This is a genomic window from Ectopseudomonas composti, assembly GCF_900115475.1.
Taxonomy (GTDB): domain Bacteria; phylum Pseudomonadota; class Gammaproteobacteria; order Pseudomonadales; family Pseudomonadaceae; genus Aquipseudomonas; species Aquipseudomonas composti.
Genome location: NZ_FOWP01000019.1, coordinates 1 through 52,312 on the forward strand (window position 1 = coordinate 1; position 52,312 = coordinate 52,312).

69 protein-coding genes and 2 riboswitches (1 of these 71 cut by a window edge) are annotated in these 52,312 nt (G+C 62.0%); of the genes, 56 read left to right on the plus strand and 13 right to left on the minus strand.

Translation table 11 applies throughout. The features are described from left to right. The 31 genes from BM059_RS23655 to bfr form a co-directional block, all read left to right on the plus strand. The coding region (locus BM059_RS23655; protein WP_449240075.1) for an EF-Tu C-terminal domain-related protein at positions 1-93 on the plus strand (93 nt) is incomplete at its 5' end. Positions 94-248: 155 nt separating this feature from the next. After that, positions 249-560, plus strand: coding sequence for a 30S ribosomal protein S10 (gene rpsJ / locus BM059_RS23660; RefSeq protein ID WP_003463313.1), 312 nt, complete (start codon positions 249-251; stop codon positions 558-560). Between the two features lie 83 nt (positions 561-643). Continuing rightward, complete coding sequence (gene rplC / locus BM059_RS23665; RefSeq protein WP_017675621.1) at positions 644-1,273, plus strand: 50S ribosomal protein L3; 630 nt, start codon at positions 644-646, stop codon at positions 1,271-1,273. 14 nt (positions 1,274-1,287) lie between these two features. Then, on the plus strand, positions 1,288-1,890 hold the full coding sequence (gene rplD / locus BM059_RS23670; RefSeq protein ID WP_036999711.1) for a 50S ribosomal protein L4: 603 nt from the start codon (positions 1,288-1,290) through the stop codon (positions 1,888-1,890). Beyond that, the gene (gene rplW, locus BM059_RS23675) at positions 1,887-2,186 is read left to right on the plus strand and encodes a 50S ribosomal protein L23 (protein ID WP_003463306.1); all 300 of its coding nucleotides are present in this window, start codon (positions 1,887-1,889) and stop codon (positions 2,184-2,186) included. Before rplD ends, rplW begins: the two co-directional genes overlap by 4 nt. A 14-nt stretch (positions 2,187-2,200) precedes the next feature. Further along, positions 2,201-3,025 (plus strand): 50S ribosomal protein L2, encoded by an 825-nt coding sequence (gene rplB, locus BM059_RS23680; RefSeq protein ID WP_017675619.1) that lies wholly within the window; start codon positions 2,201-2,203, stop codon positions 3,023-3,025. Positions 3,026-3,041: 16 nt separating this feature from the next. Beyond that, positions 3,042-3,317, plus strand: coding sequence for a 30S ribosomal protein S19 (rpsS, locus tag BM059_RS23685; RefSeq protein WP_003463302.1), 276 nt, complete (start codon positions 3,042-3,044; stop codon positions 3,315-3,317). Between the two features lie 11 nt (positions 3,318-3,328). After that, positions 3,329-3,661 carry a 50S ribosomal protein L22 gene (gene rplV / locus BM059_RS23690; RefSeq protein ID WP_003103908.1) on the plus strand — a complete coding sequence of 111 codons (333 nt, stop codon included), beginning with the start codon at positions 3,329-3,331 and terminating at the stop codon, positions 3,659-3,661. A 13-nt stretch (positions 3,662-3,674) separates the two neighbouring features. Then, positions 3,675-4,361: a 30S ribosomal protein S3 gene (gene rpsC, locus BM059_RS23695; protein ID WP_017675617.1), complete on the plus strand. Its 687-nt coding sequence runs from the start codon at positions 3,675-3,677 to the stop codon at positions 4,359-4,361. 12 nt (positions 4,362-4,373) lie between these two features. Next, on the plus strand, positions 4,374-4,787 hold the full coding sequence (rplP, locus tag BM059_RS23700; RefSeq protein ID WP_003243901.1) for a 50S ribosomal protein L16: 414 nt from the start codon (positions 4,374-4,376) through the stop codon (positions 4,785-4,787). Next, entirely contained in the window at positions 4,787-4,978 is a 192-nt protein-coding gene (gene rpmC, locus BM059_RS23705) for a 50S ribosomal protein L29 (protein ID WP_003463299.1), read from the plus strand. Before rplP ends, rpmC begins: the two co-directional genes overlap by 1 nt. A 2-nt stretch (positions 4,979-4,980) precedes the next feature. Then, complete coding sequence (rpsQ, locus tag BM059_RS23710; RefSeq protein WP_026088453.1) at positions 4,981-5,247, plus strand: 30S ribosomal protein S17; 267 nt, start codon at positions 4,981-4,983, stop codon at positions 5,245-5,247. Positions 5,248-5,270: 23 nt separating this feature from the next. After that, entirely contained in the window at positions 5,271-5,639 is a 369-nt protein-coding gene (rplN, locus tag BM059_RS23715) for a 50S ribosomal protein L14 (protein ID WP_003243907.1), read from the plus strand. An 11-nt stretch (positions 5,640-5,650) separates the two neighbouring features. Then, a complete protein-coding gene (gene rplX / locus BM059_RS23720) occupies positions 5,651-5,965 on the plus strand; it encodes a 50S ribosomal protein L24 (RefSeq protein WP_017675615.1) in 315 nt (104 codons plus the stop codon). A gap of 19 nt (positions 5,966-5,984) precedes the next feature. Further along, positions 5,985-6,524: a 50S ribosomal protein L5 gene (rplE, locus tag BM059_RS23725; RefSeq protein WP_017675614.1), complete on the plus strand. Its 540-nt coding sequence runs from the start codon at positions 5,985-5,987 to the stop codon at positions 6,522-6,524. Between the two features lie 15 nt (positions 6,525-6,539). After that, positions 6,540-6,845, plus strand: coding sequence for a 30S ribosomal protein S14 (rpsN, locus tag BM059_RS23730; RefSeq protein ID WP_003463288.1), 306 nt, complete (start codon positions 6,540-6,542; stop codon positions 6,843-6,845). A gap of 194 nt (positions 6,846-7,039) precedes the next feature. Continuing rightward, complete coding sequence (rpsH, locus tag BM059_RS23735) at positions 7,040-7,432, plus strand: 30S ribosomal protein S8 (protein ID WP_003243915.1); 393 nt, start codon at positions 7,040-7,042, stop codon at positions 7,430-7,432. Positions 7,433-7,444: 12 nt separating this feature from the next. Further along, positions 7,445-7,978 (plus strand): 50S ribosomal protein L6, encoded by a 534-nt coding sequence (gene rplF / locus BM059_RS23740; RefSeq protein ID WP_017675613.1) that lies wholly within the window; start codon positions 7,445-7,447, stop codon positions 7,976-7,978. An 11-nt stretch (positions 7,979-7,989) separates the two neighbouring features. After that, positions 7,990-8,340, plus strand: coding sequence for a 50S ribosomal protein L18 (gene rplR, locus BM059_RS23745; RefSeq protein WP_036999709.1), 351 nt, complete (start codon positions 7,990-7,992; stop codon positions 8,338-8,340). A 3-nt stretch (positions 8,341-8,343) separates the two neighbouring features. Next, positions 8,344-8,844 (plus strand): 30S ribosomal protein S5, encoded by a 501-nt coding sequence (gene rpsE / locus BM059_RS23750; protein WP_036999708.1) that lies wholly within the window; start codon positions 8,344-8,346, stop codon positions 8,842-8,844. Between the two features lie 2 nt (positions 8,845-8,846). Then, positions 8,847-9,026 (plus strand): 50S ribosomal protein L30, encoded by a 180-nt coding sequence (gene rpmD, locus BM059_RS23755; RefSeq protein ID WP_003243922.1) that lies wholly within the window; start codon positions 8,847-8,849, stop codon positions 9,024-9,026. 2 nt (positions 9,027-9,028) lie between these two features. Further along, on the plus strand, positions 9,029-9,460 hold the full coding sequence (gene rplO / locus BM059_RS23760; RefSeq protein WP_036999707.1) for a 50S ribosomal protein L15: 432 nt from the start codon (positions 9,029-9,031) through the stop codon (positions 9,458-9,460). Beyond that, positions 9,461-10,789 (plus strand): preprotein translocase subunit SecY, encoded by a 1,329-nt coding sequence (secY, locus tag BM059_RS23765; protein ID WP_036999706.1) that lies wholly within the window; start codon positions 9,461-9,463, stop codon positions 10,787-10,789. Positions 10,790-10,817: 28 nt separating this feature from the next. After that, positions 10,818-10,934 carry a 50S ribosomal protein L36 gene (gene rpmJ, locus BM059_RS23770; protein WP_002555468.1) on the plus strand — a complete coding sequence of 39 codons (117 nt, stop codon included), beginning with the start codon at positions 10,818-10,820 and terminating at the stop codon, positions 10,932-10,934. A 133-nt stretch (positions 10,935-11,067) separates the two neighbouring features. Continuing rightward, positions 11,068-11,424 carry a 30S ribosomal protein S13 gene (gene rpsM, locus BM059_RS23775; protein ID WP_003463275.1) on the plus strand — a complete coding sequence of 119 codons (357 nt, stop codon included), beginning with the start codon at positions 11,068-11,070 and terminating at the stop codon, positions 11,422-11,424. 30 nt (positions 11,425-11,454) lie between these two features. After that, the gene (gene rpsK / locus BM059_RS23780; RefSeq protein WP_003243933.1) at positions 11,455-11,844 is read left to right on the plus strand and encodes a 30S ribosomal protein S11; all 390 of its coding nucleotides are present in this window, start codon (positions 11,455-11,457) and stop codon (positions 11,842-11,844) included. A 17-nt stretch (positions 11,845-11,861) separates the two neighbouring features. Next, a complete protein-coding gene (rpsD, locus tag BM059_RS23785; RefSeq protein WP_036999704.1) occupies positions 11,862-12,482 on the plus strand; it encodes a 30S ribosomal protein S4 in 621 nt (206 codons plus the stop codon). Positions 12,483-12,504: 22 nt separating this feature from the next. After that, positions 12,505-13,506, plus strand: coding sequence for a DNA-directed RNA polymerase subunit alpha (locus BM059_RS23790; RefSeq protein ID WP_021444321.1), 1,002 nt, complete (start codon positions 12,505-12,507; stop codon positions 13,504-13,506). Between the two features lie 43 nt (positions 13,507-13,549). After that, positions 13,550-13,936 carry a 50S ribosomal protein L17 gene (rplQ, locus tag BM059_RS23795; protein WP_003243945.1) on the plus strand — a complete coding sequence of 129 codons (387 nt, stop codon included), beginning with the start codon at positions 13,550-13,552 and terminating at the stop codon, positions 13,934-13,936. A 248-nt stretch (positions 13,937-14,184) separates the two neighbouring features. After that, on the plus strand, positions 14,185-16,335 hold the full coding sequence (gene katG, locus BM059_RS23800) for a catalase/peroxidase HPI (RefSeq protein ID WP_036999702.1): 2,151 nt from the start codon (positions 14,185-14,187) through the stop codon (positions 16,333-16,335). A gap of 136 nt (positions 16,336-16,471) precedes the next feature. Next, entirely contained in the window at positions 16,472-16,936 is a 465-nt protein-coding gene (gene bfr / locus BM059_RS23805) for a bacterioferritin (RefSeq protein ID WP_036999701.1), read from the plus strand. A 72-nt stretch (positions 16,937-17,008) separates the two neighbouring features. Here the strand turns inward: bfr and uvrA are convergent, their stop codons facing one another. Continuing rightward, complete coding sequence (uvrA, locus tag BM059_RS23810) at positions 17,009-19,843, minus strand: excinuclease ABC subunit UvrA (RefSeq protein ID WP_074941592.1); 2,835 nt, start codon at positions 19,841-19,843, stop codon at positions 17,009-17,011. A 135-nt stretch (positions 19,844-19,978) separates the two neighbouring features. Here uvrA and BM059_RS23815 point away from each other — a divergent pair, with 135 nt between their 5' ends. Both BM059_RS23815 and BM059_RS23820 read left to right on the plus strand, forming a co-directional pair. Beyond that, positions 19,979-21,373, plus strand: a complete 1,395-nt coding sequence (locus tag BM059_RS23815; RefSeq protein ID WP_036999698.1) for an MFS transporter — start codon at positions 19,979-19,981, stop codon at positions 21,371-21,373. Positions 21,374-21,382: 9 nt separating this feature from the next. Next, a complete protein-coding gene (locus BM059_RS23820; RefSeq protein ID WP_074941593.1) occupies positions 21,383-21,874 on the plus strand; it encodes a single-stranded DNA-binding protein in 492 nt (163 codons plus the stop codon). Between the two features lie 61 nt (positions 21,875-21,935). On the opposite strand, the gene gstA is transcribed toward BM059_RS23820, so the two are convergent. Next, the gene (gene gstA, locus BM059_RS23825) at positions 21,936-22,541 is read right to left on the minus strand and encodes a glutathione transferase GstA (RefSeq protein WP_074941594.1); all 606 of its coding nucleotides are present in this window, start codon (positions 22,539-22,541) and stop codon (positions 21,936-21,938) included. Positions 22,542-22,641: 100 nt separating this feature from the next. Here gstA and BM059_RS23830 point away from each other — a divergent pair, with 100 nt between their 5' ends. The 3 genes from BM059_RS23830 to BM059_RS23840 all read left to right on the plus strand — a co-directional run bounded on the left by BM059_RS23830 (position 22,642) and on the right by BM059_RS23840 (position 24,941). Then, a complete protein-coding gene (locus BM059_RS23830) occupies positions 22,642-23,055 on the plus strand; it encodes a winged helix-turn-helix transcriptional regulator (RefSeq protein WP_051563893.1) in 414 nt (137 codons plus the stop codon). Between the two features lie 85 nt (positions 23,056-23,140). Continuing rightward, positions 23,141-24,025, plus strand: a complete 885-nt coding sequence (locus BM059_RS23835; RefSeq protein WP_074941595.1) for a sugar nucleotide-binding protein — start codon at positions 23,141-23,143, stop codon at positions 24,023-24,025. Beyond that, positions 24,018-24,941, plus strand: coding sequence for an NAD-dependent epimerase/dehydratase family protein (locus BM059_RS23840; RefSeq protein WP_074941596.1), 924 nt, complete (start codon positions 24,018-24,020; stop codon positions 24,939-24,941). Before BM059_RS23835 ends, BM059_RS23840 begins: the two co-directional genes overlap by 8 nt. Positions 24,942-24,996: 55 nt before the next feature. On the opposite strand, the gene BM059_RS23845 is transcribed toward BM059_RS23840, so the two are convergent. After that, a complete protein-coding gene (locus BM059_RS23845; protein ID WP_074941597.1) occupies positions 24,997-25,689 on the minus strand; it encodes an OmpW/AlkL family protein in 693 nt (230 codons plus the stop codon). A 192-nt stretch (positions 25,690-25,881) separates the two neighbouring features. Here BM059_RS23845 and BM059_RS23850 point away from each other — a divergent pair, with 192 nt between their 5' ends. Genes BM059_RS23850 through BM059_RS23875 form a run of 6 tightly spaced genes read left to right on the plus strand, consistent with a single transcriptional unit; the run spans position 25,882 to position 30,747 of the window. Continuing rightward, the gene (locus tag BM059_RS23850; protein ID WP_074941598.1) at positions 25,882-26,655 is read left to right on the plus strand and encodes a DUF3450 domain-containing protein; all 774 of its coding nucleotides are present in this window, start codon (positions 25,882-25,884) and stop codon (positions 26,653-26,655) included. Further along, positions 26,652-28,001 (plus strand): MotA/TolQ/ExbB proton channel family protein, encoded by a 1,350-nt coding sequence (locus BM059_RS23855; RefSeq protein WP_074941599.1) that lies wholly within the window; start codon positions 26,652-26,654, stop codon positions 27,999-28,001. Before BM059_RS23850 ends, BM059_RS23855 begins: the two co-directional genes overlap by 4 nt. Further along, positions 27,994-28,542 (plus strand): MotA/TolQ/ExbB proton channel family protein, encoded by a 549-nt coding sequence (locus tag BM059_RS23860; RefSeq protein ID WP_037001904.1) that lies wholly within the window; start codon positions 27,994-27,996, stop codon positions 28,540-28,542. The genes BM059_RS23855 and BM059_RS23860 overlap by 8 nt, the downstream gene beginning before the upstream one ends. A gap of 11 nt (positions 28,543-28,553) precedes the next feature. After that, the gene (locus tag BM059_RS23865) at positions 28,554-28,964 is read left to right on the plus strand and encodes an ExbD/TolR family protein (RefSeq protein WP_003463247.1); all 411 of its coding nucleotides are present in this window, start codon (positions 28,554-28,556) and stop codon (positions 28,962-28,964) included. Then, positions 28,964-29,647 carry a TonB family protein gene (locus tag BM059_RS23870; protein ID WP_037001903.1) on the plus strand — a complete coding sequence of 228 codons (684 nt, stop codon included), beginning with the start codon at positions 28,964-28,966 and terminating at the stop codon, positions 29,645-29,647. Before BM059_RS23865 ends, BM059_RS23870 begins: the two co-directional genes overlap by 1 nt. Before the next feature lie 2 nt (positions 29,648-29,649). Beyond that, positions 29,650-30,747 carry a tetratricopeptide repeat protein gene (locus BM059_RS23875; RefSeq protein ID WP_074941600.1) on the plus strand — a complete coding sequence of 366 codons (1,098 nt, stop codon included), beginning with the start codon at positions 29,650-29,652 and terminating at the stop codon, positions 30,745-30,747. Between the two features lie 182 nt (positions 30,748-30,929). On the opposite strand, the gene BM059_RS23880 is transcribed toward BM059_RS23875, so the two are convergent. From BM059_RS23880 to BM059_RS23895, 4 genes are all read right to left on the minus strand, one after another. After that, positions 30,930-31,451, minus strand: a complete 522-nt coding sequence (locus BM059_RS23880) for a DUF3299 domain-containing protein (protein WP_037001899.1) — start codon at positions 31,449-31,451, stop codon at positions 30,930-30,932. A gap of 58 nt (positions 31,452-31,509) precedes the next feature. Then, entirely contained in the window at positions 31,510-32,916 is a 1,407-nt protein-coding gene (locus BM059_RS23885; protein ID WP_074941601.1) for an ABC transporter permease, read from the minus strand. A 1-nt stretch (position 32,917) separates the two neighbouring features. Next, positions 32,918-33,625, minus strand: coding sequence for an ABC transporter ATP-binding protein (locus BM059_RS23890; protein WP_074941602.1), 708 nt, complete (start codon positions 33,623-33,625; stop codon positions 32,918-32,920). Between the two features lie 222 nt (positions 33,626-33,847). Continuing rightward, on the minus strand, positions 33,848-34,441 hold the full coding sequence (locus BM059_RS23895; RefSeq protein ID WP_074941627.1) for a DUF2796 domain-containing protein: 594 nt from the start codon (positions 34,439-34,441) through the stop codon (positions 33,848-33,850). A 112-nt stretch (positions 34,442-34,553) separates the two neighbouring features. On the opposite strand from BM059_RS23895, the gene BM059_RS23900 reads away from it, so the two are divergent. Then, complete coding sequence (locus BM059_RS23900) at positions 34,554-34,901, plus strand: hypothetical protein (RefSeq protein WP_074941603.1); 348 nt, start codon at positions 34,554-34,556, stop codon at positions 34,899-34,901. A gap of 194 nt (positions 34,902-35,095) precedes the next feature. On the opposite strand, the gene trxA is transcribed toward BM059_RS23900, so the two are convergent. From trxA to BM059_RS23915, 3 genes are read right to left on the minus strand one after another with little or no spacing between them, the layout of a single operon-like run. Then, the gene (gene trxA / locus BM059_RS23905; RefSeq protein WP_037001895.1) at positions 35,096-35,968 is read right to left on the minus strand and encodes a thioredoxin; all 873 of its coding nucleotides are present in this window, start codon (positions 35,966-35,968) and stop codon (positions 35,096-35,098) included. Positions 35,969-36,022: 54 nt separating this feature from the next. After that, positions 36,023-36,682: a class I SAM-dependent methyltransferase gene (locus tag BM059_RS23910; RefSeq protein WP_037001894.1), complete on the minus strand. Its 660-nt coding sequence runs from the start codon at positions 36,680-36,682 to the stop codon at positions 36,023-36,025. Then, positions 36,679-37,119 carry a hypothetical protein gene (locus BM059_RS23915; RefSeq protein WP_074941604.1) on the minus strand — a complete coding sequence of 147 codons (441 nt, stop codon included), beginning with the start codon at positions 37,117-37,119 and terminating at the stop codon, positions 36,679-36,681. The genes BM059_RS23910 and BM059_RS23915 overlap by 4 nt, the downstream gene beginning before the upstream one ends. A gap of 100 nt (positions 37,120-37,219) precedes the next feature. Here BM059_RS23915 and nrdR point away from each other — a divergent pair, with 100 nt between their 5' ends. From nrdR to BM059_RS23980, 13 genes are all read left to right on the plus strand, one after another. Then, entirely contained in the window at positions 37,220-37,687 is a 468-nt protein-coding gene (gene nrdR, locus BM059_RS23920; RefSeq protein WP_003243991.1) for a transcriptional regulator NrdR, read from the plus strand. Then, a complete protein-coding gene (ribD, locus tag BM059_RS23925) occupies positions 37,684-38,799 on the plus strand; it encodes a bifunctional diaminohydroxyphosphoribosylaminopyrimidine deaminase/5-amino-6-(5-phosphoribosylamino)uracil reductase RibD (RefSeq protein ID WP_074941605.1) in 1,116 nt (371 codons plus the stop codon). Before nrdR ends, ribD begins: the two co-directional genes overlap by 4 nt. 181 nt (positions 38,800-38,980) lie before the next feature. Continuing rightward, positions 38,981-39,135, plus strand: a riboswitch (FMN riboswitch). Positions 39,136-39,259: 124 nt separating this feature from the next. Beyond that, complete coding sequence (locus BM059_RS23930; protein WP_037001890.1) at positions 39,260-39,922, plus strand: riboflavin synthase; 663 nt, start codon at positions 39,260-39,262, stop codon at positions 39,920-39,922. A gap of 12 nt (positions 39,923-39,934) precedes the next feature. Beyond that, entirely contained in the window at positions 39,935-41,014 is a 1,080-nt protein-coding gene (gene ribBA, locus BM059_RS23935) for a bifunctional 3,4-dihydroxy-2-butanone-4-phosphate synthase/GTP cyclohydrolase II (protein WP_037001889.1), read from the plus strand. Between the two features lie 269 nt (positions 41,015-41,283). Then, entirely contained in the window at positions 41,284-41,760 is a 477-nt protein-coding gene (ribH, locus tag BM059_RS23940; protein ID WP_012019761.1) for a 6,7-dimethyl-8-ribityllumazine synthase, read from the plus strand. Next, the gene (gene nusB, locus BM059_RS23945) at positions 41,757-42,236 is read left to right on the plus strand and encodes a transcription antitermination factor NusB (protein ID WP_003463208.1); all 480 of its coding nucleotides are present in this window, start codon (positions 41,757-41,759) and stop codon (positions 42,234-42,236) included. Before ribH ends, nusB begins: the two co-directional genes overlap by 4 nt. 90 nt (positions 42,237-42,326) lie before the next feature. Beyond that, a complete protein-coding gene (thiL, locus tag BM059_RS23950) occupies positions 42,327-43,280 on the plus strand; it encodes a thiamine-phosphate kinase (RefSeq protein ID WP_074941628.1) in 954 nt (317 codons plus the stop codon). Between the two features lie 15 nt (positions 43,281-43,295). Next, complete coding sequence (locus BM059_RS23955; protein WP_037000689.1) at positions 43,296-43,823, plus strand: phosphatidylglycerophosphatase A family protein; 528 nt, start codon at positions 43,296-43,298, stop codon at positions 43,821-43,823. A 9-nt stretch (positions 43,824-43,832) separates the two neighbouring features. Next, positions 43,833-44,567: a substrate-binding periplasmic protein gene (locus BM059_RS23960; RefSeq protein ID WP_074941606.1), complete on the plus strand. Its 735-nt coding sequence runs from the start codon at positions 43,833-43,835 to the stop codon at positions 44,565-44,567. Positions 44,568-44,585: 18 nt separating this feature from the next. After that, positions 44,586-45,230, plus strand: a complete 645-nt coding sequence (locus tag BM059_RS23965) for a TIGR02281 family clan AA aspartic protease (RefSeq protein ID WP_037000687.1) — start codon at positions 44,586-44,588, stop codon at positions 45,228-45,230. A 328-nt stretch (positions 45,231-45,558) separates the two neighbouring features. Further along, positions 45,559-46,179 carry a GTP cyclohydrolase II gene (ribA, locus tag BM059_RS23970; RefSeq protein WP_037000686.1) on the plus strand — a complete coding sequence of 207 codons (621 nt, stop codon included), beginning with the start codon at positions 45,559-45,561 and terminating at the stop codon, positions 46,177-46,179. After that, a complete protein-coding gene (locus BM059_RS23975; protein WP_037000685.1) occupies positions 46,176-46,589 on the plus strand; it encodes a hypothetical protein in 414 nt (137 codons plus the stop codon). Before ribA ends, BM059_RS23975 begins: the two co-directional genes overlap by 4 nt. Next, positions 46,589-47,383, plus strand: coding sequence for a cobalamin-binding protein (locus BM059_RS23980; RefSeq protein WP_074941607.1), 795 nt, complete (start codon positions 46,589-46,591; stop codon positions 47,381-47,383). Before BM059_RS23975 ends, BM059_RS23980 begins: the two co-directional genes overlap by 1 nt. Positions 47,384-47,458: 75 nt before the next feature. Here the strand turns inward: BM059_RS23980 and BM059_RS23985 are convergent, their stop codons facing one another. The 3 genes from BM059_RS23985 to BM059_RS23995 all read right to left on the minus strand — a co-directional run. Further along, a complete protein-coding gene (locus tag BM059_RS23985; protein WP_074941608.1) occupies positions 47,459-49,345 on the minus strand; it encodes a TonB-dependent receptor domain-containing protein in 1,887 nt (628 codons plus the stop codon). 86 nt (positions 49,346-49,431) lie between these two features. After that, positions 49,432-49,637: riboswitch (cobalamin riboswitch) on the minus strand. 72 nt (positions 49,638-49,709) lie between these two features. Beyond that, the gene (dxs, locus tag BM059_RS23990) at positions 49,710-51,605 is read right to left on the minus strand and encodes a 1-deoxy-D-xylulose-5-phosphate synthase (protein WP_074941609.1); all 1,896 of its coding nucleotides are present in this window, start codon (positions 51,603-51,605) and stop codon (positions 49,710-49,712) included. A gap of 82 nt (positions 51,606-51,687) precedes the next feature. Next, positions 51,688-52,312, minus strand: partial view of an alpha/beta fold hydrolase gene (locus BM059_RS23995; RefSeq protein WP_074941610.1) — the 3' portion only. 326 nt of this gene lie beyond the right edge of the window; the window shows 625 of its 951 coding nt (coding positions 327-951); its start codon lies beyond the right edge, outside the window; the stop codon is at positions 51,688-51,690.

Genomic DNA, 52,312 nt, shown 5'->3' on the forward strand with positions numbered 1-52,312 from the left:
AAGCCGATCGCCATGGAAGATGGTCTGCGTTTCGCGATTCGCGAAGGCGGCCGTACCGTTGGTGCTGGCGTGGTTGCCAAGATCGTCGAGTAATCAACGATCTGCGGTGTGGAAAAGGGCCCTTCGGGGCCCTTTTCTTTTGGGTTGGTTAAAAGTTGACACCCCCAGGGGGCATCCGTACAATTGCGCCTCCCTCGAACGGGCGTAGTCCGTCTGTGGGAATTAGCAGCTTGGAATCTGAGGTCAAAATGCAAAACCAACAAATCCGTATTCGGTTGAAGGCTTTTGACCATCGCCTGATCGATCAATCTACCCAGGAAATCGTGGAAACCGCGAAACGTACTGGTGCTCAGGTGCGTGGTCCGATTCCTCTGCCTACTCGTAAGGAGCGGTATACCGTTCTGGTCTCCCCGCACGTCAACAAAGACGCGCGCGATCAGTACGAAATCCGCACTCATAAGCGTGTTCTGGACATCGTCCAGCCGACGGATAAAACCGTTGATGCGCTGATGAAGCTCGACCTTGCGGCAGGCGTGGAAGTGCAGATCAGCCTCGGCTAAAACCTGGCGGTTTTAGTCGTGTAACGCTCTGAAATGGGCGGCCATAGCGGGTGAAAGCCCCGTACACTCATGAGGTTTACAACATGACTATTGGTGTAGTCGGTCGTAAAGCGGGTATGACCCGTATTTTCACCGAAGAAGGTGTCTCCATTCCGGTTACGGTCATTGAGATCGAGCCGAATCGCGTCACCCAGTTTAAAACCGAAGAATCCGATGGCTATCGCGCAGTGCAAGTCACTGTTGGCGAGCGTCGTGCTTCGCGTGTTACAGCAGCTCAAGCTGGCCACTTCGCCAAGGCGAACGTCGCGGCAGGTCGTACCGTTCTGGAATTCCGTCTTGAAGAAGGCGACTACCAGGCTGGCGATCTGATCAACGCTGAAATTTTCCAAGCTGGTCAACTGGTCGATGTGACCGGTCAGTCCAAAGGTAAAGGCTTCGCCGGTACCATCAAGCGTTGGAACTTCCGCGGCCAGGACAACACTCACGGCAACTCCGTGTCCCACCGTGTTCCGGGTTCCATTGGCCAGTGCCAGACCCCGGGTCGCGTATTCAAGGGCAAGAAGATGTCCGGCCACATGGGTGCTGAGCGCGTTACCGTGCAGTCCCTGGAAGTCGTGCGCGTAGACGCCGAACGTAATCTGTTGCTGGTCAAGGGCGCCGTTCCTGGCGCTACTGGCGGCGACGTTATCGTTCGTCCGGCTGCCAAGGCGTAAGGGGAGAATCTGAGATGCAATTGAATGTAAATGGCGCTCAGGCGATCGAAGTGTCCGAAGCGACCTTCGGTGGCGAGTTCAACGAGACTCTGGTTCACCAAGCTGTCGTCGCCTACATGGCTGGCGGCCGTCAAGGTACCAAAGGTCAGAAGTCCCGTTCCGACGTTTCCGGTGGCGGTAAGCGCCCTTGGCGTCAGAAGGGCACTGGTCGTGCTCGTGCTGGTACCACTCGTGGTCCGATCTGGCGTGGCGGTGGTGTGACCTTCGCAGCGTCCACCCGCAACCATGATCAAAAGCTGAACAAGAAGATGTACCGCGCAGCTCTGCGCTCCATCCTTGCTGAGCTGGTTCGTACCGACCGTCTGGTCGTGGTCGAAGACTTCGCCGTTGACGCGCCGAAGACCAAGACCCTGCTGGCCAAACTCAATGGCCTGGGCCTGACCGACGTGCTGATCGTATCCGACGCTGTCGATGAGAACCTGTACCTGGCTGCCCGCAACCTGCCGCACGTTGATGTACGTGACGTTCAGGGTTCCGATCCGGTCAGCCTGATCGCGTACGAGAAGGTGCTGGTCACCGTTTCGGCCGTGAAGAAATTCGAGGAGCTGCTGGGATGAACCAGGAACGCGTATTTAAAGTGCTGCTTGGCCCGCACATCTCCGAGAAGGCCACGGTTCTGGCTGACAAACAAGGTCAGTTCGTTTTCAAAGTCGCTACCGATGCGACCAAGCTGGAAATCAAGAAGGCTGTCGAAGGCCTGTTCGGCGTGAAGGTTGAGCGCGTTACTACTCAGAACGTTCTGGGTAAGAGCAAGCGCACCGCTCGCGGTCTGGGCAAGCGTAACGACTGGAAGAAGGCAGTTATCTCCCTTCAGCCGGGCCAAGAACTCGATTTCACCAGCAGTGCTGAGTAAGGAAGGGGTGCATCATGGCAATCGTTAAATGCAAACCGACTTCCGCTGGCCGCCGTTTTGTGGTCAAGGTGGTCAATCAGGAGCTGCACAAAGGCGCTCCGTACGCTCCGCTGCTCGAGAAAAAGTCGAAGTCCGGTGGTCGTAACAACAATGGCCGTATTACCACCCGTCATATCGGTGGTGGTCATAAGCAGCATTACCGTCTGGTCGACTTCCGTCGCAACGACAAGGATGGCATTCCTGCCACCGTCGAGCGCGTGGAATACGATCCGAACCGTACTGCTCACATCGCTCTGCTGAAGTACGCTGACGGCGAACGTCGCTACATCATCGCGCCGAAAGGCGTGTCTGCTGGCGACCAGCTGATTGCGGGCATCATGGCTCCGATCAAGCCGGGCAACAGCCTGCAGCTGCGTAACATTCCGGTAGGTTCGACCGTTCACGGTATCGAGCTGAAGCCGGGCAAGGGTGCTCAGATCGCTCGTTCCGCTGGCGCTTCCGCCCAGCTGATCGCTCGTGAAGGTGCCTATGTGACTCTGCGTCTGCGCTCCGGCGAAATGCGCAAAGTCCTGTCCGAGTGCCGTGCGACCCTGGGCGAAGTCTCGAACTCCGAGCACAGCCTGCGTTCGCTGGGTAAGGCCGGTGCCAAGCGCTGGCGCGGTGTTCGTCCGACCGTTCGTGGTGTTGCCATGAACCCGGTTGATCACCCGCACGGTGGTGGTGAGGGTCGTACCTCCGGTGGTCGTCATCCGGTGTCGCCATGGGGCTTCCCGACCAAGGGCGCGAAAACCCGTGCTAACAAGCGCACCGACAACATGATCGTCCGTCGTCGCAAGTAAATAGAGGGATACGACAGTGCCACGTTCTCTGAAAAAAGGTCCTTTTATCGATCTTCACCTACTGAAGAAGGTCGAAGCGGCGGTGGAAAAGGGCGAGCGCAAACCAGTTAAGACCTGGTCGCGTCGCTCCATGATCCTGCCGCAGATGGTCGGTCTGACCATCGCTGTGCATAACGGTCGTCAGCATGTCCCGGTTCTCGTGAACGAAGACATGGTCGGCCACAAACTGGGCGAATTTGCCGGCACGCGTACCTATCGTGGTCACGTTGCCGACAAGAAAGGCAAGCGTTAAGGGGTTTGGAAATGGAAGTAGCCGCTAAGTTGTCGGGCGCTCGCATCTCCGCCCAGAAAGCTCGCCTGGTCGCCGACCAGATCCGCGGGAAGAAGGTGGGCGAAGCGCTCAACCTGCTGGCTTTCAGCAGCAAGAAAGCCGCCGAGATCATGAAGAAAGTGCTGGAGTCGGCCGTTGCCAACGCCGAGCACAACGAAGGCGCAGACGTTGATGACCTGAAGGTCAGCACCGTTTTCGTCAACGAAGGGCGTTCGCTTAAGCGCATCATGCCGCGTGCCAAAGGCCGTGCTGATCGCATCGTCAAGCGGTCTTGCCATATCACTGTCAAGGTTGCGGACAAGTAACGGAGTCGATCAGATGGGTCAGAAAGTACATCCCGTTGGCATCCGCCTGGGAATCGTCAAGGATCACACTTCGGTTTGGTATGCAGATGGTCGCACTTACGCCGACTACCTGAACGCCGACCTGAAGGTTCGTGCATACCTGCAAGACAAACTAAAAAGCGCGTCCGTTAGCCGTATCGACATCGCTCGCCCGGCTCAAACCGCACGCATCACCATCCACACCGCTCGTCCCGGCATCGTGATCGGCAAGAAAGGTGAAGATGTTGAGAAGCTGCGTCAGGACCTGACCAAGCAAATGGGTGTGCCGGTGCACATCAACATCGAAGAGATCCGCAAGCCGGAGCTCGACGGTATGCTGGTTGCACAGAGCGTAGCTCAGCAGCTGGAACGCCGCGTAATGTTCCGTCGCGCCATGAAGCGCGCCGTACAGAACGCCATGCGTATTGGTGCCAAGGGCATCAAGATCCAGGTGAGTGGTCGTCTTGGTGGCGCTGAAATCGCCCGCACCGAGTGGTATCGCGAAGGTCGTGTGCCCCTGCACACCCTGCGTGCAGATATCGATTACGCCACCTACGAAGCGCACACCACTTACGGTGTGATCGGCGTCAAGGTTTGGATCTTCAAGGGTGAGGTCATTGGTGGCCGCACTGAAGAGCTGAAGCCGCAAGCGCCCGCTCCTCGTAAAGCTGCTAAGAAATAAGGAGTACGCATCATGTTGCAACCAAAGCGTACGAAGTTCCGCAAGCAGATGACCGGCCACAACCGTGGTCTGGCTCAGCGCGGTAGCAAGGTCAGCTTCGGCGAGTTCGCGCTGAAGTCTGTAGCCCGCGGTCGTCTCACCGCCCGTCAGATCGAGTCCGCTCGTCGTGCTCTGACTCGTCACGTAAAACGTGGCGGCAAGATCTGGATTCGCGTATTCCCGGACAAGCCGGTTACCAAGAAGCCTCTCGAAGTGCGGATGGGTAAAGGTAAGGGTGGCGTCGAATACTGGGTAGCCCAGATCCAGCCAGGCAAGGTCCTGTACGAGATCGAAGGCGTTTCCGAAGAGCTGGCGCGTGAGGCTTTCGCCCTGGCTGCTGCAAAGCTGCCGCTCGCCACCACCTTTGTTAAGCGGACGGTGATGTGATGAAAGCGACCGAACTTCGTGAAAAAACCGCACAGCAATTGAACGAGCAACTGCTCGGTCTGCTGCGCGACCAGTTCAATCTGCGCATGCAGAAAGCAACTGGCCAGTTGGGGCAGTCTCACCTGCTCTCGCAAGTTAAGCGCGACATCGCTCGTGTGAAAACTGTGCTCAACCAGCAGGCAGGTAAGTGATCATGGCTGAAGCCGAAAAAACAGTCCGTACGCTGACCGGCCGTGTTGTCAGCGACAAGATGGACAAGACCATCACCGTTCTGATCGAGCGCCGTGTAAAGCACCCGATCTACGGTAAATACGTCAAGCGTTCGACCAAACTGCACGCTCATGACGAAACCAACCAGTGCAAGATCGGTGACAAGGTTTCCATTCGCGAAACCCGTCCGCAGTCCAAGACCAAGTCCTGGGCTCTGGTTGAAGTCGTCGAACGCGCCGTTGACGTCTAAGGGCTAGGGGTCGGAGAAATTTTATGATTCAGACTCAATCCATGCTCGATGTGGCTGACAACAGTGGTGCACGTCGCGTTATGTGCATCAAGGTGCTGGGCGGCTCTCATCGTCGCTACGCCGGCATCGGCGACATCATCAAGGTCACCGTCAAGGAAGCAATTCCGCGCGGCAAAGTGAAGAAAGGTCAGGTCATGACCGCAGTGGTTGTTCGTACCCGTCACGGCGTTCGTCGTGCCGACGGTTCGATCATCCGCTTCGACGGCAACGCTGCTGTTCTGCTGAACAACAAGCAAGAGCCGATCGGTACCCGTATCTTCGGGCCAGTGACCCGTGAACTGCGTTCCGAGAAGTTCATGAAGATCGTCTCGCTCGCCCCTGAAGTGCTGTAAGGAGATCCGAAATGCAAAAGATTCGTCGTGACGACGAGATCATCGTGATCGCCGGCAAAGACAAAGGTAAGCGCGGTAAGGTGCTCAAGGTTCTCGCTGACGACCGTCTGGTCGTCGGTGGCATCAACCTGGTGAAGCGTCATACCAAGCCGAACCCGATGTCGGGCGTTCAAGGCGGTATCGTCGAGAAAGAAGCGCCTCTGCACGCTTCCAACGTTGCCATCTTCAACTCTGAGACCAACAAGGCTGATCGCGTTGGCTTCAAGACCGAAGACGGCAAGAAAATTCGTGTCTTCAAGTCCACCCAGAAGCCGGTTGGCGCTTGAGAATCCGTAGGTAAATACCATGGCACGACTGAAAGAGATTTACCGGAAGGAAATCGCGCCCAAGCTGAAGGAAGAACTGAAGCTGGCGAACGTGATGGAAGTTCCGCGCATCACCAAGATCACCCTGAATATGGGCCTGGGCGAAGCGATCGGTGACAAGAAGATCATCGAAAACGCTGTTGCCGACCTCGAGAAGATTACCGGTCAGAAAGTCGTTGTGACTCATGCCCGTAAGTCGATCGCTGGTTTCAAGGTTCGTGAAGGTTGGCCGATTGGCGTCAAGGTCACTCTGCGTCGCGAGCGTATGTACGAGTTCCTGGATCGTCTGCTGTCCATCTCCCTGCCGCGCGTGCGTGACTTCCGCGGCCTGAATGCCAAGTCCTTCGATGGTCGTGGCAACTACAGCATGGGCGTGAAAGAGCAGATCATCTTCCCGGAAATCGATTACGACAAAATCGATGCGCTGCGTGGTCTGGACATCACCCTGACTACCACTGCCCGTAACGATGATGAAGGCCGCGCTCTGCTGCGTGCTTTCAACTTCCCGTTCCGCAACTGATCGGAGTCCTGGACAATGGCCAAGACAAGCATGAAGAACCGCGAGCTGAAGCGTCAGCAAACGGTTGCCAAGTACGCCAAGAAGCGTGCCGAGCTGAAAGCCACCATCGCTAATCCGAACACCAGTCCGGAAGCGCGTTGGGAAGCCCAGGTCGCTCTGCAGAAGCAACCACGTGACGCCAGCGCTTCGCGCCTGCGTAACCGTTGCCGCATCACCGGCCGTCCGCACGGCGTTTACCGCAAGTTCGGTCTGTCGCGTAACAAGCTGCGCGAAGCCGCCATGCGCGGTGACGTACCGGGCCTGGTGAAAGCCAGCTGGTAATCAGCGGTAGCTGAGAGCAAAGCCGGCCTCGTGCCGGCTTTGCCTTTTATTGAACAAGCCCCTTTTGGGGCTTGCTTCATTTTTGATCGGTCTCTAGAATGTCCGGCTCTCCTGAGCCTGGTGTTTCCGTACCGAGCTTTTGGATGATCCCACAGCCCTCGGGCTGTTCTTTTTGTATCAGGAGCGTCTAGCCCATGAGTATGCAGGACCCGTTAGCGGACATGCTAACTCGTATCCGTAATGCCCAGATGGCTGAAAAGTCCGTCGTAAGCATGCCTTCTTCCACTCTGAAGGTAGCAGTAGCCAAAGTTCTGAAAGACGAAGGTTACATTGCGGGTTATGAAGTCAATGGTGAAGCCAAGCCACAACTGTCCATCGAGCTGAAGTACTTCGAAGGCCGTCCGGTCATCGAGGAAGTCAAGCGCGTGAGCCGTCCTGGCCTTCGTCAATACAAATCCGTCGATGACCTGCCGAAGGTTCGCGGCGGTCTCGGTGTTTCCATCGTCTCCACCAACAAAGGTGTGATGACGGATCGCGCTGCGCGCGCTGCCGGTGTCGGCGGCGAAGTGCTCTGCACCGTGTTCTAAGGGGGGATAAGCATGTCTCGCGTTGCTAAGAACCCCGTTGTGCTGCCTGCCGGTGTCGAGATCAAACTCGCTGGTCAGCAGCTCTCGGTTAAGGGTGCCAAGGGCGCTCTGGAACTGAACGTTCACTCGTCCGTGGAAGTGATCCAGGAAGGTAGCGAACTGCGTTTCGCTGCTCGTAATGGCGATCAGCAGAACCGTGCTATGGCCGGTACTACTCGCGCCCTGGTGAACAACATGGTCATCGGTGTCAGCCAAGGCTTCGAGCGTAAGCTGCAGCTGGTCGGCGTGGGCTACAAAGCTCAAGCCAAAGGCCAGGTGCTGAACCTCGCACTGGGCTTCTCCCACCCGATCGACTACGAACTGCCGGAAGGCGTCGTGGCCGAAACCCCGAACCAGACCGAAATCCTGATCAAGGGTATCGACAAGCAACTGGTGGGTCAGGTGGCTGCGGAAATCCGTGACTTCCGTCGTCCTGAGCCCTACAAGGGCAAAGGCGTTCGTTACGCGGATGAAGTTGTCCGTCGTAAAGAAGCCAAGAAGAAGTAAGGGGCTGAAAAATGACCGACAAAAAAGTTACTCGTCTGCGTCGCGCTCGCAAAGCACGCCTGAAAATGCACGAGCTCGAAGCCGTGCGTCTCTGCGTCTATCGCTCTTCGCAGCACATCTATGCCCAGGTCATCTCGGCCGACGGCAGCAAGGTTCTGGCCAGCGCCTCTACCTTGGACAAAGCACTGCGTGATGGCGCCACCGGCAACATCGACGCGGCCAAGAAAGTTGGTGAGCTGGTTGCTGAGCGTGCGAAAGCCGCTGGTGTGACTCAGGTTGCATTCGACCGTTCTGGCTTCAAGTACCACGGCCGCGTCAAGGCGCTGGCTGATGCTGCTCGTGAAGGCGGGCTGGAGTTCTAAGTTATGGCAAATAACGACCAAAAGCGCGACGAAGGCTATATCGAGAAGCTGGTTCAGGTTAACCGCGTTGCCAAGACCGTAAAGGGTGGCCGTATCTTCACCTTCACCGCGCTGACCGTGGTAGGTGATGGCAAGGGTCGCGTCGGCTTCGGCCGTGGCAAGTCCCGCGAAGTGCCTGCTGCTATCCAGAAAGCGATGGAAGCTGCTCGTCGCAACATGATCCAGGTGGACCTGAACGGCACCACTCTGCAGTACCCGGTGAAATCCGCTCATGGCGCCTCCAAGGTGTACATGCAGCCGGCCTCCGAGGGTACCGGTATCATCGCCGGCGGCGCCATGCGTGCTGTTCTGGAAGTGGCTGGTGTGCAGAACGTTCTGGCCAAGTGCTACGGCTCGACCAACCCGGTGAACGTGGTTCATGCCACCTTCAAGGGTCTGAAGACCATGCAGTCTCCAGGTTCCGTTGCGGCCAAGCGTGGCAAGAGCGTCGAGGAGATTCTCTAACCATGGCTAATACCGTCAAAGTGACTCTGATCAAGAGCACCAATGGCCGTCTGGCCAATCACAAAGCTTGCGTCAAGGGCCTTGGCCTGCGTCGCATCGGTCACACCGTAGAGGTTCTGGATACTCCGGAAAACCGCGGCATGATCAACAAGGCTTACTACCTGCTGAAGGTGGAGGGTTAATCATGCAACTGAACGATCTGCGTTCCGCGCCGGGTGCCCGTCGCGAGAAGCACCGTCCGGGCCGTGGCATCGGTAGCGGTCTGGGTAAGACTGGTGGCCGTGGCCACAAAGGTCAGACCTCCCGCTCCGGTGGCTCCATCGCTCCGGGCTTCGAGGGTGGTCAGCAGCCGCTGCACCGCCGTCTGCCGAAGTTCGGCTTCGTTTCCCTGAAGGCTATGGATCGCGCTGAAGTGCGTACCTCCGAGCTGAACAAGGTAGACGGTGTTGTAACTCTGCAGGCTCTGAAGGATGCCAATCTGGTTGGCCATCACGTACAGCGTGTGAAAGTCATGCTGTCCGGTGAGGTTACCCGTGCGGTCACCCTTAAAGGTATCGCCGCCACCAAAGGTGCGCGTGCGGCTATCGAAGCAGCTGGCGGTAAGTTCGAGGACTAAATGGCTAAGCAAGGTGCTCTCTCAGCGCTGGCAGGTGGCGGGTTGTCCGAACTCTGGGCTCGTCTGCGTTTCCTGTTCCTGGCGATCATCGTCTACCGGATAGGTGCGCACATCCCGGTTCCTGGCATCAACCCAGACCGACTGGCGGATCTGTTCCGGCAGAATGAGGGGACCATTCTTAGCTTGTTCAACATGTTTTCCGGCGGTGCGCTGGAGCGGATGAGCATCTTTGCACTGGGGATCATGCCGTACATTTCGGCATCGATCATCATGCAACTGATGACCGCCGTCAGCCCGCAGCTGGAGCAGTTGAAGAAGGAAGGTGAAGCTGGCCGTCGCAAGATCAGCCAGTACACCCGCTACGGCACTCTCGTCCTGGCGTTCGTTCAGGCCATCGGCATGTCCGTTGGTCTGGCTAGCCAGGGCGTTGCGTTCTCGGTCGATTTCGGCTTCCACTTCGTAGCGATCACCACTTTTGTGGCGGGCGCGATGTTCATGATGTGGCTGGGCGAGCAGATCACCGAGCGCGGTGTCGGCAACGGTATCTCGATGCTTATTTTTGCGGGCATCGTGGCCGGTCTGCCGTCGGCGATCGGGCAGTCTTTCGAGTCTGCTCGTCAGGGTGATATCAACATCTTCGCTCTGATCGCCATCGGCCTGCTGGCAGTAGCGATCATCGGTTTTGTGGTGTTCATTGAGCGTGGTCAACGTCGCATTGCGGTGCACTACGCCAAGCGTCAGCAGGGCCGCAAGGTCTTCGCTGCGCAGACCAGCCACCTGCCGTTGAAGGTGAACATGGCGGGCGTAATCCCGGCCATTTTCGCCAGCAGCCTTCTGCTGTTCCCGGCCTCGCTGGGTGCCTGGTTTGGTCAGTCCGAAGGTTTGGGCTGGCTGCAGGACATTTCGCAGGCTATCGCTCCTGGTCAGCCGTTGAACATTCTGCTGTTTAGTGCAGGGATCATTTTCTTCTGCTTCTTCTACACAGCGCTGATGTTCAACCCGAAAGACGTAGCGGAAAACCTGAAGAAGTCCGGTGCCTTTATTCCGGGTATCCGTCCGGGCGAGCAATCGGCGCGCTATATCGATGGCGTTCTGACCCGCTTGACCATGTTCGGTGCTCTGTACATGACGGCCGTGTGCCTGTTGCCCCAGTTCCTGGTGGTTGCAGCCAACGTTCCGTTCTACCTTGGCGGGACCTCGTTGCTGATCGTGGTCGTGGTTGTGATGGACTTCATGTCCCAAGTGCAATCGCACCTCGTGTCTCACCAGTACGATTCCCTGATGAAGAAAGCCAACCTGAAGGGCTATGGCAGCGGCATGCTCCGCTGATCCACCCGTAAGGTTCGAGGAGTTGGTAATGAAAGTTCGTGCATCGGTGAAAAAGCTGTGCCGTAACTGCAAAATTATCCGTCGCGAAGGTGTCGTGCGGGTGATCTGCAGCGCAGAGCCGCGTCACAAGCAGCGCCAAGGCTGAGTGTGAACCACGCGTGATAAGCCCGGCAGCTAGTGCGCTGCCGGGTTGATTATTTGTTATTACAGCGTTAATATCTCGCGCCCTATTTCTTGGCTTCCGGGGCGTAGGTAGCTGTCAATTGGAGTTCCACTGAATGGCCCGTATTGCAGGCGTTAACATTCCGGATAACAAGCACACTGTTATCTCGCTGACCTACATCTTTGGTGTTGGTCGCACCACTGCACAGAAAATCTGTGCCGCTACCGGTGTAAACCCGGCTGCGAAAATCAAGGATCTGACTGACGAGCAGATCGAACAGCTGCGTGGCGAAGTGGCCAAGGTGAATACCGAAGGCGACCTGCGTCGTGAAGTGAATATGAAGATCAAGCGCTTGATGGATCTGGGTTGCTACCGTGGCCTGCGTCATCGTAAAGGTCTGCCGGTTCGCGGTCAGCGCACCAAGACCAACGCTCGCACCCGTAAGGGCCCGCGTAAGCCGATCCGCAAGTAATCGCATTCGCGAATCGACAGGAATTTAGTCATGGCAAAACCTGCTGCTCGTACTCGTAAAAAAGTCAAAAAGACGGTGGTTGATGGCATCGCCCACATCCACGCGTCTTTCAACAACACTATTGTGACCATTACCGACCGTCAGGGTAACGCCCTGTCCTGGGCTACCTCCGGTGGTTCGGGTTTCCGCGGCTCGCGTAAGTCGACTCCGTTCGCTGCCCAGATCGCCGCCGAGCGCGCTGGTCAGGCTGCACTGGAATACGGTCTGAAGAACCTTGACGTCAACGTCAAAGGTCCAGGCCCAGGTCGCGAATCCGCCGTGCGTGCTCTGAACGCCTGCGGCTACAAAATCGCCAGCATCACCGACGTGACGCCAATCCCGCACAACGGGTGCCGTCCGCCGAAGAAGCGTCGCGTGTAATCAGGAGACAGTGAGAAATGGCTCGTTACATTGGTCCCAAGTGCAAACTGTCTCGTCGTGAAGGCACCGATCTCTTTCTGAAGAGTGGTGTTCGCGCGCTTGAATCTAAGTGCAACATCGAAGCAGCCCCGGGTATCCACGGCCAACGCCGTGGCCGTCAGTCCGACTACGGCACCCAGCTGCGTGAGAAGCAAAAAGTTCGTCGTATCTACGGCGTACTGGAGCGTCAATTCAGCGGTTACTACAAGCAAGCTGCCAGCCAGAAAGGCGCCACCGGCGAAAATCTGCTGCAACTGCTGGAGTGCCGTCTGGACAACGTGGTTTACCGTATGGGTTTTGGCGCTACTCGTGCCGAGTCCCGTCAGCTGGTTTCGCACAAAGCGATCAGCGTCAACGGTCAGACCGTAAACGTACCGTCCTACCAAGTTAAGGCTGGCGACGTCGTTGCTATTCGCGAGAAATCGCGCAATCAGCTGCGCATCGTTCAGGCTCTCGAGCTCTGCGCCCAACGTGGCCGTGTTGAGTGGGTAGAAGTAGACGCCGAGAAGAAGTCTGGTGTGTTCAAGAACGTACCGGCTCGTGGCGATCTGTCCGCTGACATCAACGAGAGCCTGATTGTCGAGCTCTACTCCAAGTAAGGGCTAGAAAATAGGTGCATCCATGCAGATTTCGGTAAATGAGTTCCTGACCCCCCGTCACATTGATGTGCAGGAGGTCAGTTCGACCCGCGCCAAGATCACCCTCGAGCCTCTCGAGCGTGGCTTTGGCCATACCCTGGGCAACGCGCTGCGTCGCATCCTGTTGTCCTCCATGCCTGGCTGTGCAGTAGTCGAGGCCGAGATCGATGGCGTACTCCATGAGTACTCCGCGATCGAAGGTGTGCAGGAAGATGTAATCGAGATCCTGCTCAACCTGAAAGGTCTGGCTATCAAGCTGCACGGCCGTGACGAAGTGACCCTGACTCTGGCTAAAAAGGGCCCGGGCGTAGTTACCGCTGCCGATATTCAGCTGGATCACGATGTCGAAATCGTCAATGGCGACCACGTAATCGCCAACCTGGCCGCCAATGGTGCGCTGAACATGAAGCTCACCGTAGCTCGTGGTCGCGGCTATGAGCCGGCTGACGCGCGTCAGAGCGACGAAGATGAAAGCCGCAGCATTGGTCGCTTGCAGCTGGATGCTTCGTTCAGCCCTGTGCGTCGGGTTGCTTACGTGGTGGAAAACGCCCGTGTCGAGCAGCGTACCAACCTGGACAAACTGGTTATCGACCTGGAAACCAACGGTACCCTGGATCCTGAAGAGGCCATCCGTCGTGCCGCGACCATCCTGCAACAGCAGTTGGCCGCGTTCGTCGACCTCAAAGGTGACAGTGAGCCGGTGGTGGTCGAGCAGGAAGACGAGATCGATCCGATCCTGCTGCGTCCTGTCGATGACCTGGAACTGACCGTACGTTCGGCCAACTGCCTCAAGGCAGAGAACATCTACTACATCGGTGACCTGATTCAGCGCACCGAAGTAGAGCTGCTCAAAACCCCGAACCTGGGCAAGAAATCCCTGACCGAAATCAAGGATGTTCTGGCTTCTCGCGGTCTGTCCCTCGGTATGCGCCTCGACAACTGGCCGCCGGCAAGTCTGAAGAAAGACGATAAGGCTACTGCCTGATCGTCATCATCACCGAACGAACAAGTTTGGTAAGGAATGAACCATGCGTCATCGTAAAAGTGGCCGTCACCTCAGCCGCACCAGCGCTCACCGCAAGGCCATGTTCCAGAACATGGCGGTCTCGCTGTTCGAGCACGAGCTGATCAAAACTACCCTGCCGAAAGCCAAGGAACTGCGTCGCGTTGCCGAGCCGCTGATCACCCTGGCCAAAGAAGACAGCGTTGCCAACCGTCGTCTGGCCTTCGACCGTACTCGTTCGAAAGCCATCGTTGGCAAACTGTTCAACGATCTGGGCAAGCGCTACGCCACCCGTAACGGCGGCTACCTGCGTATTCTCAAGTGCGGCTTCCGCGCTGGTGACAATGCTCCGATGGCTTACGTTGAGCTGGTCGACCGTCCGGTCGGCGGCTCGGTAGAAGCTGCCGAGTAAGTTGCTGGTTGTACAAAGAACCGGGCCTAGTGCCCGGTTTTTTGTTGCCTGAATTTTCTGTTATGGATGCTCAGGTGTAGACGTTTTATGGCGCGGTCCAGGCGGGGCTGGGGCAGCCGCTCATGAAAGAAAATAACTATCGAGCCGTTACGCTTCATGAATTGGTTCGCCTGCCAAAGCGGGTCTAGGCTTGTCCCATTGTTGGTCGCACTCGCTGGGACCGACCCGATGAGGAGAAGGAGAGAACCATGTCGAACCAAGGTAAATGTCCGTTCAACCACGTAGCGGGTGGCGGCACGACCAATAAAGAGTGGTGGCCGAACCAGTTGCGTGTCGATTTGCTGAATCAGCATTCGGACCGATCCAATCCGCTGGGCGAAACCTTCAATTACGCCGAAGCATTCAAGAAGCTCGACTACAAGGCGCTGAAAGCTGATTTGGTCCGCTTGATGACTGACAGCCAGGACTGGTGGCCGGCTGACTTTGGCCACTACGGCCCGCAATTCATTCGTATGGCTTGGCACTCCGCAGGTACCTACCGCACCACCGATGGCCGTGGCGGTGGCGGCCGTGGTCAGCAGCGTTTCGCGCCGCTGAACTCCTGGCCGGATAACGTCAACATCGACAAGTCGCGTCGTCTGCTGTGGCCGATCAAGCAGAAGTACGGCCAGTCGATTTCCTGGGCTGACCTGTACATCCTGGCTGGCAACGTGGCGCTGGAGTCGATGGGCTTCCGGACCTTCGGTTATGCCGGTGGCCGTGAAGACGTGTGGGAACCGGATCAGGACGTCAATTGGGGAGCTGAGGTCGCCTGGCTGGGTGTCGATCCCGAGCGTGTGAACGACGAGCGCGAGCTGACTGCACCGTTCGGCGCTACTCACATGGGCCTGATCTACGTGAACCCGGAAGGCCCCAACGCCAGTGGTGACTACCTGGCTGCTGCAAAGGACATTCGCGCCACCTTCTACCGCATGGCGATGGACGACGAGGAAATCGTCGCGCTGATCGCTGGTGGGCACACCTTCGGCAAGTGCCACGGCGCAGCACCCGAGTCGCACAAGGGGCCGGAGCCCGAGGGTGGACCTATCGAAGCCCAGGGCCTGGGTTGGACCAGTAACTTCGGCAGCGGCTCCGGCAAGGACACCGTTTCCAGCGGTCTGGAAGTGACCTGGACGAAGACGCCGGCGCTGTGGAGCAACAACTTCTTCGAGAACCTGTTCAAGTTCGAGTGGGAACTGACCAAATCGCCAGCCGGCGCCAAGCAGTGGCAAGCCAAAGACGCACCGGAGATCATCCCGGACGCTCACGTGCCGGGCAAATTCCACAAGCCGACCATGCTCACCACTGACCTGACTCTGCGTTTCGATCCGGAGTTCGGCAAGATCTCCAAGCGTTTCTATGAGGACCCGCAGGCCTTCGCCGATGCCTTCGCTCGCGCCTGGTACAAGTTGACGCACCGTGACATGGGACCGAAAGCTCGTTACCTCGGCCCGGAAGTGCCGAAAGAGGATCTGATCTGGCAAGATCCGCTACCGGCTGCCACACACAACCCGAGCGCCGCCGATATCGCCGACCTGAAAGCGAAGATCGCCGCATCCGGTCTGTCGGTCGGTGACCTGGTGTCCGTGGCCTGGGCTTCGGCTTCCACTTTCCGCGGTGGCGACAAGCGCGGTGGGGCCAATGGCGCGCGCCTGGCACTGGCGCCGCAGAAGGACTGGGCGGTCAACCAGCGGGCGATCAAGGTGTTGCCGAAACTGATGGAAATCCAACAGGCATCGGGTAAGGCATCGCTGGCTGATGTCATCGTGCTGGCGGGTAATGTCGGTGTCGAACTGGCGGCCAAGGCTGCCGGTGTTGCGGTCGACGTGCCTTTTGCTGCCGGCCGTGTCGATGCGCGTCAGGATCAGACCGATGTCGAGTCGTTCGATGTGCTCGAGTCGGCTGCCGATGGTTTCCGCAACTACAGCAAGGGCAATCTGGGCGTGCCTACCGAGTCAATGCTGGTGGACAAGGCGCAACTGCTGACGCTGACCGCGCCCGAGCTGACTGCGTTGGTCGGTGGCCTGCGTGTGCTGGGCGCCAACTACGATGGCAGTCAGCATGGTGTGTTCACCGACAAGGTTGGTGTGCTGTCCAACGACTTCTTCGTCAACCTGCTGGACATGGGCACCACATGGAAGGCCACCGATGGCAGCAACGAAGTGTTCGAGGGCCGCGCGCGCAAGGATGGTCAGGTGAAGTACACCGCCACCCGTAACGACCTGGTATTCGGCTCCAACTCGGTGCTGCGCGCCTACGCCGAGGTCTATGCCAGCGCTGATGGCAAGGAGAAGCTGGTCAAAGACTTCGTCGCCGCCTGGACCAAGGTGATGAACCTGGATCGCTTCGATCTGGCCTGAGCCTGACTCGCGCACCTTTGGTGCGTCGCTACGCCGCAACGCCTCCCTTGTGGAGGCGTTGTGCTTTTGCTTGACCGAATCTGGCGTGAGGCGGAGCATTGCACTCTGCTCACGAATGCAACAAGGATTGCCCGGCATGAAAGGCCATACCGAAGTCATCGACTATCTCAAGCATCTGCTCAAGGGCGAGCTGGCTGCGCGCGACCAGTATTTCATCCATTCGCGGCTGTATGAGGACTGGGGCTTCAGCAAGCTCTATGAGCGCATCAACCACGAGATGGAAGAGGAAACTCAGCACGCCGATGCCTTGCTCAAGCGCATCATCTTCCTCGAGGGCGTGCCGGACATGGCGCCCAATGCCTTCACGTACGGCCAGACCGTGCCGCAGGCACTGAAACTCGATCTGGACCTGGAGTACGAAGTGCGTGCCGCCCTGAGCAAGGGCATCGAATTGTGCGAGAAGCACCAGGATTACCTGAGCCGCGACATCCTCCTGGCGCAGCTCAAGGACACCGAGGAAGACCACGCCTACTGGTTGGAGATTCAGTTGCAACTGATCGACAAGCTGGGGTTGGAGAAGTACCTGCAAAGTCAGATGTGACGTTTGGTGCGCATGGCGCACCCTAAAGTCGTCCATCATGAAAAAGCCCCGCATTAGCGGGGCTCTTTCATTTCAGGCGCGGTCGCGTTCCAGCAGCGGCTTGAGGAAGTGTCCGGTATGCGATGCCGGGTTGTCCGCCACCTCTTCCGGCGTGCCGGTGGCGATGATCATGCCGCCCTTGGAACCGCCTTCCGGGCCGAGATCCACCAGCCAGTCGGCGGTCTTGATCACATCTAGGTTGTGCTCGATGACCACCACGGTGTTGCCGTGGTCGCGTAGGCGGTGCAGCACATCCAGTAGTTGCTGAATGTCAGCGAAGTGCAGGCCGGTGGTCGGCTCATCAAGGATGTACAGGGTCTTGCCGGTGTCCCGCTTGCTCAACTCGCGGCTCAGTTTGACCCGCTGCGCTTCGCCCCCGGAGAGGGTGGTCGCGCTTTGGCCCAGCTTGATATAGGACAGGCCGACATCCATCAGCGTCTGCAGCTTGCGGGCGATGGCTGGCACGGCATCGAAGAACGCGCGAGCTTCTTCGATGGTCATGTCGAGGACCTCGGTGATGCTCTTGCCTTTGTACTTCACTTCCAGGGTTTCACGGTTGTAGCGCTTGCCCTTGCACACATCGCAGGGCACATAGATGTCCGGCAAGAAGTGCATTTCCACCTTGATCACGCCGTCACCCTGGCAAGCCTCGCAGCGCCCGCCCTTGACGTTGAAGCTGAAACGGCCCGGGCCGTAACCGCGCGAGCGCGATTCCGGTACGCCGGCGAACAGCTCACGAATCGGCGTGAACAGGCCGGTGTAGGTGGCCGGGTTGGAGCGTGGTGTGCGGCCGATCGGGCTCTGGTCGATGTCGACTACTTTATCCAGGTGCTGCAGGCCATCGAAGGAGTCGTGCGGCGCTGCTTCCAGGGTAGTTGCTCCGTTCAAGGCCGTGGCGGTCAGCGGGAACAGGGTGTTGTTGATCAGCGTCGATTTGCCCGAGCCGGACACGCCGGTGACGCAGGTCAGCAGGCCCACCGGAATTTCCAGATCGACATTGCGCAGGTTGTTACCCCGTGCGCCCTTGAGTTTGAGCAGTTTCTTCTTGTCGCGCACAGTACGCTGTGCGGGATAGCGGATCTTCTCGCGGCCGGACAGGTACTTGCCGGTCAGCGAGTCAGGGTGGTTCATCACCTCGTCCGGCGTGCCTTCGGCGACGATGCGTCCGCCATGCACGCCCGCGCCCGGACCGATGTCGACGACATAGTCGGCCATGCGGATGGCGTCTTCGTCATGCTCGACCACGATCACCGTATTGCCCAGATTGCGCAGGTGATTGAGGGTGCCCAGCAGGCGTTCGTTATCACGCTGGTGCAGGCCGATGGAGGGCTCGTCGAGGATATACATCACCCCCACCAGGCCGGCGCCAATCTGGCTGGCCAGGCGGATGCGTTGCGCTTCACCACCGGACAGGGTGTCGGCGCTGCGGTCGAGGGTCAGGTAGTCGAGGCCGACGTTGACCAGAAACTGCAGGCGTTCGCGGATTTCCTTGAGAATTTTCTCGGCAATCTCGCCGCGGCGGCCGGTCAGGTGCAGACCAGCTACGTAATCGCAGGCATCGCCAACCGGCAGGCCGGTAACCGCCGGCAGGGTTTTCTCGCCGACCCACACATGGCGCGCCTCACGCCGTAGGCGGGTGCCACGGCAATCGGGGCAGGGCTGGGTGCTGAGGAACTTGGCCAGCTCTTCACGCACGCTGCTCGACTCGGTCTCGCGGTAGCGGCGTTCGAGGTTGGGGATGATGCCCTCGAACGGATGCGAGCGCTTGACGATATCGCCGCGGTCGTTGAGGTACTTGAAGTCGACGCTCTGCGTGCCGCTGCCGAAGAGAATGGCTTTCTGGTGTTCGGCGGCCAGCTCGTCGAAGGGCTCCTCAAGGCTGAAGCCATAGTGCGCGGCCAGCGAGCCGAGCATCTGGAAGTAATAGACGTTGCGCCGGTCCCAGCCGCGTATGGCACCTTCGGCCAGTGTCAGTTCGCCATTGACCAGGCGCTTGCCGTCGAAGAACTGCTTCACGCCCAGGCCATCGCAGGTCGGGCAGGCACCAGCGGGGTTGTTGAAGGAGAACAGCTTGGGTTCCAGCTCGCTGATCGAGTGGCCGCAATGCGGGCAGGCGAAGCGTGCGGAGAAGATGATCTCCTCACCCTCTTCATCGTCCATCGGGGCGATCAGGGCAATGCCATCGGCCAGGTTCAGGGCGGTCTCGAAGGACTCGGCCAGGCGCTGCTGCAAATCTTCGCGGACCTTGAAGCGGTCCACTACCACGTCGATGGAGTGCTTCTTCTGTTTATCAAGCTTGGGCAGTTCGTCCAGCTCATGCAGCTTGCCGTTGACCCGGGCACGGACGAAACCTTGGGCGCGCAATTCCTCGAACACCGAGAGGTGCTCGCCCTTGCGCTCGCGGATAACCGGGGCGAGCAGCATCAGTTTGCGGCCTTCCGGCAGGGCCAGTACCTGGTCGACCATCTGGCTGACGGTCTGCGCTTCCAGCGGTACGTCGTGATCCGGGCAGCGCGGGATACCGACGCGGGCGTAGAGCAGGCGCAGGTAGTCGTAGATTTCGGTGATGGTGCCAACGGTCGAGCGCGGGTTGTGCGAGGTGGATTTCTGCTCGATGGAGATCGCTGGCGAGAGTCCCTCGATGGTGTCGACGTCGGGCTTTTCCATCATCGACAGGAACTGTCGGGCGTAGGCCGACAGCGATTCGACATAACGGCGCTGGCCTTCCGCATAAAGGGTGTCGAAAGCCAGGGAGGACTTGCCGGAGCCGGACAGGCCGGTGATCACGATCAGCTTGTCGCGCGGCAGGGTCAGGTCGATGTTCTTGAGGTTGTGGGTTCGGGCCCCACGGATCAGGATCTTGTCCACTTACAACGGGCCTCGCTGGGCGGGCGGAAAACGGTCGAGTATAGGGCTTGCGGCTACCCTGCGGCAAAGTGTGCGCCTGTGCCGAAGCGGTTGCTGCTGCTAGAATCGCCGGCTGATTTCCTCAGGGTTTATTCGATGCACGATCCGCACAGCGAGCGCATGAGCAGTAGCGAGACCCGCGCGGCCGGCGGCCTGGCCATGGTCTTCGCGTTTCGTATGCTGGGCATGTTCATGGTGCTGCCAGTGCTGGCCACCTATGGCATGGATCTGGCGGGCAGTACGCCTGCGCTGATCGGCCTGGCCATCGGTGCCTACGGTCTGACCCAGGCTGTGTTGCAAATTCCCTTCGGCATCATCAGCGACCGAATCGGTAGGCGTCCGGTGATTTATGTCGGCCTGTTGATCTTCGCCGCTGGCAGCGTGCTGGCGGCCAATGCCGATTCGATCTGGGGCGTGATTGCCGGGCGTGTGCTGCAGGGCGCCGGGGCGATCTCCGCCGCGGTGATGGCGCTGTTGTCGGATCTGACCCGTGAGCAGCACCGGACCAAGGCCATGGCGATGATCGGCATGAGCATCGGTCTGTCGTTTGCGGTGGCCATGGTGGTCGGGCCGCTGCTGACCCGCGCCTTTGGTCTATCCGGTCTGTTCTGGGCGACGGCGGCGATGGCGTTGCTCGGCATTCTGATCGTCGCCGGCGTCGTGCCGAAAGACGCCGGCCCGCTGCAGCATCGTGAGTCCGGCGTTGCAGCGCAGACGCTGTGGCCGACCCTCAAGCACAGAGACCTGCTGCGTCTGGACTTCGCCATCCTGGCCCTGCATGCGGTGCTCATGGCCAGTTTCGTCGCTCTGCCGCTGGCGCTGGTGGAGCAGGGCGGGTTGGTCAAGGAAGAGCACTGGTGGGTGTATCTCACCGCGCTGTTGATCGGTTTCTTCGGCATGGTGCCCTTCATCATCTATGGCGAGAAAAAACGCCAGATGAAGCGTGTGCTGCTCGGCGCCGTCAGCGTATTACTGGTCTGCGAGCTGTACTTCGCCTTCTTTGGCAACAGCCTGCGCGCGCTGGTGCTGGGCATCGTGGTGTTCTTCACGGCCTTCAATCTGCTTGAAGCCTCGCTGCCATCGCTGGTCAGCAAGGTGGCGCCAGCCGGTGGCAAGGGCACGGCGATGGGCGTCTATTCCACCAGTCAGTTCCTCGGCGCCGCGCTGGGCGGCATTCTTGGTGGCTGGCTGTACCAGCACGTCGGCCTGGGCGGTGTGTTCATCGGCTGCGCCGCGCTCTGTGCAATTTGGCTGGCTATTGCTGTTACTATGCGCGAACCGCCGTACGTGACCAGTTTGCGCCTGCCGCTCGATGCCGCGGCACTGGCCGATGTCGGACTGGTCGAACGCCTCAAGGCGACGCCGGGAGTGGCGGACGCCGTGGTGGTGGTCGACGAAGCGGCCATCTATATCAAAGTCGATACCCAACAAGTGGATCGCACGACGCTGGAAAGCCTGATCGTATCGGCGCCAGCGGCGTGCCGAGTCTAGGAGAACGTTATGGCCCGTGGGGTTAACAAAGTCATTCTGGTCGGTACCTGCGGCCAGGACCCGGAAACACGCTACCTGCCCAGCGGCAACGCAGTCACCAACCTGAGCCTGGCTACCAGCGAGCAGTGGACCGACAAGCAGACCGGGCAGAAGGTCGAGAAGACCGAATGGCACCGCGTCGCCCTGTTCGGCAAGGTTGCCGAGATCGCTGGCGAGTACCTGCGCAAGGGTTCGCAGGTATACATCGAAGGCAAACTGCAGACTCGCGAGTGGGAAAAGGACGGCATCAAGCGTTACACCACCGAGATCATCGTCGACATGCAGGGCACCATGCAGCTGCTGGGCGGCCGTCCGAGCGGTGACGAAGGTGGTGCCCCGCGCCAATCGCGCCCGGCCCCGCAGCGTGAGCAGCAACAAGCGCCGCGTCAGGAACGTCCTGCTCCGCAGCAGGTCCAGCCGGCGCCCGACTACGACAGCTTCGATGACGACATCCCGTTCTAAGCGCGTGATACCGAGCTGATACGAAAACCCCGAGCTGGCCTCGGGGTTTTTCTTTATGGCTTCAGATCAGGCCTTCGGCCTTGAGCGCCTCAATCACTTTCGGGCGTGCAGCGATGCGCGCACGGTAGGCCTGCACGCTCGGCCACGGCTCAAGGGGGAAGCCGACCATGCCGGCCCAGCCCAGTACGGTGAACAGATAGCCATCGGCTACGGTGAAATGCTCACCCAGCAGGTATTCGCGCGCGCCCATCTCCGTCACGAGCCAGTTCAGGCGCTTGCTCAACAGCGCCTTGGCCGCGGCTTTCCAGTCTTCGCTCTGGGCCGGGTTGAACAGGCTGCCCATCGGTTTGTGTAGTTCTGTGGAGATGAAGCTCAGCCAGCTCTGCAACTGGTAGCGCGCTTCGCTGCCATTGGCTGGCGCCAGGCCGCTTTCGGGCCTGAGGTCGGCGATGTACTGCACGATGGCTGCTCCTTCAGTCAGTACCTTGCCGTTGTCCAGCACCAAGGCGGGGACATAGCCCTTGGCATTGATCTCGGTGAAGTCGGCGCCTGACTCGGTGCGCTTGCTTTGAAGGTCGACCGCTTCCATCTCGAAGGCGATGCCGGCTTCGCGCAGGGCGATGTGTGGCGAAAGGGAGCAGGCGCCGGCTTTGTAGTACAGCTTCATGTGAGATTCCTTGTGGGGTGGCAGGTGTACGCGAAGGAGCTTACTCTTCGCTTTCTTTTCGGCAAGTACCCACCTTTTGGTAAGTTTTGGAGGCGCTTTGATGGTCGATGATTTTCGCCCTGGCAATGTATTCAGTGGTGTCTGCCCGGCGCGGCATGTGCTGACGGTGATTGCCGATAAGTGGTCGCTGTTGCTGATTCATGCCCTGGCTCACGGTGGGGTGCTGCGTACTGCCGAGCTGCGCCGCCGCGTCGAGGGTATATCGGAGAAAATGCTGATTCAGACGCTGCGCCGCCTCGAACGCTTCGGCCTGGTGTCACGCCAGGCTCATGCCGAGGTACCGCCACGTGTGGAATATGCGCTGACACCCCTGGGGCATTCGTTGAGCGAGCCGATTCGGGCGCTCGATCATTGGGTGGAAAGCCATGTCGTCGAGATCGCCCGGGCGCAGCAGGTTTTCGATCAGACCAATGCTCCGGCTCCTGCCGCGCCTCTGGGCGTGATTGCAGGGTGACGGCTCAGGGTAAAACCAGCAGAATATCGGCCATCGTGGCCGCCATACCGGCAGGCAGAACAATTCTGGAGTCACCCGAACCACCATGCGTATGCGCCTGATGCTGCTGGGCGGCGGTAGTGCCCTGGGGCAAGCGCTGATCCGTCTTGGCGCCGAGGAAGACATCGGCTTCCTCGCGCCGCGTCCGCCAGAAGACGGCTGGGACGCCGCTAGTCTCACTGAGCTGCTCGACGATACCCGTCCGGATGCGCTGATCAACCTGGCTTACTACTTCGACTGGTTCCAGGCCGAGTCGATAACCGAGTCACGCCTGCAGACGCAGGAGCGCGCGGTGGAGAGGCTGGCCGAGCTGTGCCAGCACCACTCCATCGTGTTGCTGCAGCCGTCCAGCTATCGGGTGTTCGATGGCTCGCGAGTCACTGCCTACAGCGAAAAGGAAGAGCCGCTCCCCCTGGGGCTGCGTGGTCAGGCGTTGTGGCGTCTGGAGCAGAGCGTGCGGGCGATCTGCCCGCGGCACGTGCTGCTGCGCTTCGGCTGGCTGCTCGATGACAGTCGGGAAGGGCTGCTGGGGCGCTTTCTGCAGCGTGCCGAGCGCGACGATGCCCTTTATCTCGCCGATGACCGGCGCGGCAATCCCACCCCGGTGGATGATGCCGCGCGGGTGATTCTGGCGGTGCTCAAGCAGCTCGACTGCGAGTCGCCCTTGTGGGGCACCTATCATTACGGTGGTCACGAGGCCAGCACATCGCTGAGTCTGGGGCAGGCGGTGCTGAGCGAGGCGCGCCACTATCGCAGCAATCTGGTCGAGGACGTCGCGCCACAGGCACACGCTGCTCGCCCGGATGTGGTCGATGAGCCGCAGCACGCAGTACTGGCCTGCAAGAAGATTCTTCATACCTTTGGCATCAAGCCGCGCGCCTGGCGCTCCGCTTTGCCGGCGCTTCTGGATCGTTATTACCGTCATGGCTGAAATTCTCGTAACCGGCGGCGCCGGTTTTATCGGCTCGCACCTGGTCGATGCCTTGTTGGCTGCAGGCCATGGCGTGCGCGTGCTGGACAACCTGTCCATGGGCAAGCGCAGCAACCTGCCGTTGGATAATCCGAACCTGCAGTTCATCGAGGGTGATGTCGCCGATGCCGAGGTGGTCGCCAAGTCGGTCGCTGGCTGCATGGGTGTCGCGCATCTGGCCGCCGTTGCCTCGGTGCAGGCGTCGGTGGATGACCCGGTCGCCACTCATCAAAGCAACTTCATCGGCACCCTGAATGTCTGCGAAGCCATGCGTCAGCATGGCGTGCGACGTGTTGTCTATGCCTCCAGCGCGGCGGTCTATGGCAACAACGGCGAGGGCGTGGCAATCGATGAGGCCACCGCCAAGGCGCCCTTGACGCCTTATGCAGCGGACAAGCTGGCCAGCGAGCACTACCTTGATTTCTATCGCCGCCAGCATGGCTTCGAGCCGGCGGTGTTTCGCTTCTTCAATATCTTCGGGCCGCGTCAGGACCCTTCATCGCCATACTCCGGTGTGATCAGCATCTTCACCCAGCGCGCGCAGCAGGGCTTGCCGATCAGTGTCTTCGGCGATGGTGAGCAGACCCGCGATTTCTTCTACGTCGGTGACCTGATCGCCCTGCTGATGCAGGCGCTGCTCGCTGAAGCGGTCGTCGCCGAACCGGTCAATGTCGGCTGGAATCAGGCTGTCAGCCTCAATCAGTTGCTGACAGAGGTCGGTGCGCTGTGCGCAGGCCTGCCACCCGTGACGCATTTGCCGGCCCGTGCTGGCGATATCCGCCACTCGCGTGCCGACAACGCGCGCTTGTTGGCGCATTATCAGATGCCGCAGCAGACGCCGCTGCACGAAGGTTTGCGTCAGTTGCTCGGCATGTGAGGCGAGCCCACGAAAAAGCCGGCGAGAGCCGGCTTTTTCATTTCTGCGAGTGCTATCAGAACTTGTAGCCCAGGCCGACCATGTAGACGAAGGGGTCTACATCCACATCGACCTTGGCGCGCACGCCGAGGGCGTTGTTGTCGACATAGGCGGTGGTGTCGATATCGATGTAGCGTACCTGGGCGTTGAGCATCAGGCTGTCAGTCAGCATGTAGTCTGCACCCACTTGCCAGGCCAGACCCCAGGAGTTCTTGGCGCGGAAGTTGTCGAAGCCGTTGGCGCTGGCTGCGCTGCCCACGTGCTCGTCGAAAATCCAGGTGTAATTGATACCGGCGCCGACGTAGGGCTGGAAGGCCGACTTGGCGTCCAGCGGGTAGTACACCAGGCTCAGGGTCGGCGGCAGGTGCTTGAGGCTGCCCAGCTTGCCGTTGGCCGCATCGAGGATGGTGCCCTTGATCTTCACGTCGTGCTCGAACGGCGTGGCCGCCAGCAGCTCGATGCCCAGATTGTCGGTGAGCATGTAGGCGAAGTTCAGGCCCAGCTGAGTGTCACTGCTCATGGTTGCTTTACCGCCGAGGTCGGTGCCGGCGAGGCCGCCGCGATCGACCTTGACGCTGGAAGAGTCAGCGTCGGGGTTGACGGTGATGGCACCGGCGCGGATGAGGATGTCGCCAGCCTGGTGGGCTTGAGCGGCAGGGGCGGCGATGGCCAGGGCCAGCAGAGAGGCAGTGAACAGTGACTTGTACATAGCGAGCTCCAGTTCGAGTCGGTTGTGTCTTTGGCTGGAATCAATGCTAAGCCAAGCAACAATTCACTTTTTGACCTGGCTCAATAGATCGGTGGGCTCTGCTGCGGTGTTTTGTCCATTGCTTCGAATGAAACTCTAGATGATAATGTTTCTCTTTTTGAAGCAAGCCTGTCTGTCGAGGACCCTCTGCGCATGAATCGCTTCCCCCTCCGTTCCCTGGCCGTGGCCCTGATGCTGAGCAGCGTCTCGCTGGCTGCTGCGCCACTGGATGCAGCGCTGGACGAAAGTCAGCGCCTGGCCGCCGAGGCCAAGGCCTCTCAGGGCCGTGTTGAGCAGTTGGATGATGCCAGCCGTGAGATGCTCAACGAGTACCGCAATGCCCTGCAGCAGGCTGAGGCATTGAAAGGTTATAACAGTCAGCTTCGTGATCTGGTCGAAGCCCAGCGCAAGGAGCTGACCAGCTACCAGAAGCAGCTCGACGGTATCGAGCGGACCCAGGAAGCGGTGAGCCCGCAGATGGTCAAGATGGTCGAGGTGCTGGGCGAGTTCATCGCCGCCGACCTGCCTTTCCTGCCCGAAGAGCGCGAGGATCGCCTGGCCCAGTTGCAGGATCTGCTGCCGCGCGCTGATGTCAGCCTGGCGGACAAGTACCGCCGCATCCTCGAGGCCTATCAGATCGAGAGCGATTACGGCCGCACCCTGGAAGCCTGGCGTGGCGAACTGAATCAGGCAGATGGCGGTTCGCGCAGCGTCGAATTCCTGCGCCTGGGGCGCAGCATGCTCTACTACCAGACCCTGGATGCACATGAGAGTGGCTGGTGGAACCCGCAGAGCAAAGCCTGGGAAGTGCTCGACGGTAGTGCTCGTCGCCCGCTGAACCAGGCTATCGCCATCGCCCGTCAGCAGCAGGCACCTGCCGTGCTGTCCCTGCCGATCAAGACCCTGGCCCAGGAGGCCGCACAATGAGTCGTCGTGTTGTAGCCGTACTGGCGCTCAGCCTGTTGCCGGCACTGGCCGCCATGGCCGAAACTCTCAATCCCGATCAATTGCTGCAGCGCATTCGCAGCGAGCGAGCGGCTGAAGTCAGTGCCATGCAGGAACGCGAGCAGGCGTTTCTCGCCAAGCGTAGCGAGCAGGCGCAACTGCTGGCCAGCGCTCGCTCCGCGCTGAATACGCAGAAAGCCGAAAGCGAACGTCTGAAAGCCGAATTCGATCGTCAGGAAGCCGAGCTTGCCGAGCAGGAAAAGCTGCTGGCGCAGCGCGTCGGTCACCTCGGTGAACTGTTCGGCGTGGTGCGTCAAAGTGCCGGTGACGTCGCCGGGCAATGGCAAGACAACCTGCTCAACGCTCAGTATCCGGAGCGCCTGAAGCGCCTCAAGGCACTGGCTGAGAGCCGTTCGCTGCCTTCCGCTGACGACCTGGACGGCTACTGGATGATGCTGCTCGAAGACCTGGCCGCCAGCGGCCGTATCGAGCGCCTGCAACTGCCGGTGGTGAATGCCGATGGTTCGCGTCAGGAGCAGCAGGTGCTGCGTGTCGGCGCGTTCGCCGTATATGGTGAGGATGCCTTCCTGCGTTACGACGCCGATGCCGGGCAACTGGTGGCGCCGCCGCGTCAGCCGTACGGCCTGGGCCAGGTCGAGGACTACCTGAGCAGCAACGATGCACTCGCCACGCTGCCCATCGACCCGAGCCGCGGCAGCCTGCTGGCGCAACTCCAGCAGCAGCCAACCCTGTGGGATCGTTTGCAGCAGGGTGGTCTGGTCGGATGGGTGATCGTCGTGCTGGGTGCTTTCGGCCTGCTGCTCGCTGTGTGGCGCATGGTCTACCTCGCTCGCGTTGGCAGTGGCGTCAAGGCGCAGATGCATGACCTCAGCGCGCCACGCAATGACAACCCGCTGGGCCGCGTGATCGGCGTGCTGGGTAACAAGCCGCAACTGGCCGATCTGGAAACCCTGGAGCTGAAGCTGGACGAAGCGATCCTGCAGGAGACGCCACCGCTGGAGAAAGGCCAGGGCCTGCTAAAGCTACTCGCCGCCGTTGCACCGCTGCTCGGCTTGCTGGGCACCGTGACCGGCATGATCGTGACCTTCCAGGCCATCACCCAGAGCGGTGGCGGCGATTCTCGCCTGATGGCAGACGGTATTTCCCAGGCGCTGGTGACCACCGTGCTGGGTCTGGTGGTGGCTATTCCGCTGCTGTTCCTGCACAGCCTGTTGGCCAGTCGCAGCAAGGGCCTGATCCAGATTCTGGAGCAGCAGAGCGCCGGCCTGATCGCCCTGCACCTGTCGGGAGCGCCGCGCCGTGACTGATCTGTTCGCCTTCTGGCTGCGTGCGGTCGACAGTGCCTATGCACTGCTCGACTTCATGAGCGCTGGCGGCGTGGTGATGTGGGCGCTGGCGGTGCTCTGCGTGGTGTTCTGGACCCTGGTGTTCGAGCGTTTCTGGTACATGCGCAGGATTTTCCCGCGCTGGGTACAGGAGCGTCGCGAGGCCTGGCAGCAGGTGCTCGCCGACGACAACGGCAACTGGCAACGCGCCGTTCGTCTGGCCTGGCTGGCGCAGGCGCGTCAGCAATTGGCGGCGCCGCTGCGCCTGGGCAAGACCCTGGTAGCGCTGTATCCGCTGTTGGGCCTGCTCGGCACCGTGCTAGGCATGATCGCCGTGTTCGATGTGCTCGCCCTCAACGGTGCCGGTAACCCACGCGGTATGGCCGCTGGCGTGTGGCAGGCGACCCTGCCGACCATGGCCGGCATGGTTCTGGCCATTCCTGGATTGTTCAGCCTGGCGCGCCTCGAACGCGAAGCCAGCCAGGCCATCGAGCGGCTGGCCGACCAGCTGCGTCACGACTGAGATCGCCCAACATGAGAATGCGTCGTCACCACCAGCAGGACGAAGACACCGGCATCGACCTCACGCCGATGCTCGACGTGGTCTTCATCATGCTGATCTTTTTCATCGTCACCAGCTCCTTCATCCGCGAGTCCGGGGTCGAGGTGCAGCGTCCGCAGGCGGAAACGGCCAGCCCTCAGGACAAGGGCAACATCCTTATCGCGGTCACTGCCGACGGACAGATCTGGATGGACAAGCAGCCCGTAGACATCCGTAGCGTGCGCGCGCACGTCGAGCGCATGCGTGTCGACCAACCGGATGGCGCCGTGGTGGTGCAGGCCGATCAGGATGCGCGTACCGGCCTGGTCGTCCAGGTGATGGATCAGGCGCGTCTGGCTGGCGTGCAGGATGTCGCCCTGGCTGCCGGTAGCGGAGTCAACTGATGCGTCTGCCGCTGTCTTTTCTCGGTGCCTGCCTGATGGCCTTGGGGCTCTTTGCCCTGATGCTGTACATGGTCGCGCCACCGAGCGCCAAGGTGAACCAGGACCCGGTCAGCGTGGCCAACTTCGTGCGCATGGACGGTAACGCCAGCGAGACGGCTACGCGTACTCGCCAGCAAGCGCCGCAACCACCGCAACCGCAGACGCCACAGCCGCCCACGCCACCGACTCCGCAAACGGCCACGCCAAATGCGAACCTGCCGGCGCTGGATATTCAATTGCCCAGCCTGGCCAGTGGCATCGCCGTCAACAGTGCGCCGGCGCCGAGCCTGTCCGGTCTTGCGCCTGGAGCCCCCGCGCCGACGCCGCCGAGCGAGGCAGCCGAGTCGGGTGGGCAGATGGGTGGAATGGAGAGCGAAGTCATGCCGCTCAACGATGTGCGCCCAGATTATCCGCGCTATGCACTGCAGCGTGGCATCGAAGGTTTCGTCAAACTGGCTTTCACCATCAACCGCTCCGGCAATGTGGAGAACATCCGCGTGCTGGAAGCCAATCCGCGTAACGTCTTCGAGCGCGAAGCGCGCCGTGCTGCCGCTCGCTGGCGCTTCGCGCCGCGTACCGAGGGTGGCCTGGCGGTGGACCGCGAAGCGGTAAAAACTCTCTACTTCCGTCTGGAAAGGAGCTGACCATGTACCGTTGGTTGTTGCTCGTGATGCTCAGTGCCGCCGCCGTGCCAGGCATGGCCCAGCAGACTGTCGATCCGGCCGTGTTCAAGGCCCTGAATGCGGCGCAGGCCGCGCAGCAGAAAGGTGACTACGCTGCCGCACGGCGTGCGCTCGATGATGTTCAGGCCAAGAGTGGCAGTTTTGAAGAAGCGCTGGTCTGGCGCAGCAAGGCCTACGTGGCCTGGTCGGCCGGCAACAATGGTCAGGCCATCGACTGGCTGGAAAAGGCCGTGCGCAGCGGCAAGCTTGAAGATGAAATGCTGGCTGGCGAGCGCCTCAATCTGGCCAAGCTCAACCTGGGCGAGCGCCGCTACGCCAAGGTCGTCGAGTTGCTGGCGCCGAATCAAGGCAGTGCCTCCGAGGAAGTCCTGCAGATGCTGGTGCAGGCCTATCAAGGCATGAATCAGCCAGCCAAGGCGTTGCCGCTGGCCGAGCGTTACGTACAAGCTAACCCCAATGCGGCGGACATCTGGCTGCAGTTTCTGGTGGGGGCCAACGCTGATCTGAAACGCTACCCCCAGGCCGAGCGTTGGCAGCGTCAGCTGCTGGCTCGCCAGCCGAATGATGCCAAGGGCTGGCGCCAACTGGCCGGTCTGCAGCAAATGGCGGGCAGCAACGACAAGGCGCTGGCGACCCTGCGTGCTGCGCACAGCAAGGGGCTGCGTTTCAGCGAGTCGGAACTGGATAACCTGGTATTGCTCGCCGGTGCTGCGGACCAGCCCTGGCAGGGCGCCAAGCTGCTGGCTGGAATGCTCGACAGCGGCTTGCTGGCAGGCACCGCGGCGCGTCAGGAGCGTCTCGGTCTGTTCTGGTGGCAGGCGCGCGACCGTGCAGCAGCCGTGCGGGTATTGCGTCCCCTGGCCGAACGCAGCGGCAACGGCAAGCACTGGTTGTACGTGGCTCAGCTGGAGCTTGAGCAGGCGCGTTGGCAGGCGGGGCTGGATGCACTGGCGCGTGCCGAACGTGGTGGCGCCGAGCGAGCTAAAGTGCGCTCATGGCGTCAGTGGGCGGAAAGCGAGTTGCGCTTCGAACGCGAGAATCGTGTCGCCAGTCGTAGTTGAATCGCTCGTCGGTGCGCGCAGCGCACCCTACGCGGGGGCACCATATGTAGGGTGCGCCGCGCGCACCAAGAAAAAGCCAGACTCAGGGTCTGGCTTTTTCTTGGGCGGCGGATCGCTAAGCGTGAATGTATCCGCGAATCCTTTCGCGGCTGAAGCCGCTCCTACAGCCGCTCATATGAGGATCAGCTATCGGGCAGTTCGTAGGCGTAGATCTTGTCTGCTTCCATCTGGTAGCCGACCTCGGCCAGCTCGCTGCTGACATGCTCGGTTTTCAGTGGCCCTTCAACCCAGAACGGCTGGTATAGCGCATCGAGCAGCACGCCGAGCTCGCTGGTGACATGCACGATCTGGTTCGACGGCGGTGGCGGCACATGAATGCAGGCGCCGAAGTAGGGCACCAGCAGGAACTCGACCACCCGGCCTTCGTCGGTCACGTCCAGTGGCACGATATAGCCTGGCAGCTTCACCTGCTGGCCGTTGAGCTCCTTGACCACCGGGGCCGCTGGCGATTGCTGCATGGCGGCAGGGCCGGACTCGGCCAGCGCGTCGGCCAGCTGCGAGAGGTCATGGATCGGCGCGGGGTCGATGACTTGCGGCGGGGCATCCGCAGGAATCAGCTCGGACCAGTTGAGTTCGCGCACATCGGCGGCGGCCAGCGGCAGTGCCAGGGTCAGCAGCAGGGTGGCGAGCAGGGGGCGGGACATGGAGAACCTCGTTGTAAGAGCGCCCGCGCAGTGTACGCCAGGCGCTCTCGACTTTCCCTCAGAGCCTGATCGATAGACCGTCTGCCAGCGACTGCCGATAAGCCCGCCAAGCCGGCACGCTACCCATCGCCACTGCTGCGGCGAGAATGCCGCCAAGCAGTTTCCATTCGTAACTCGACGGTGCATTGAGTGCCAGATACAGGCCGTAATTGGCCTGTACGAAACCCTGGCTGCCAGCGATACCCAGATACAGCAGTGCGACACCGAAAGCCACGCCGGCCAGTGCCAGGGCGAAGGCCTCCAGCACCAGCAGGCTGGCGATATGCCAGGGGCGCGCGCCCACCGAGCGCAGGATAGCCATCTCCCGACGACGCTCGTTGAGGCTGGTGAGGATCGCCGTGAGCATGCCGATCAGGCCAGTCAGCACGACGAACAGCGAGACCACGAACAGTGCCTGTTCGGCCGTGCCCATCAGGCTCCACAGCTCCTGCAGCGCCACACCCGGCAGGATCGCCAGCAGCGGCTCGCCACGGAACTCGTTGATCTCGCGCTGCAGGCTGAAGGTGGCGATCTTGCTGTTGAGCCCCAGCATGAAGGCGGTGATCTGCTTCGGCTGCAGCGCCTGTCCACAATCTACTGCGCTTGACGCTGCTGCGTTGAAAGCGGGCTCGGAATGCTCATTGAGACTCGACTCAACTGCGCTTCCTCGCCCGCTTTCGTCTTGCCCCGTCTGCGCTCGCGACGCTTGTGAACAGGCGCTGGCCCACTCTCGCACCTGATCCGCGCTGATCTGCGCCGCCCCGCGTGCCGGCATGCCGTTCTGCCAGTCGATGTGCAACGCCTCCATTCCGGCCAGGGAGATGTGCAGCGTGCGGTCGACCGGAGTGCCGGTGCGCTCGAGGATGCCGACCACTGTGAAGGGTTTGTCGTCGTGCTTGACCAGGCTGATGGTGGCGACACCGTGCGCCAGGACAATTTTCTCGCCGAGGCCGTAGCCCAGCGCTTGCGCCACTTCCGCGCCCAGTACCACCTCGAAGGGATCGCCTGCAAACGCGCGGCCCTGGGCCAGCTTCAGCGCCTGGCTGCGGGCATAGCGGTAGTGCTCGAAATAGGCGGTGCTGGTGCCCATCACTCGATAGCCACGGTGCGAGTCGCCGAGGGAAATGGGGATGGCCCACTTCACCTGACGATGGTTGGCGAAGTGTTCGAAGCTGTCCCAGCGGATGTTGTTGGTGGCATTGCCGATGCGGAACACCGAATACAGCAGCAGGTTCACGCTGCCGGAGCGGGCGCCGACGATCAGGTCGGTGCCGCTGATGGTGTTGGCGAAGCTGGCACGGGCTTCGGTGCGCACGCGTTCGACGGCCAGCAGCAGGCAGACCGAGAGGGCGATGGCGAACACCGTGAGCAGGGCGGTGAAACGACGGTTGGCCAGGCTGGCCAGGGCGATGCGGATCAGGTGCATCTCAGGCCTCCTGTGGGCGCGTGGCGCGGTTGAGTTCGGCCAGCGACAGGTTGCGGTCGAACAGCGGAGCCAGGCTCTGGTCGTGGCTGACGAACAACAGGCTGGCGCCGGCGGCGCGGCATTCGGCGAAGAGCAGTTGCAGGAAGGCTTCGCGGGCGTCGAAGTCCAGTGCTGAAGTGGGTTCGTCGGCGATCACCAGTTCTGGCTGGCCGATCAGGGCGCGCGCGGCGGCGACCCGTTGTTGTTGGCCGATGGACAGTTCATCGGCACGGCGGCCGAGCAGATCGGCGCGCAGGCCGAGGTGATCGAGCAGCGCGGCGGCGGCCGCATCGACGCTGCCATGGCGCTGGCGTGCACGGTCGGCGCGCAGGCGCGAGAAGCGACAGGGCAGCTCGACGTTCTCGCGCACGGACAGAAACGGCAGCAGGTTGAACTGCTGGAAGATGTAGCCGGTGTGATCGACACGGAAGCGGTCACGGGCACCGGCGGAAAGCTGGCCCAGGTCCTGGCCGAGCAGGCGGATATAGCCGCTTTGCGCCCGCTGCACGCCGCCGAGCAGGCCGAGCAGGGTGGTCTTGCCGCTGCCGCTGGGGCCTTTGAGAAACAGGGTTTCACCGCGTGCCAGGGTGAAGGCGGGGATATCCAGCAGCTGCGCCTGGCCGGGCCAGGCGAAACCGAGATCGGCGAGTTCGATCAGAGGTTGGGTCATGGTTTCTTCGAGTCGTCGTTCATGAAAAGCCGTGCAGGGTGGCCTGATTGTCTGAGCCTAACTCGCGGATGGCATCATTACCTCCGGAGCAGGTTTTATGGGAGGCGCTTTAGCGGTGAGCTTGCATTCGCAGCCAAAGCGAGTCGCCACCTGGTTCTCCCACACAGCGGGTAGGATGGATGCAAGGCACGTCAGCTACGCGCCCCGATCCACCCTACAGCATCAGAACGACAGACGCGGCTGGGCTGGTGTCAGTTCCACGCCTTGCTGGCCGCTCGGGCCGATCAGTTGTACCTGAATCTTCTGGGTAGCGGGGAAGCGCTTGAACAGCTCGCTCAGGTCCAGTTGCTTGAGTGCATCGACCTGCTTGCAGGACAGTTGATAGCTGGCTTCGATATCGCTGTGCTCGTGCTCGTGCTCGTGCTCGTTGGCGTCAGCGTGTTCATGCTCGTGCGCTTCGTCCTCGTGGTGATGGTCATGGTCGCCGAACAGCGGGCTTTCCAGTTCCTGTTTGGTCACCTGGCAGGCGCCTGCGGCCAAGCCGAACAACTCAATGGGTTTTTCCAGCTCGGCTTTGGCGGCAGCAACCTTGGCTTTGTCGGCATCGCTCTTGGCTGCATGTTCGAAGCCAACGAAGTTCATCGCGGGGCTGTCGATCTGCAGCTCCAGGGCCTGTCCATCGAGGGCAACGTTGAGGCTGGCTACGCCGTGTTCGTGCGCGCCGAGACTGCCGTGTTCATGGTCATGGTCGTCATGGGCCTGGGCAGCGGTCAGGGGGAGCAGGGCGAAGGGTAGGGCGAGCAGCAGATGGCGCATGGAGGTCTCCGGCATGAGTGTTGTTTCTTGTTACGTTATAACAACTTTTATGCTGGGCTGGCCAGTACACAGGCAGCGTGGGAGCATGCAGCTTCCTGACTGGAGGCTGAACATGATGCGAATACGTGGGCGCATCGGCGACTGGCCGGTGGACCTGACGCTGGAGCTGGATGCCGAGGACTGGGCGCAACTGGCACAGCATGTGGTCGTTGCGCCGACACCTGGCGCGACGGCAGCGCCCGCCACTGCAGTTGCAGATACGGGCGACGCGCTGTGGCAGACCGCGCTGCAATTGGTGCGCGAGGCCGGCCAGGTCGAAGGGCCGCGGCTAATGACGCAACTGGTTGCGCTGGCCGGTGGTGAGGTTGCGGGTAAACGCCTGCTGGTGCGTCTGCGTCATTGCGAGCAGATCCGCATGGAAACCGGCGCGGATGCGCCGATCTATCACTGGCAGGGGTAGTCGCCCAGGCTGCACGCACTCGCGCGGTCATCGGCGGTGCGTACGGCGCACTCTACAAAGGCCATCCTTGTCAGGCCAGAACCTTATCTGTGTCGCCGTAGGGTGCGCTGCGCGCACCTAGCATCACAAGCTTGAACTGGCGAGTGCTCGATGCGCATGGCGCGCCCTACGGCGAGCGCGAGCCAAAGCTGGGATTAGTAGATCGCCTGGTACAGCTTGCGGCGGTAGGTGGTGACCAGCGGGTGGTCGCCGCCGAGCAGGTCGAATACCTGCAACAGGGTCTTGTGCGGCAGGCCTTCACTGTAGCTGCGGTTACGCACGAACAGCTTGAGCAGGCCGTCCAGCGCCGCTTCGTACTGCTGGCGCGCCAGTTGCTGCACGGCCAGTTGATACACCGCTTCGTCATCCTCGGCGTTCTGCGCCAGGCGGCTTTTCAGCGTCGCTACTTCCGGCAGGTCAGCGGCCTGGCGCAGGAAGGTCAGCTGCGCCTTGGCGCCGGCCAGCGCCTGCTTGTGCTCGTCACCCTTGACGGCGTTGAGCACGGTTTCCGCCTCGCCCAGCTCGCCGCGTTCGGCCAGGCAGCGCGCGTAGAGAATCAGCGCGGCGGCATTCTCGTTGTCTTCTGTCAGCACCTGCTTGAGCAGCGCTTCGGTTTCAGCGAAGCGACCTTCGGCGAACAGTACCTGGGCGGCCTCCATCGGATCGGCAGCGACTGGCGCCGGTTCGGCGACATGAGGCTTGAGCATCTCGCGGATCGCCGCTTCCGGCTGGGCGCCGGCAAAACCGTCCACCGGCTGGCCGTCCTTGAACAGCACCACGGTGGGTAGGCTGCGAATGCCGAAGCGCATGACGATGTCTTGCTCGATATCGCAATTGACCTTGGCCAGCAGCAGCTCACCGGCGTATTCCTCGGTGATCTTAGCCAGCATCGGCATCAGCGCCTTGCACGGCGCGCACCACTCAGCCCAGAAGTCCACCAGTACCGGCTTGTGGAAGGAGTTCTCGATCACCAGTTGCTCGAAATTGGCGGTGCCGGAGATATCGAAGATGTAAGGGGAGTCGCTCATGGTCGGTCTCGAAAAGCAGGACAATGGTCTATTAATGCGGGCAGCGCGATGCGGTTACAAGGGTCGCGCGGCGTGATACAGGCTGACTTCGCGGAATTCGGCGGGTTCGGCCAGGTCCGGCCAGGTGCAACCGTCCAGCAGTGCCAGGCGCTGGTACAGCGGATGCTGAAAATCCTTCACCCGTGAATCGGCCACCAGGGCCTGACGCCCGCGGCTGAGAAAATGGTCGAGCAGTGGCAGGTTGGCGCGATCATAAAGCACGTCGGCGACCAGGATCAGGTCGTAGCGATCCGCTTCGGCGAAGAAATCTTCCGAGTAATTCAGCGTCACGCCGTTGAGTGCGGCATTGGCGCGACTAGCGGCCAGTGCCAGTGGGTCGAGGTCGCAGGCTACCACTTCTGCCGCGCCGGCCTTGGCCGCAGCGATGGCGGCTACGCCGGAGCCGGCACCGAAATCCAGCACGCGCTTGCCGTGCACCCACTCGGGGCGCTCAGCCAGCCAGCGCGCCAGCACCAGGCCGCTGGCCCAGCAGAAGCACCAGTAGGGCGGCTCTTCGAGAATGCGTCGGGTCTCTTCGGGGTTGAAGGCGCGCTCCATGTTGCTGGCATCGATCAGCCACAGGGCGATGTCGGTGCCGGGCAGGGTTTCGGCGACCAGGCGGGCATCGCCGAGCAGTTCGTTCAACGCCTGCTGCAGGTGTACCGGAGGTGTCATGGTGCCGGCACCAGGTTCAGGGCGCCGAGGTCCTGGTCGGTCAGTTCGGCGATGGTGCGCACCGGCAGGCGTTGCACCAGGCGCCCGGAGTGGCTGACACGGCCACGCAGCTCCAGGCGCAGGCCCTGCGGTGTGGCTTGGGGTTGTACGTGCAGATGAAACGGCAGAGTTTCGCCGTCGCCACGCAGGTGAACCTGGCCAAGCAGCGCACGCGGGCGACCGCGCATGTCCACACCAAGGAGTGCCAGGTCGACATCGGCGCCCGCCGCGACGCCGAGCAGCTCGCCACGTAGGCCGGGGCCCTGCACGGGCGCTGCGTTGGTTTCAGTCGGTAGCGGGGCGGGCGTGTGTACTGGCGTGGGCGCCGTGGGTTCACTGGCACAGGCCGCGAGCAGGCCGCTCAGGGCGATGAGGAGAAGGGGCTGGTATCGATTCATGGCAGGTTGTGCTCGTGAAGGTGCGTACCCATAGCTTAATTTGTCTTGCTGTCTCTATGCGCTACCATGACGCCTTTGCCGCCAATAGCCCGCGCCTGCCATGCATTGTCCCTTCTGCGCCGCCAACGACACCAAGGTCATCGATTCCCGTCTGGTCGCCGAGGGCGACCAGGTCCGCCGCCGCCGCGAATGCGTGGCCTGCGGTGAGCGCTTCACCACCTTCGAAACCGCCGAGCTGGTGATGCCGCGCCTGATCAAGCAGGACGGCAGTCGCCAGCCCTTCGATGAAGAGAAGCTGCGTGCCGGCATGCAGCGTGCGCTGGAAAAACGCCCGGTGAGCGTCGAGCGCCTGGAGGAGGCCATCGCCCGCATCAAGCAGCAACTGCGGGCTACTGGCGAGCGCGAGGTGAAGTCGCTGGTGCTCGGTGAGTTGGTGATGACCGAGCTGAGCAAGCTCGACGAGGTGGCCTATATCCGCTTCGCCTCGGTCTACCGCCGTTTTCAGGACCTCAACGAATTCCGCGAGGAAATCGAACGTCTGGCCCGTGAGCCGTCTAAAAGCCGATGAGCGAGCTCGACCACTTCTTCATGGCGCGCGCCCTGCGGCTGGCGCGCAAAGGCCTGTATTCCACCCATCCCAATCCACGGGTCGGTTGCGTCATCGTGCGTGACGGCGAGATCGTCGGCGAGGGCTGGCATGCCCGTGCCGGTGAGCCGCACGCCGAGGTGCACGCACTGCGCCAGGCTGGCGACAAGGCGCGTGGCGCCACGGCGTACGTGACGCTGGAACCCTGCAGCCACCATGGGCGTACGCCGCCCTGCGCCAATGCGCTGGTCGCCGCGGGTGTCAGCCGGGTCGTCGCGGCGATGCAAGATCCCAATCCGCAGGTCGCCGGCAGTGGTCTGCTGCGCTTGGCCCAGGCTGGTATCGAGGTTGCCAGTGGCGTGCTGGAAAGCGAGGCGCGCGCGCTCAACGCCGGCTTCATCAAACGCATGGAGCAGGGCCTGCCGTTCGTGCGGGTCAAGCTGGCGATGAGTCTGGATGGCCGCACCGCCATGGCCAGTGGCGAAAGCCAGTGGATCACCGGCCCGGCGGCGCGTGCTGAGGTGCAGCGCCTGCGTGCTCAGGCCAGCGTGGTACTCAGCGGCGCCGATACCGTACTGGCCGACGATGCGCGGCTGACGGTGCGTGCCGATGAGCTGGGCCTGGGGGCTGAGATGACCGAGCTGGCGCAGCGTCGCCCACCCTTGCGCGTACTGGTCGATGGCCGTCTGCGCGTGCCCTTGAGCAAGACCTTCTTCCAGGTCGGCCCCGCGCTGGTGGCGACCTGCGCTGCGGCCTCGGCCCGTGATCGCTATCAGGAGGACGGGCATGAGTTGCTCGCCGTACCGGGTAGCAACGGTCATGTCGACTTGCGCAAGCTATTGCTGGAGCTGGCCGGCCGCGGCGTTAACGAGGTGCTGGTCGAAGCCGGGCCACGACTGGCTGGCGCCTTCGCTCGTGCTGGATTGGTGGACGAGTACCGCATCTTCGTCGCGCCCAAGCTGCTCGGTTCCAGCGCACGGCCGCTGCTCGAACTGCCGCTCAATCGCATGGCCGAGGCGCCGGAATTGCAGATCGTCGATATCCGCGCTGTCGGTGAAGACTGGCAGATCACAGCGGTACCCAAGGCCAGGTAGGGTGTGCTGTGCGCAGCGCGGTTCTCTCCACTTACTTGTGTCCAGTGACAACGACTACAGCTTGAACTTGTCGCTGACCCGGCAGATCGGCGGTTATCCCCGGGGCATGCAGCGCGTCCTAAGGCCCATGCGCCGCGATGATAAATATGGTAAAACGCCACGCGGCCATTTCATGTGGTCGCAACGTTCTCAGGGCGGGGTGTGATTCCCCACCGGCGGTAATGGTTCGCAGAACCTAGCCCGCGAGCGCTCGCCACGGCACCTGCCGCGCGAGGTCAAGCAGACCCGGTGCGATTCCGGGGCCGACGGTATAGTCCGGATAAAGAGAGAGCGGGATTCCCTCCTAGGGCGGTCTGTGCCTGCCCGTGAAATCCCTATCGATCGGCATTTGCCCTGTTTTTGACCAAAACAGGAGTTCATCCATGCTGTGCATCATCTTCAAGCGAGATTCGGAGGGCTTATGTTCACCGGCATAATCGAAGCCATCGGCAGTATCCGCGCCATGACGCCGAAGGGCGGCGACGTGCGTGTCTACGTGGCCACTGGCAAACTCGACCTGGGCGACGTCAAGCTCGGCGACAGCATCGCCGTCAACGGCATCTGCCTGACCGCCGTTGAGCTGCCTGGCGACGGCTTCTGGGCCGACGTCAGCCGCGAGACGCTGGCGCGCACTGCCTTCGTCGACCTCAAGCCCGGCAGCGCCGTGAACCTGGAAAAGGCCCTGACGCCGACCAGTCGCCTCGGCGGCCATCTGGTCAGCGGGCACGTCGACGGCGTCGGCGAGATCGTCTCGCGCGCCGATAACGCCCGCGCCGTGCAGTTCAAGGTGCGCGCCCCACGTGAGCTGGCCAAGTACATCGCGCACAAGGGCTCGATCACCGTCGACGGCACCAGCCTCACGGTGAACGCGGTCGATGGCGCCGAGTTCGAGCTGACCATCGTGCCGCACACCCTGGCCGAGACCATCATGGTCGACTACCAGGCCGGGCGTAAGGTCAACCTCGAGGTCGACCTGCTGGCGCGTTACCTGGAGCGCCTGCTGCTCGGCGACAAGGCTGCAGAGCCCAAGGCCTCGGGCCTGACCGAAAGCTTTCTCGCCGAAAACGGCTACCTGAAGAATTGAGGAGACGCCCCGATGGCGCTCAATACCGCTGAAGAACTGATCGAAGACATCCGTGCCGGCAAGATGGTCATCCTCATGGATGACGAGGACCGCGAGAACGAAGGCGACATCATCATCGCCTCCGAGTGCGTCACCGCCGAACACATCAACTTCATGGCTCGCTTCGCCCGTGGCCTGATCTGCATGCCGATGACCCGCGAGCGCTGCGAGCTGCTCAATCTGCCGCTGATGGCGCCGCGCAACGGCTCCGGCTTCGGCACCAAGTTCACCGTCTCCATCGAGGCGGCCGAGGGCGTGACCACCGGCATCTCTGCCGCCGACCGCGCACGCACCGTGCAGGCCGCCGTGGCGCGTAATGCCGTGGCCGCCGACATCGTCAGCCCGGGTCATATCTTCCCGCTGATGGCTCAGCCTGGTGGTGTGCTGGCGCGTGCCGGCCATACCGAGGCAGCCTGTGACCTGGCGCGCATGGGCGGTTTCGAGCCGAGCGGGGTGATCTGCGAGATCATGAACGACGACGGCACCATGGCCCGTCGTCCGGAGCTGGAAAAGTTCGCCGAAGAGCACGGTCTGAAGATCGGCACCATCGCTGACCTGATCCACTACCGCCTGATCCACGAGCGCACCGTCGAGCGCATCAGCGAGCAGCCGCTGGACACCGAACTGGGCCAGTTCAACCTGGTGACCTATCGCGATGGCGTTGAGGACACCGCGCACATGGCGCTGACCTTGGGCACCATCTGCGCCGAAGAGCCGACCCTGGTGCGCGTGCACAACATGGACCCGCTGCGCGACCTGTTTATGGTCAACCAGCCGGGCCGCTGGAGCATGCGCGCGGCGATGGCAGAAGTGGCCAAGGCCGGTAGCGGCGTGGTGCTGCTGCTCGGCAATCCGCTGACCGGGCCGGAGCTGCTGGCGCTGATCAGCCGTCAGCAACCGGCCAACCCGGCGACCTACAGCACCGTGGGCGCTGGTTCGCAGATTCTGCGTGACCTCGGCGTGCGCAAGATGCGCCTGATGAGCTCGCCGATGAAGTTCAACGCGATATCCGGCTTCGACCTCGAGGTTGTAGAATACCTGCCGGCTGATTAACAGCGGCCCGAAGGGGTAAAGCTGATGACCCTCTCCCGCTTGCGGGAGAGGGTGCCCGAAGGGCGGGAGAGGGTATTGTGGTCAACGCCGAACCCTCTCCCCCAGCCCCTCTCCCGCAAGCGGGAGAGGGGAGCTAAAGCACGTAGCCCGGATGAAATCCGGGAAGATCGGCACAGTGGCCCCGGATTGCATCCGGGCTACGCTGACAAACGAATTTTATTTTCGGAGCGCACCGCCGCTCCGGCTCTTTAACCCATGTGAGACCTGTCATGACCCTGAAGACCATCGAAGGTACCTTCATCGCCCCGAAGGGCAAATACGCCCTGGTGGTAGGCCGTTTCAACAGCTTCGTCGTCGAGAGCCTGGTTAGCGGCGCCATTGACGCCCTGGTACGCCATGGCGTGAGCGAGAGCGACATCACCATCATCCGTGCGCCGGGTGCCTTCGAGATTCCGCTGGTCACCCAGAAGGTCGCTCAGCGTGGCGAATACGCGGCGATCATCGCCCTCGGCGCGGTCATCCGTGGCGGCACCCCGCACTTCGAGTACGTCGCCGGCGAGTGCACCAAGGGCCTGGCTCAGGTTTCCATGGAATACGGCGTACCGGTCGCCTTCGGCGTGCTGACTGTCGACTCCATCGAACAAGCCATCGAACGTTCCGGCACCAAGGCAGGTAACAAGGGTGCCGAAGCTGCGCTGTCCGCTCTGGAAATGGTCAGCCTGCTGGCGCAGTTGGAGGCCAAGTGAGCAACTCCGGTAACGGCCAGCCGGCCAAGAAGGGCCCCAGCGGCAAGATCCTCGCGCGCCGTGAGGCCCGCACCCTGGCCATGCAGGCCCTGTACTCCTGGCACATCGCCGGGCAGCCGCTGAACGAGATCGAAGCGCAGTTCCGCGTCGACAACGATTTCAGCAAGGTCGATGGTGCCTACTTCCACGAGATCCTGCACGGCGTACCGCGGCAGAAGACCGAGCTGGACGAGGCCTTCACACCGCTGCTCGATCGCCCGTTGGAAGAGATCGATCCGGTCGAACTGGCCATCCTGCGCCTGTCCACCTACGAGCTGAAGAACCGCGTCGACGTGCCCTACAAAGTGGTGATCAACGAAGGTATCGAGCTGGCCAAGGTGTTCGGTGCCACCGACGGACACAAATTCGTCAACGGCATCCTCGACAAGCTCGCGCCCAAGCTGCGTGCCGCCGAAGTCAACGCCAACAAGCGGTGAGGCCTTTTGCGATGCTCGATTCACGATCTCGCGAGCTAGAGCCCTGCCTCTGCTATGCCGGGCCGACGGGCAGCAGATCGTTGCTTGCCCGTGAATGAGTTCGAGCTGATTCGTCACTACTTCGCCGCCGCCCGTTGCGCTCAGGGCGGCGTCGGCGTGGTTCGCGGTATCGGTGATGACTGCGCCCTGCTGGCGGTGCCGGCAGGCGAGCAGTTGGCGGTGTCCACCGACACGCTGGTTGCCGGGGTGCATTTCCCCGACGCCTGCGATGCCTTTCTTCTCGGCCAGCGTGCGCTGGCTGTCTCCGCCAGTGACCTGGCTGCCATGGGCGCCACGCCGTTGGCCTTTACCCTCGCGCTGACCTTGCCGAGTGCCAGTGAAGCCTGGCTGGCCGAGTTCGCCCGTGGCTTGCAGCAGATGGCCGAGAACTGTTCGCTGGCGCTGGTCGGTGGCGACACCACGCGAGGCCCGCTGAGCCTGACGCTGACCGTCTTCGGCCGTGTGCCGGCCGGGCAGGCACTGCTGCGCAGCGGCGCGCAGGTGGGTGATCTGTTGTGTGTAGGAGGCGAACTGGGTGACGCCGCTGGCGCCCTGCCACTGGTACTGGCTCAGCGTGATGCAACGCCTGAAGTCGCCGAGCCTTTGCTGGTTCGTTACTGGTCGCCGCAACCGCAACTGGCCCTGGGGCAGGCACTGCGCGGCCGAGCCACGGCGGCACTGGATATTTCTGACGGTCTGCTCGCTGACTGCGGGCATATTGCCAGCGCCTCGCAGGTCGCCCTGCATATCGAGCTGGCGCGTGTGCCGCTGTCTGCACCGTTGCGCGCCTTTGCCGGCGAGGAGCAGGCAAAGGTCTGCGCCTTGGGTGGTGGCGACGACTACCGCCTGGCCTTTACCCTACCGCCTGCGCTGCTCGCCGACATTCAGCGTGACTGGTCCGAAGTGCGGGTTATTGGCCGTGTGCTGGCCGGCTCCGGGGTACAGTTGCTGGACGCCGCCGGCCAACCAATCGAACCGCCGCGCGGCGGCTACCAACATTTCTGACAGGACGGAGTGCGTGTGACCGATCACCCCAACCAGGTTCCCGCCGAATACGTACCGCCCTCGGTGTGGCGCAATCCCTGGCATTTCATCGCCTTCGGCTTCGGTTCCGGCACACTGCCCAAGGCACCGGGCACCTGGGGCTCGCTGGTCGCGCTGCCATTCATTCCACTGTGGCAGATGCTGCCGGATTGGGGCTACTGGCTGTTGCTCGGGGTCACCATGCTGTTCGGCTTCTGGTTGTGCGGCAAGGTCGCCGACGATCTGCGCGTGCATGATCACGAAGGCATCGTCTGGGATGAAATGGTCGGCATGTGGATCACCCTGTGGCTGGTGCCCGAGGGGTGGGTCTGGTTGCTGCTAGGCTTTCTCATGTTCCGTCTGTTCGACATCGTCAAACCCTGGCCAATTCGCTGGATCGATCGCCACGTACATGGCGGTGTCGGCATCATGCTCGATGACATCATCGCTGGGGTCTTCGCCTGGCTGGCCATGCAGGGGCTGGTCTGGGGCTGGGCCAACTACGGAGCCGGGCTGGGTTTCTAAGGAGTGGGCATGCGCATGAGGCAAGTCTGGCTAGGCGCGCTGCTGATGCTGTGCACCCTGGTCGGTGCTCAGGCCAAGAGCGAGCTGCCAGGGGAGATACGTCTGGCCAGTGAGGTCTGGGAGGCCTATACCGAAACCGATGGTACCGGCCTGGGCTGGGACGTCATGCGCAAGGTGTTCGAGCCTGCGGGTGTCCGCCTGAGTATCCACAGCGTGCCTTATACCCGCTCCGTCGGCCTGGTGCAGCGCGGCGAGGCCGATGCCTGGGTCGGCTCCTATCGTGACGAGGTAGAGGGGCAGGTGTTTTACCCCAGGCATCACTATGATCGTGATCAGATCGTCGCACTTGGCCTCAAGGGCAAACCGGCGCCGACCCTGGACAGCCTGGGCAAGTACCGGCTGGTTTGGGTGCGAGGCTACGGCTACGACGAATATTTGCCGAATGTGCACGACTACCGGGAAGTGCAGCGGCGGAGCGGTATCCTTGGCATGCTCGATCTGGGGCACGCGGACTTCTATATCGATGCCCGTCCCGAGGTCGATTACGTATTGGGCCAGACCAGCAAGCCGCAGCAATACCGGATGACGGACCTGACGCAATTGCCGCTCTATCTCGGTTTTGCCGATACGCCACGTGGGCATGTTCTGGCCGAGCTCTTCGATCGGCGCATGACGCAACTGATTGCCAGCGGTGAGCTGCGGCCGATCTTCGCTCACTGGCAGCAGCCCTATCCCTTCGACTGAGCCGGGAGGCCGTCATACATGCAGCTTCGTCACTGTCTCGCCACGCTGGCGCTGTTGTGTTCGAGCCTTTCCTGGGCCGCTTCTCAGGTGCAGGTGGTCGGCCTGTTCCCGGGTGCCGCGGTGGTCAATGTCGACGGCCAGCGCAAGCTGGTTCGTGTGGGCTCCACCGGTCCCGGTGGAGTGCAGGTAGTCAGCGTCGATAAGCAGGGCGCGGTGCTGCGTGTCGATGGCGTCGAGCGCGTGTACCCGCTGAGCCGGGAATACAGTGCCGGGTTTGCCGAACCACAGAAGAAGCGCCTGAGCATCGCCAAGGGGCCTGGTGGTCACTACTGGATCACCGGTTCGGTCAACGGCCAAAGCGTGCCGTTTCTGGTGGACACTGGTGCCACCTCGGTTGCCCTCAATGAAGCCCAGGCGCGCCGCCTGAACATCGACTTTCGCGTCAGTGGGCAGCCGCTCACGGTCAGCACAGCCAGTGGCACGGCGCGGGGTTGGCGGGTCAGCCTGGATCGGGTCAAGGTCGGTGATATCGAGGTGCTTGGCGTCGAGGCTGTGGTGCTGGAAGGCGGCGCGCCCGCCGAAGCTTTGCTCGGCATGAGCTTCATGAGTCGCGTGGGCTGGCGCGAGGAGCAGGGGATGCTAGTGCTCGAGTCCAAGCTATGAGAATCAGCCCAAAGTCTGCTGCGCGTCGGCACTGCCGCGTTAGAAGCAGGCTGGAGCGCCAGCCCGGTCGGAGGCCGTTTGCGGCCAACGTGCTTCAGCGCGGCCCCAGAGGGGCGAGCGAGGCGAGTACTGCTCATTTACAATCGGTAGACTCCGCTTCCTCGCCTACTTCTGCCTTGCATTGCTCTAGCCCGAGAGACTTTGAACTAATTCTGATCGTGCTCATTGACCGTTTCGATACTGATGATCGGCAATTCTGACTGACCCGCCAGTGGGGGCTGCTGATACAATGCCGGCCCTGTTTCGTACTCATTGCTAGGAGTATCCGGTGTCCGTCGTGTTCGTCGCCGCCTCCCAACTGCCCACGCCCTTCGGCGTGTTCATCATGCATGGCTTCCTCGATGAGGCCACCGGCAAGGAACACGTCGCCCTGACCTTCGGCAACGTCGCCGACGGTGCCCCGGTGCTTGGGCGCCTGCACTCCGAATGCCTGACCGGCGACGCCTTGTTCAGCCTGCGTTGCGACTGTGGTGCGCAGCTGCAGGCCGCGCTTCAGGCCATCGCCAACGAAGGCCGTGGCGTGCTGCTGTACCTGCGTCAGGAGGGCCGTGGCATTGGCCTGTTGAACAAGATCCGCGCCTACGAACTGCAGGACGGCGGTGCCGATACCGTGGAAGCCAACGAGCGTCTGGGTTTCGGCGCCGACCAGCGTGATTACGCGATCTGCCTGCCCATGCTCGAACACCTGGGTATCAAGAGCCTCCAGCTGATGACCAATAACCCGCGCAAGGTAAAAGCCCTGGGCGACATGGGCATCGTTGTGGACCATCGTGTGCCGCTGCAGATTGCGCACAACCCCTACAACAAGCGCTACCTCGCCACCAAGGCCGGCAAGCTCGGCCATATGTTGGGCAACCAGCATCAGGGCGAGACCGAGGAAAGCCTGTGACCCGAGGCCAGGTAAAGCGTCGCCTGGCGCTGGCCTGGTGGCGCCAGCTGGGTGTGGCGCTGGCGCCGTTGCTCGTGTTCAACCTGCTGTTCGGCGGTGGCGGCACCACGGTGCTGACCATGCCGCTGTTCATCGCCGGCCTGGCCTCGATGTTCGTCAGCCTGCCGTTATTCTCCGCCTACAAGCGCGCGCTGATCGCCACCGAAAAAGCACTCGACAGCGACGATGAACCTGCGGCCTGGCTGGAGCTGGATCGTGTACGTCTGCGCGCCTTGCTCGGTGCTGCGCTGCCTGCGTGGATTGCTGCGTTGGCAGTCCTCGCCGGCCTTGAGGCGATCCCGCTGGTATTGCTGGCGCTATCGTCCATCGTGCTGCACAGCCTCTACCGCATACCCCGCCAGTTGGGCTGATGCGCACGCTGCTGTTCGTGCTCTGCCTGCTGGCGCTACCGCTGCCAGCCGCCGAGCGGGTAATCAGTCTGGCACCTTCACTCAGCGAAATCATGCTCGACCTGGATGCGGCCGACCTGTTGGTCGGTGTGCTCGAAGGGGATGAGCGTCCCGCCGCGCTGGCGCATCTGCCTACTGTCGGTCGTTATGGCCAACTGGAGTTCGAGCGCCTGTTGCAGCTGGCGCCGGATCTGATCCTTATCGCGCCCGGTAGCGTGCCGCCGGCGCAACAGGCGCAGTTGCAGCGTTTCGGCATCGACCTGTTGATCGTCCAGCCGCAGCGCCTCGATCAGATGGGCGAGGCCTTCGTGCGCATTGGTCAGCGAATTGGCCGGGCAGAGCAGGGCGAGCGGCTGGCAGCCGAGTTTTGGGCTGATCTGGAGGCGCTGCGTCAGCGCTATCGGCGTGAGCAGCCGCTGACGGTGTTTTATCAGATCTGGCATCAACCGCTTTACACCATCGGTGGCGAGCAGCTGATCGGCGATGCCTTGCAGGTGTGCGGCGCGCGCAACCTGTTCGAAGATCTGCGGCAGCCGGCACCGCAGGTCAGTGTCGAAGCGGTGCTGGCGCGTGACCCGGACGTGATTCTCGGCGGCAGCAATGCCGAACTGAGCGCCTGGCAAGCCTGGCCGCAGTTGCATGCAGTACGTACGGGCCAGGTCTGGGCGGTGCCGAACAAGGGCTTGGAACGGCCTAGCCGGCAGATGTTGGGGGCTATCGAACAGCTCTGTGAGCTGATGAAGGCTGCGCGATAGCCGGGTGGGGCGTTACGCGCGACTTGGGCGGCGTCGCGATACCCTCCGCGATACGGCCACTAGGACGCACCGGCATCAGAGTTGGGGCGTCCAGGTCAGCGAGAGCAGGGCGCTGCGGCCTTCCTCGCGGTAGCCGTAATAACTCACGCTGCTGAAGAACGGATCATCCGGTCGGCTGTAAAGGGCCTGGGAATAGTCCTTGTCCAGCAGGTTGTCGACCTTGACCTGCCAAAGCAGTTCCTCGTCCATCTGCCAGCTAACGCGTGCGCCCAGCAGGCCGTAGCCGGCGATCTCGCGGTTGTTGGCGGCATCATCGTAGCGGCCGGAGAGCGCCTGCCAGGTCATGCCGGCGGCGAATGCGCCGAACTGACGATCCAGGTCTAGGCTCAGGCTGCGTTTGGCGCGGCGCGGCAGGACATGGCCGCTATTGCGGTCACGCGGGTCGAGTAGGCTGGCGCCGAGGGTCGCCTGCCAGCCCAGCAGTTCGCGTTCGACACTCAATTCCAGGCCCTGCAGGCGCGCCTTGTTGACGTTCATGGGCGTGCTGAAGAAGGTCACCGGGTCGCTGACCACGGTGATCAGGTCCTCAACCTCGGTACGGTAGGCCGACAGGCTCCAGCGCGTATCCATGTGATCACCGCGCAGTTGCGCCTCGTAGGTCTTCGAGCGCTCCGGGGCAAGATCCGGGTTACCGCCATAGAACGAACTGGTCGGGAAGTAGAGGTCGTTGAAGGTCGGCGCATGGAAGCCCTCGCCATAGCTCAGCACTAGCTCCAGGCGCTCGGCCAGGTCCAGACTCAGCGCAGCATTCCAGGTGTTCTCACTGCCGAACTGCTGGTTGTCGTCGTGGCGCAAGCCCAGCTCGGTGGCGAAACCGTTGCCACGATAGCGGTGTTGGACGAAAGCTGCCCGGTTCCAGCGTTCGCTGCGGCTGAAGTCGCTGTCGCTGCCAAGGCGGTCCTCGTACCAATCGAGGCCGAGCAGCAACTGGTGAGCATCGCCTAGTCGCAGGGTGTTGATCCAGCCGGCGCTGTCGCGGTACGTGTTGTAGACGTAGTTGTTGTCGGCATTCAGTGGGTCGCGGTTTTCGCTCTTGTCCTCGCTATGACCAAGCTCCAGGCGGCTGCTCCAGCCGTCGGCGAGTTGCGCCTCGAGATGTCCGGCGATGCTGGAGACGCTGAAGCGTTCGCTGGGGTTGCCCGGATCGAAGCTGAACAGGTCGTCGTACTCACTCTCACCACGTTGCTCGAGGAGGCTCAGGCCTCCCTTGAGACGGTCGCTGAAGTGATGCTCAAGGCTTAGGTTGAAGGCCTTACGGCGTATGCCATCGTGGTCGTTGTCGTAACCACGACCATCTTGGGAGCGGTCGAATCCGGCGCGTTCGACTAGGCTTGCGCCGAGGTCGAATCGGGTGCGCTGGTCACCGCCAGACAGGCCTAGGCTACGCTCGAAGGTCTGTTGGCTACCGGCGGCCAGGCGTAGGCGCGGCTGCAGGCCATCCTCGCCGCGCCGGGTGAAGATCTGGACCACCCCGCCAATAGCATCGGAGCCGTAAAGCGCCGAGCGGGCGCCGCGCACGACCTCGATACGCTCGATCTGATCGGGGCTGAGAAATTCCAGACGGGCCAGGCCGCTGGCGGCAGCATTCAGACGTACGCCATCTACCAGCACCAGGGTCTGGTTGGCATTGGCGCCACGTAGTAACAGGCTGGTGAGGCTGCCGCGACCGCCGTTCTGCACGATAGACACACCGGGCACGCGGCTGAGCAGGTCGGGCACGCTGCTGACCTGCAGACGTTCGATGTCGTCCCGTTCGAACACCGTGGTAGCCGCGGTAGCTTGCGCTTGCGGTTCGGCCAGGCGTCCGGAGGTGACGACCAGCGGCTCGGCCACGTAAGGTTCGGCAGCCAGCGAAAGACCTGGCATGACGGCGATGGCCAGGGCCAGACGGGACAGTTTCATTATTGTTTCCTCAAAGGTCGGCAGACTTTCGAGGAGGGCAGGAGCAAGCGCGCAGGGCGACGCTTGACCGTGCTGCCCTCCGCAACACCAGTCGCACCGCCTTGGCCGGTCTCCGGGCTCTCGACCCGCGTCCGCCTTCCCAGGCAGGGCCCAGTGGCTGTTGGACGTGGCGCACGCTCAGCGCGTGCAGTCGATTACCGTTGCGGGGGCAGCGTCGGGATTGCTCGCTTCGAGCGCACCGACTTCCCGTTTAACACTGCTTGCGCAGCGCACCCTGGCGGAACATTAATGGCGCGCACCTTAGTGCGCGCGCATATGAATCACAAGCAAGCGCCGCTCATTTAGCGATGAGCGGGCTTCATGCTCAGGCCTGTAGCAGACTCAGGCGCTCACGAACCGCGCGTTCGATACCGGCTTCGTCGAGGCCGCATTCGGCGAGCATCTGGGTGGGTTTGGCGTGCTCGACGTAGTAGTCGGGCAGGCCGAGGTGCAGCATTGGCACCTGGCGGTTCTCGGCGGCGAAAAATTCGCTGACCGCGCTGCCGGCGCCGCCCATGATGCTGTTTTCCTCGATGGTCACCAGCAGCGCGTGGCTGCTTGCCAGTTCGCGCAGCAGGGCTTCGTCCAGCGGTTTGACGAAGCGCATGTTGACCACCGTGGCGTCCAGAGTTTCACCGACGCGCAGGGCCTCGGCCAGTTGCACGCCGAAAGCCAGCAGGGCGACGCCCTTGCCTTGGCGGCGCACCACTGCCTTGCCGATCTCCAGCGGCTCCAGGCCAGCATCGAGCGGCGCGTTGGGGCCGGTGCCGCGCGGGTAGCGCACGGCGGCCGGGCCGTCGAACAGGTGGCCGGTGGTGAGCATGCGGCGCAGCTCGTTCTCGTCGCTCGGGGTCATCACCAGCATGCCGGGAATGCAACGCAGGTAGGACAGGTCGAAGCTGCCGGCGTGGGTCGGGCCGTCTTCGCCGACCAGGCCGGCACGGTCGATGGCGAACAGCACATCGAGGTGCTGCACGGCCACGTCGTGGATCAGTTGGTCATAGGCGCGCTGGAGGAAGGTGGAGTAGATCGCCACCACCGGTTTGGCGCCTTCGCAGGCCATGCCGGCGGCCAGGGTCACGGCGTGCTGCTCGGCAATGGCGACGTCGAAGTAGCGCTCGGGGAAGCGCTCGCTGAAATCCACCAGGTCCGAGCCTTCCTTCATCGCCGGGGTGATGCCGACCAGGCGCGTGTCCTGCTCGGCCATGTCGCACAGCCACTGGCCGAACACGTTGGAGTATTTCGGGCCGCTGGGCTTCTTGGGTGCAGCCACAGGCGTTACCGGCTCCAGCTTGGTGATGGCGTGGTAGCCGATCGGGTCGACCTCGGCCGGGGCGAAGCCCTTGCCCTTCTTGGTCACCACATGCAGGAACTGCGGGCCGTCCAGATCGCGCATATTGCGCAATGTGGCCAGCAGGGTGGGTAGGTCGTGGCCGTCGATGGGGCCGACGTAGTTCCAGCCCAGCTCCTCGAACAGGGTGCCGGGCACCAGCATGCCCTTGGCGTGCTCCTCGACCTTGCGAGCGATTTCCCAGGCGCCGGGCAGGCGCGAGAGGATCTTCTTGCTGCCCTCGCGCATGCTGGCGTAGGTGCGGCTGGAGATGATCTTGGCCAGGTAGTTGGACAGGCCGCCGACATTCTTGGAGATCGACATGTCGTTGTCGTTGAGGATCACCAACATGTTGGCGCCGACGTCGGTGGCGTGGTTGAGCGCTTCGAAGGCCATGCCGGCGGTCAGTGCGCCGTCGCCGATCACCGCCACGCTCTTGCGCTTCTCGCCTTTCAGACGGGCGGCGATGGCCATGCCCAGTGCTGCGCTGATGCTGGTGCTGGAGTGGCCGACGCCGAAGGTGTCGTATTCACTCTCGCTGCGGCGCGGGAAGGCGGCCAGGCCGTCCTTCTGGCGCAGGCTGCCCATGCGCTCGCGACGACCGGTGAGGATCTTGTGCGGGTAGGCCTGGTGGCCGACGTCCCACACCAGGCGGTCATCGGGGGTGTCGAAGACGTAGTGCAGGGCGATGGTCAGCTCGATCACGCCGAGGCCGGCACCGAAGTGCCCGCCGCTCTGGCCAACGCTGTAGAGCAGGTATTGGCGCAGTTCGTCAGCGAGGGTTTCCAGGTCCGCTTCGGCCAGGCGGCGCAGTTCGTCGGGCGTGTTGGCGCTGTCGAGCAGCGGCGTCAACGGGCGCTCGCGGGGGATCTCGTGGAAAGTGGTCGGCATCAGGCGAATCGTTATAGGTGTAAAAGATGCGGCAGTTTACCTGATGCCAGGAAAACAGCCCAATCTGCTGTCCATTTCGCGGTTACCGGTAGTTTCGTGCGAGAAAGTCCAGCAGCAGGGCACTGACCCGCACGCCGCATTCGGCCTGCAGCCAGTGGCCGGCGTCGGGTAGGTCGTGGTGTTCCAGGTGCGGCACCTTGTCGCCCATGCGCTTGAGTGTCGGCGCCTCGAAGCGTCCGACCGGGTCGTTCTCGCCAAGCAGGAACAGCGTTGGCTGCATCACCTGCAGCCCGGCCAGATGCTCGGTGCGCTGCCAGTTGCGCTCGAAGTTGCGGTACCAGTTCAGCGCGCCGCGAAAACCGTGGCGCTCGAAGGTGCGCAGGTAGTGGGCGAACATCGCCTCGCTGCACCAGGCCGGCAGTGGCAGGTCATCCGGCATGCCATCGAACAGCCGCGCCTCGGCCGGTTTGTCCGTCGCCAGCAGGGCGTCGCCGAGGCCGCCAAGCAGCAGACGCAGGCTGCGGGCGATGTCGTCGTCCAGCTCGGCTTCGGCCAGCCCCGGTTGCTGGAAATACAGGATGTAGTGGAAACGCCCGGAGTAGGCTTCGCGCATCATTTCGATGGCCGGACGTTTCGGCCGGCCGCCGAAGGGCACCGACAGTGCGCCGAGCGCCTTGACCTGCTCGGGCTCCAGCAGTGCCAGGTGC

What these genes read in the sequence shown, in the direction of transcription:
- gstA (WP_074941594.1), bottom strand. Translation starts at nt 22,541, where the DNA reads ATGAAGCTGTACTACAAAGCCGGCGCCTGCTCCCTTTCGCCACACATC.
- BM059_RS23840 (WP_074941596.1), top strand. Translation starts at nt 24,018, where the DNA reads ATGGCTGAAATTCTCGTAACCGGCGGCGCCGGTTTTATCGGCTCGCAC.
- rpmD (WP_003243922.1), top strand. Translation starts at nt 8,847, where the DNA reads ATGGCTAATACCGTCAAAGTGACTCTGATCAAGAGCACCAATGGCCGT.
- rpsK (WP_003243933.1), top strand. Translation starts at nt 11,455, where the DNA reads ATGGCAAAACCTGCTGCTCGTACTCGTAAAAAAGTCAAAAAGACGGTG.
- BM059_RS23875 (WP_074941600.1), top strand. Translation starts at nt 29,650, where the DNA reads ATGTACCGTTGGTTGTTGCTCGTGATGCTCAGTGCCGCCGCCGTGCCA.
- rplC (WP_017675621.1), top strand. Translation starts at nt 644, where the DNA reads ATGACTATTGGTGTAGTCGGTCGTAAAGCGGGTATGACCCGTATTTTC.
- rplQ (WP_003243945.1), top strand. Translation starts at nt 13,550, where the DNA reads ATGCGTCATCGTAAAAGTGGCCGTCACCTCAGCCGCACCAGCGCTCAC.
- BM059_RS23895 (WP_074941627.1), bottom strand. Translation starts at nt 34,441, where the DNA reads ATGCGCCATCTGCTGCTCGCCCTACCCTTCGCCCTGCTCCCCCTGACC.
- rpsE (WP_036999708.1), top strand. Translation starts at nt 8,344, where the DNA reads ATGGCAAATAACGACCAAAAGCGCGACGAAGGCTATATCGAGAAGCTG.
- secY (WP_036999706.1), top strand. Translation starts at nt 9,461, where the DNA reads ATGGCTAAGCAAGGTGCTCTCTCAGCGCTGGCAGGTGGCGGGTTGTCC.
- BM059_RS23960 (WP_074941606.1), top strand. Translation starts at nt 43,833, where the DNA reads ATGCGCATGAGGCAAGTCTGGCTAGGCGCGCTGCTGATGCTGTGCACC.
- BM059_RS23845 (WP_074941597.1), bottom strand. Translation starts at nt 25,689, where the DNA reads ATGTACAAGTCACTGTTCACTGCCTCTCTGCTGGCCCTGGCCATCGCC.
- BM059_RS23870 (WP_037001903.1), top strand. Translation starts at nt 28,964, where the DNA reads ATGCGTCTGCCGCTGTCTTTTCTCGGTGCCTGCCTGATGGCCTTGGGG.
- bfr (WP_036999701.1), top strand. Translation starts at nt 16,472, where the DNA reads ATGAAAGGCCATACCGAAGTCATCGACTATCTCAAGCATCTGCTCAAG.
- rpmC (WP_003463299.1), top strand. Translation starts at nt 4,787, where the DNA reads ATGAAAGCGACCGAACTTCGTGAAAAAACCGCACAGCAATTGAACGAG.
- ribD (WP_074941605.1), top strand. Translation starts at nt 37,684, where the DNA reads ATGAGCGAGCTCGACCACTTCTTCATGGCGCGCGCCCTGCGGCTGGCG.
- rplN (WP_003243907.1), top strand. Translation starts at nt 5,271, where the DNA reads ATGATTCAGACTCAATCCATGCTCGATGTGGCTGACAACAGTGGTGCA.
- rpmJ (WP_002555468.1), top strand. Translation starts at nt 10,818, where the DNA reads ATGAAAGTTCGTGCATCGGTGAAAAAGCTGTGCCGTAACTGCAAAATT.
- rpsM (WP_003463275.1), top strand. Translation starts at nt 11,068, where the DNA reads ATGGCCCGTATTGCAGGCGTTAACATTCCGGATAACAAGCACACTGTT.
- rplP (WP_003243901.1), top strand. Translation starts at nt 4,374, where the DNA reads ATGTTGCAACCAAAGCGTACGAAGTTCCGCAAGCAGATGACCGGCCAC.
- BM059_RS23915 (WP_074941604.1), bottom strand. Translation starts at nt 37,119, where the DNA reads ATGAATCGATACCAGCCCCTTCTCCTCATCGCCCTGAGCGGCCTGCTC.
- rplF (WP_017675613.1), top strand. Translation starts at nt 7,445, where the DNA reads ATGTCTCGCGTTGCTAAGAACCCCGTTGTGCTGCCTGCCGGTGTCGAG.
- BM059_RS23880 (WP_037001899.1), bottom strand. Translation starts at nt 31,451, where the DNA reads ATGTCCCGCCCCCTGCTCGCCACCCTGCTGCTGACCCTGGCACTGCCG.
- rplW (WP_003463306.1), top strand. Translation starts at nt 1,887, where the DNA reads ATGAACCAGGAACGCGTATTTAAAGTGCTGCTTGGCCCGCACATCTCC.
- trxA (WP_037001895.1), bottom strand. Translation starts at nt 35,968, where the DNA reads ATGAGCGACTCCCCTTACATCTTCGATATCTCCGGCACCGCCAATTTC.
- BM059_RS23865 (WP_003463247.1), top strand. Translation starts at nt 28,554, where the DNA reads ATGAGAATGCGTCGTCACCACCAGCAGGACGAAGACACCGGCATCGAC.
- rpsJ (WP_003463313.1), top strand. Translation starts at nt 249, where the DNA reads ATGCAAAACCAACAAATCCGTATTCGGTTGAAGGCTTTTGACCATCGC.
- BM059_RS23850 (WP_074941598.1), top strand. Translation starts at nt 25,882, where the DNA reads ATGAATCGCTTCCCCCTCCGTTCCCTGGCCGTGGCCCTGATGCTGAGC.
- rpsN (WP_003463288.1), top strand. Translation starts at nt 6,540, where the DNA reads ATGGCCAAGACAAGCATGAAGAACCGCGAGCTGAAGCGTCAGCAAACG.
- rplE (WP_017675614.1), top strand. Translation starts at nt 5,985, where the DNA reads ATGGCACGACTGAAAGAGATTTACCGGAAGGAAATCGCGCCCAAGCTG.
- BM059_RS23980 (WP_074941607.1), top strand. Translation starts at nt 46,589, where the DNA reads ATGCGCACGCTGCTGTTCGTGCTCTGCCTGCTGGCGCTACCGCTGCCA.
- BM059_RS23855 (WP_074941599.1), top strand. Translation starts at nt 26,652, where the DNA reads ATGAGTCGTCGTGTTGTAGCCGTACTGGCGCTCAGCCTGTTGCCGGCA.
- BM059_RS23985 (WP_074941608.1), bottom strand. Translation starts at nt 49,345, where the DNA reads ATGAAACTGTCCCGTCTGGCCCTGGCCATCGCCGTCATGCCAGGTCTT.
- rpsD (WP_036999704.1), top strand. Translation starts at nt 11,862, where the DNA reads ATGGCTCGTTACATTGGTCCCAAGTGCAAACTGTCTCGTCGTGAAGGC.
- BM059_RS23835 (WP_074941595.1), top strand. Translation starts at nt 23,141, where the DNA reads ATGCGTATGCGCCTGATGCTGCTGGGCGGCGGTAGTGCCCTGGGGCAA.
- BM059_RS23890 (WP_074941602.1), bottom strand. Translation starts at nt 33,625, where the DNA reads ATGACCCAACCTCTGATCGAACTCGCCGATCTCGGTTTCGCCTGGCCC.
- BM059_RS23900 (WP_074941603.1), top strand. Translation starts at nt 34,554, where the DNA reads ATGATGCGAATACGTGGGCGCATCGGCGACTGGCCGGTGGACCTGACG.
- rplB (WP_017675619.1), top strand. Translation starts at nt 2,201, where the DNA reads ATGGCAATCGTTAAATGCAAACCGACTTCCGCTGGCCGCCGTTTTGTG.
- rpsC (WP_017675617.1), top strand. Translation starts at nt 3,675, where the DNA reads ATGGGTCAGAAAGTACATCCCGTTGGCATCCGCCTGGGAATCGTCAAG.
- ribH (WP_012019761.1), top strand. Translation starts at nt 41,284, where the DNA reads ATGACCCTGAAGACCATCGAAGGTACCTTCATCGCCCCGAAGGGCAAA.
- BM059_RS23815 (WP_036999698.1), top strand. Translation starts at nt 19,979, where the DNA reads ATGCACGATCCGCACAGCGAGCGCATGAGCAGTAGCGAGACCCGCGCG.
- BM059_RS23965 (WP_037000687.1), top strand. Translation starts at nt 44,586, where the DNA reads ATGCAGCTTCGTCACTGTCTCGCCACGCTGGCGCTGTTGTGTTCGAGC.
- ribBA (WP_037001889.1), top strand. Translation starts at nt 39,935, where the DNA reads ATGGCGCTCAATACCGCTGAAGAACTGATCGAAGACATCCGTGCCGGC.
- dxs (WP_074941609.1), bottom strand. Translation starts at nt 51,605, where the DNA reads ATGCCGACCACTTTCCACGAGATCCCCCGCGAGCGCCCGTTGACGCCG.
- rplD (WP_036999711.1), top strand. Translation starts at nt 1,288, where the DNA reads ATGCAATTGAATGTAAATGGCGCTCAGGCGATCGAAGTGTCCGAAGCG.
- rpsH (WP_003243915.1), top strand. Translation starts at nt 7,040, where the DNA reads ATGAGTATGCAGGACCCGTTAGCGGACATGCTAACTCGTATCCGTAAT.
- katG (WP_036999702.1), top strand. Translation starts at nt 14,185, where the DNA reads ATGTCGAACCAAGGTAAATGTCCGTTCAACCACGTAGCGGGTGGCGGC.
- BM059_RS23790 (WP_021444321.1), top strand. Translation starts at nt 12,505, where the DNA reads ATGCAGATTTCGGTAAATGAGTTCCTGACCCCCCGTCACATTGATGTG.
- BM059_RS23820 (WP_074941593.1), top strand. Translation starts at nt 21,383, where the DNA reads ATGGCCCGTGGGGTTAACAAAGTCATTCTGGTCGGTACCTGCGGCCAG.
- rplR (WP_036999709.1), top strand. Translation starts at nt 7,990, where the DNA reads ATGACCGACAAAAAAGTTACTCGTCTGCGTCGCGCTCGCAAAGCACGC.
- rpsQ (WP_026088453.1), top strand. Translation starts at nt 4,981, where the DNA reads ATGGCTGAAGCCGAAAAAACAGTCCGTACGCTGACCGGCCGTGTTGTC.
- BM059_RS23910 (WP_037001894.1), bottom strand. Translation starts at nt 36,682, where the DNA reads ATGACACCTCCGGTACACCTGCAGCAGGCGTTGAACGAACTGCTCGGC.
- rplO (WP_036999707.1), top strand. Translation starts at nt 9,029, where the DNA reads ATGCAACTGAACGATCTGCGTTCCGCGCCGGGTGCCCGTCGCGAGAAG.
- rplX (WP_017675615.1), top strand. Translation starts at nt 5,651, where the DNA reads ATGCAAAAGATTCGTCGTGACGACGAGATCATCGTGATCGCCGGCAAA.
- BM059_RS23830 (WP_051563893.1), top strand. Translation starts at nt 22,642, where the DNA reads ATGGTCGATGATTTTCGCCCTGGCAATGTATTCAGTGGTGTCTGCCCG.
- nrdR (WP_003243991.1), top strand. Translation starts at nt 37,220, where the DNA reads ATGCATTGTCCCTTCTGCGCCGCCAACGACACCAAGGTCATCGATTCC.
- BM059_RS23930 (WP_037001890.1), top strand. Translation starts at nt 39,260, where the DNA reads ATGTTCACCGGCATAATCGAAGCCATCGGCAGTATCCGCGCCATGACG.
- rplV (WP_003103908.1), top strand. Translation starts at nt 3,329, where the DNA reads ATGGAAGTAGCCGCTAAGTTGTCGGGCGCTCGCATCTCCGCCCAGAAA.
- BM059_RS23885 (WP_074941601.1), bottom strand. Translation starts at nt 32,916, where the DNA reads ATGCACCTGATCCGCATCGCCCTGGCCAGCCTGGCCAACCGTCGTTTC.